67 protein-coding genes, 5 tRNA genes and 1 pseudogene (2 of these 73 only partly in view) are annotated in these 57,141 nt (G+C 33.7%); 57 read left to right on the top strand and 16 right to left on the bottom strand.

Annotation, left to right across the window (positions count from 1 at the left end):
* Positions 1-225, top strand: partial view of a VapE domain-containing protein gene (locus C6368_RS03900; protein ID WP_107037869.1) — the 3' end only. Its footprint begins 963 nt before the window's first position; 225 of the gene's 1,188 nt are visible here — the last part of the coding sequence; the start codon falls outside the window, past its left edge; it ends in the stop codon at positions 223-225.
* A gap of 97 nt (positions 226-322) precedes the next feature.
* Here C6368_RS03900 and C6368_RS03895 read toward each other — a convergent pair whose 3' ends face one another.
* The 4 genes from C6368_RS03895 to C6368_RS03880 all read right to left on the bottom strand — a co-directional run bounded on the left by C6368_RS03895 (position 323) and on the right by C6368_RS03880 (position 4,294).
* Complete coding sequence (locus tag C6368_RS03895; protein ID WP_107037868.1) at positions 323-2,023, bottom strand: ATP-dependent nuclease; 1,701 nt, start codon at positions 2,021-2,023, stop codon at positions 323-325.
* A 17-nt stretch (positions 2,024-2,040) separates the two neighbouring features.
* Entirely contained in the window at positions 2,041-2,700 is a 660-nt protein-coding gene (locus tag C6368_RS03890; RefSeq protein WP_159038424.1) for a hypothetical protein, read from the bottom strand.
* 367 nt (positions 2,701-3,067) lie between these two features.
* The gene (locus tag C6368_RS03885; RefSeq protein WP_107037866.1) at positions 3,068-3,973 is read right to left on the bottom strand and encodes a hypothetical protein; all 906 of its coding nucleotides are present in this window, start codon (positions 3,971-3,973) and stop codon (positions 3,068-3,070) included.
* A gap of 81 nt (positions 3,974-4,054) precedes the next feature.
* A complete protein-coding gene (locus C6368_RS03880; protein WP_159038423.1) occupies positions 4,055-4,294 on the bottom strand; it encodes a hypothetical protein in 240 nt (79 codons plus the stop codon).
* 636 nt (positions 4,295-4,930) lie between these two features.
* Here C6368_RS03880 and C6368_RS03875 point away from each other — a divergent pair.
* The 27 genes from C6368_RS03875 to C6368_RS17525 all read left to right on the top strand — a co-directional run bounded on the left by C6368_RS03875 (position 4,931) and on the right by C6368_RS17525 (position 16,879).
* Positions 4,931-5,578, top strand: a complete 648-nt coding sequence (locus tag C6368_RS03875) for a hypothetical protein (RefSeq protein WP_107037864.1) — start codon at positions 4,931-4,933, stop codon at positions 5,576-5,578.
* Positions 5,578-5,895, top strand: coding sequence for a hypothetical protein (locus tag C6368_RS03870; RefSeq protein WP_107037863.1), 318 nt, complete (start codon positions 5,578-5,580; stop codon positions 5,893-5,895). Before C6368_RS03875 ends, C6368_RS03870 begins: the two co-directional genes overlap by 1 nt.
* A 1-nt stretch (position 5,896) precedes the next feature.
* Complete coding sequence (locus C6368_RS03865; protein WP_107037862.1) at positions 5,897-6,490, top strand: hypothetical protein; 594 nt, start codon at positions 5,897-5,899, stop codon at positions 6,488-6,490.
* A gap of 2 nt (positions 6,491-6,492) precedes the next feature.
* Entirely contained in the window at positions 6,493-6,690 is a 198-nt protein-coding gene (locus C6368_RS03860) for a hypothetical protein (protein WP_107037861.1), read from the top strand.
* 2 nt (positions 6,691-6,692) lie between these two features.
* Entirely contained in the window at positions 6,693-7,319 is a 627-nt protein-coding gene (locus tag C6368_RS03855; protein ID WP_107037860.1) for a hypothetical protein, read from the top strand.
* Positions 7,320-7,324: 5 nt separating this feature from the next.
* Entirely contained in the window at positions 7,325-7,543 is a 219-nt protein-coding gene (locus C6368_RS03850) for a hypothetical protein (protein WP_107037859.1), read from the top strand.
* Positions 7,530-8,006, top strand: a complete 477-nt coding sequence (locus C6368_RS03845; protein ID WP_107037858.1) for a hypothetical protein — start codon at positions 7,530-7,532, stop codon at positions 8,004-8,006. Before C6368_RS03850 ends, C6368_RS03845 begins: the two co-directional genes overlap by 14 nt.
* Before the next feature lie 196 nt (positions 8,007-8,202).
* Positions 8,203-8,343: a hypothetical protein gene (locus C6368_RS17235; RefSeq protein ID WP_159038422.1), complete on the top strand. Its 141-nt coding sequence runs from the start codon at positions 8,203-8,205 to the stop codon at positions 8,341-8,343.
* 49 nt (positions 8,344-8,392) lie between these two features.
* The gene (locus C6368_RS03840) at positions 8,393-9,136 is read left to right on the top strand and encodes a hypothetical protein (RefSeq protein ID WP_107037857.1); all 744 of its coding nucleotides are present in this window, start codon (positions 8,393-8,395) and stop codon (positions 9,134-9,136) included.
* Positions 9,137-9,211: 75 nt separating this feature from the next.
* Complete coding sequence (locus C6368_RS03835) at positions 9,212-9,559, top strand: hypothetical protein (RefSeq protein WP_107037856.1); 348 nt, start codon at positions 9,212-9,214, stop codon at positions 9,557-9,559.
* A 1-nt stretch (position 9,560) separates the two neighbouring features.
* Positions 9,561-10,109: a hypothetical protein gene (locus C6368_RS03830; RefSeq protein WP_107037855.1), complete on the top strand. Its 549-nt coding sequence runs from the start codon at positions 9,561-9,563 to the stop codon at positions 10,107-10,109.
* A complete protein-coding gene (locus C6368_RS03825) occupies positions 10,109-10,453 on the top strand; it encodes a hypothetical protein (RefSeq protein ID WP_107037854.1) in 345 nt (114 codons plus the stop codon). The genes C6368_RS03830 and C6368_RS03825 overlap by 1 nt, the downstream gene beginning before the upstream one ends.
* The gene (locus C6368_RS03820) at positions 10,453-10,659 is read left to right on the top strand and encodes a hypothetical protein (RefSeq protein WP_107037853.1); all 207 of its coding nucleotides are present in this window, start codon (positions 10,453-10,455) and stop codon (positions 10,657-10,659) included. The genes C6368_RS03825 and C6368_RS03820 overlap by 1 nt, the downstream gene beginning before the upstream one ends.
* Positions 10,660-10,662: 3 nt before the next feature.
* Entirely contained in the window at positions 10,663-10,980 is a 318-nt protein-coding gene (locus tag C6368_RS03815; protein ID WP_107037852.1) for a hypothetical protein, read from the top strand.
* 114 nt (positions 10,981-11,094) lie between these two features.
* Complete coding sequence (locus C6368_RS03810; RefSeq protein WP_107037851.1) at positions 11,095-11,538, top strand: hypothetical protein; 444 nt, start codon at positions 11,095-11,097, stop codon at positions 11,536-11,538.
* On the top strand, positions 11,538-11,813 hold the full coding sequence (locus tag C6368_RS03805) for a hypothetical protein (protein ID WP_159038421.1): 276 nt from the start codon (positions 11,538-11,540) through the stop codon (positions 11,811-11,813). The genes C6368_RS03810 and C6368_RS03805 overlap by 1 nt, the downstream gene beginning before the upstream one ends.
* Positions 11,783-12,424: a DUF2272 domain-containing protein gene (locus C6368_RS03800; protein WP_107037849.1), complete on the top strand. Its 642-nt coding sequence runs from the start codon at positions 11,783-11,785 to the stop codon at positions 12,422-12,424. The genes C6368_RS03805 and C6368_RS03800 overlap by 31 nt, the downstream gene beginning before the upstream one ends.
* Before the next feature lie 5 nt (positions 12,425-12,429).
* Positions 12,430-12,864: a hypothetical protein gene (locus C6368_RS03795; protein ID WP_107037848.1), complete on the top strand. Its 435-nt coding sequence runs from the start codon at positions 12,430-12,432 to the stop codon at positions 12,862-12,864.
* Positions 12,851-13,081, top strand: coding sequence for a hypothetical protein (locus C6368_RS03790; RefSeq protein ID WP_107037847.1), 231 nt, complete (start codon positions 12,851-12,853; stop codon positions 13,079-13,081). The genes C6368_RS03795 and C6368_RS03790 overlap by 14 nt, the downstream gene beginning before the upstream one ends.
* 3 nt (positions 13,082-13,084) lie before the next feature.
* Positions 13,085-13,210: a hypothetical protein gene (locus C6368_RS17530; protein ID WP_262494846.1), complete on the top strand. Its 126-nt coding sequence runs from the start codon at positions 13,085-13,087 to the stop codon at positions 13,208-13,210.
* A gap of 3 nt (positions 13,211-13,213) precedes the next feature.
* Entirely contained in the window at positions 13,214-13,441 is a 228-nt protein-coding gene (locus C6368_RS03785; protein WP_107037846.1) for a hypothetical protein, read from the top strand.
* A gap of 31 nt (positions 13,442-13,472) precedes the next feature.
* Positions 13,473-15,029, top strand: a complete 1,557-nt coding sequence (locus C6368_RS03780) for a hypothetical protein (protein ID WP_107037845.1) — start codon at positions 13,473-13,475, stop codon at positions 15,027-15,029.
* 10 nt (positions 15,030-15,039) lie between these two features.
* A complete protein-coding gene (locus C6368_RS03775; protein WP_107037844.1) occupies positions 15,040-15,237 on the top strand; it encodes a hypothetical protein in 198 nt (65 codons plus the stop codon).
* Between the two features lie 24 nt (positions 15,238-15,261).
* On the top strand, positions 15,262-15,687 hold the full coding sequence (locus C6368_RS03770; RefSeq protein ID WP_159038420.1) for a hypothetical protein: 426 nt from the start codon (positions 15,262-15,264) through the stop codon (positions 15,685-15,687).
* A 25-nt stretch (positions 15,688-15,712) separates the two neighbouring features.
* Positions 15,713-15,898, top strand: a complete 186-nt coding sequence (locus tag C6368_RS03765; RefSeq protein WP_107037842.1) for a hypothetical protein — start codon at positions 15,713-15,715, stop codon at positions 15,896-15,898.
* A gap of 37 nt (positions 15,899-15,935) precedes the next feature.
* Positions 15,936-16,727, top strand: a complete 792-nt coding sequence (locus C6368_RS03760; RefSeq protein ID WP_107037841.1) for a hypothetical protein — start codon at positions 15,936-15,938, stop codon at positions 16,725-16,727.
* A gap of 20 nt (positions 16,728-16,747) precedes the next feature.
* Positions 16,748-16,879: a hypothetical protein gene (locus C6368_RS17525; protein ID WP_262494845.1), complete on the top strand. Its 132-nt coding sequence runs from the start codon at positions 16,748-16,750 to the stop codon at positions 16,877-16,879.
* Positions 16,880-16,925: 46 nt separating this feature from the next.
* On the opposite strand, the gene C6368_RS03755 is transcribed toward C6368_RS17525, so the two are convergent.
* The 8 genes from C6368_RS03755 to rpmH form a co-directional block, all read right to left on the bottom strand.
* Positions 16,926-18,125 carry a site-specific integrase gene (locus C6368_RS03755; RefSeq protein ID WP_107037840.1) on the bottom strand — a complete coding sequence of 400 codons (1,200 nt, stop codon included), beginning with the start codon at positions 18,123-18,125 and terminating at the stop codon, positions 16,926-16,928.
* 153 nt (positions 18,126-18,278) lie between these two features.
* Positions 18,279-18,352 (bottom strand) — tRNA-Arg (locus C6368_RS03750).
* Positions 18,353-18,426: 74 nt separating this feature from the next.
* Positions 18,427-18,501 (bottom strand) — tRNA-Pro (locus C6368_RS03745).
* 257 nt (positions 18,502-18,758) lie between these two features.
* Positions 18,759-18,845, bottom strand: a tRNA-Ser gene (locus tag C6368_RS03740).
* Positions 18,846-18,981: 136 nt separating this feature from the next.
* Positions 18,982-19,575 carry a hypothetical protein gene (locus C6368_RS03735; protein WP_107037839.1) on the bottom strand — a complete coding sequence of 198 codons (594 nt, stop codon included), beginning with the start codon at positions 19,573-19,575 and terminating at the stop codon, positions 18,982-18,984.
* Between the two features lie 41 nt (positions 19,576-19,616).
* Positions 19,617-20,399 carry a type I methionyl aminopeptidase gene (gene map, locus C6368_RS03730; protein ID WP_107037838.1) on the bottom strand — a complete coding sequence of 261 codons (783 nt, stop codon included), beginning with the start codon at positions 20,397-20,399 and terminating at the stop codon, positions 19,617-19,619.
* 91 nt (positions 20,400-20,490) lie between these two features.
* Positions 20,491-21,702 carry an ADP-forming succinate--CoA ligase subunit beta gene (gene sucC, locus C6368_RS03725; RefSeq protein ID WP_107037837.1) on the bottom strand — a complete coding sequence of 404 codons (1,212 nt, stop codon included), beginning with the start codon at positions 21,700-21,702 and terminating at the stop codon, positions 20,491-20,493.
* 188 nt (positions 21,703-21,890) lie between these two features.
* Entirely contained in the window at positions 21,891-22,049 is a 159-nt protein-coding gene (gene rpmH / locus C6368_RS03720) for a 50S ribosomal protein L34 (protein ID WP_107037836.1), read from the bottom strand.
* Between the two features lie 172 nt (positions 22,050-22,221).
* On the opposite strand from rpmH, the gene C6368_RS03715 reads away from it, so the two are divergent.
* The 10 genes from C6368_RS03715 to C6368_RS03670 all read left to right on the top strand — a co-directional run bounded on the left by C6368_RS03715 (position 22,222) and on the right by C6368_RS03670 (position 31,502).
* The gene (locus C6368_RS03715) at positions 22,222-24,045 is read left to right on the top strand and encodes an ABC transporter ATP-binding protein (protein ID WP_107037835.1); all 1,824 of its coding nucleotides are present in this window, start codon (positions 22,222-22,224) and stop codon (positions 24,043-24,045) included.
* Between the two features lie 150 nt (positions 24,046-24,195).
* Positions 24,196-25,098, top strand: a complete 903-nt coding sequence (locus tag C6368_RS03710) for a DUF6089 family protein (RefSeq protein ID WP_107037834.1) — start codon at positions 24,196-24,198, stop codon at positions 25,096-25,098.
* Between the two features lie 108 nt (positions 25,099-25,206).
* Entirely contained in the window at positions 25,207-26,229 is a 1,023-nt protein-coding gene (locus C6368_RS03705; protein WP_107037833.1) for a quinone-dependent dihydroorotate dehydrogenase, read from the top strand.
* Positions 26,230-26,392: 163 nt separating this feature from the next.
* The gene (locus C6368_RS03700; RefSeq protein ID WP_394336200.1) at positions 26,393-27,265 is read left to right on the top strand and encodes a hydroxymethylglutaryl-CoA lyase; all 873 of its coding nucleotides are present in this window, start codon (positions 26,393-26,395) and stop codon (positions 27,263-27,265) included.
* A 12-nt stretch (positions 27,266-27,277) separates the two neighbouring features.
* A complete protein-coding gene (locus tag C6368_RS03695; protein WP_107037831.1) occupies positions 27,278-27,967 on the top strand; it encodes a GIN domain-containing protein in 690 nt (229 codons plus the stop codon).
* Entirely contained in the window at positions 27,964-28,674 is a 711-nt protein-coding gene (locus tag C6368_RS03690; RefSeq protein WP_107037830.1) for a hypothetical protein, read from the top strand. The genes C6368_RS03695 and C6368_RS03690 overlap by 4 nt, the downstream gene beginning before the upstream one ends.
* Entirely contained in the window at positions 28,671-29,105 is a 435-nt protein-coding gene (locus C6368_RS03685) for a hypothetical protein (RefSeq protein ID WP_159038419.1), read from the top strand. Before C6368_RS03690 ends, C6368_RS03685 begins: the two co-directional genes overlap by 4 nt.
* Positions 29,102-29,674 carry a glutamine amidotransferase-related protein gene (locus C6368_RS03680; protein ID WP_107037828.1) on the top strand — a complete coding sequence of 191 codons (573 nt, stop codon included), beginning with the start codon at positions 29,102-29,104 and terminating at the stop codon, positions 29,672-29,674. Before C6368_RS03685 ends, C6368_RS03680 begins: the two co-directional genes overlap by 4 nt.
* Positions 29,675-29,703: 29 nt before the next feature.
* The gene (locus C6368_RS03675; protein ID WP_107037827.1) at positions 29,704-30,936 is read left to right on the top strand and encodes a nucleoside recognition domain-containing protein; all 1,233 of its coding nucleotides are present in this window, start codon (positions 29,704-29,706) and stop codon (positions 30,934-30,936) included.
* Positions 30,936-31,502, top strand: a complete 567-nt coding sequence (locus tag C6368_RS03670; RefSeq protein WP_107037826.1) for a hypothetical protein — start codon at positions 30,936-30,938, stop codon at positions 31,500-31,502. The genes C6368_RS03675 and C6368_RS03670 overlap by 1 nt, the downstream gene beginning before the upstream one ends.
* A 161-nt stretch (positions 31,503-31,663) precedes the next feature.
* Here C6368_RS03670 and C6368_RS03665 read toward each other — a convergent pair whose 3' ends face one another.
* A complete protein-coding gene (locus C6368_RS03665) occupies positions 31,664-32,674 on the bottom strand; it encodes a hypothetical protein (RefSeq protein WP_159038418.1) in 1,011 nt (336 codons plus the stop codon).
* A 234-nt stretch (positions 32,675-32,908) separates the two neighbouring features.
* Between C6368_RS03665 and C6368_RS03660 the strand changes: the two genes are divergently transcribed.
* The 7 genes from C6368_RS03660 to C6368_RS03630 all read left to right on the top strand — a co-directional run bounded on the left by C6368_RS03660 (position 32,909) and on the right by C6368_RS03630 (position 41,666).
* Positions 32,909-34,387, top strand: a complete 1,479-nt coding sequence (locus C6368_RS03660; protein WP_107037824.1) for a potassium/proton antiporter — start codon at positions 32,909-32,911, stop codon at positions 34,385-34,387.
* A 232-nt stretch (positions 34,388-34,619) separates the two neighbouring features.
* Positions 34,620-36,308: an energy-dependent translational throttle protein EttA gene (gene ettA, locus C6368_RS03655; protein ID WP_107037823.1), complete on the top strand. Its 1,689-nt coding sequence runs from the start codon at positions 34,620-34,622 to the stop codon at positions 36,306-36,308.
* A 267-nt stretch (positions 36,309-36,575) separates the two neighbouring features.
* Entirely contained in the window at positions 36,576-36,926 is a 351-nt protein-coding gene (locus tag C6368_RS03650) for a four helix bundle protein (RefSeq protein ID WP_107037822.1), read from the top strand.
* A 233-nt stretch (positions 36,927-37,159) separates the two neighbouring features.
* Positions 37,160-38,623 carry an aminoacyl-histidine dipeptidase gene (locus C6368_RS03645; RefSeq protein WP_107037821.1) on the top strand — a complete coding sequence of 488 codons (1,464 nt, stop codon included), beginning with the start codon at positions 37,160-37,162 and terminating at the stop codon, positions 38,621-38,623.
* On the top strand, positions 38,624-38,839 hold the full coding sequence (locus C6368_RS03640) for a DUF3820 family protein (protein ID WP_107037820.1): 216 nt from the start codon (positions 38,624-38,626) through the stop codon (positions 38,837-38,839).
* Between the two features lie 329 nt (positions 38,840-39,168).
* A complete protein-coding gene (locus tag C6368_RS03635; protein WP_107037819.1) occupies positions 39,169-39,585 on the top strand; it encodes a hypothetical protein in 417 nt (138 codons plus the stop codon).
* 23 nt (positions 39,586-39,608) lie between these two features.
* Positions 39,609-41,666 (top strand): PKD domain-containing protein, encoded by a 2,058-nt coding sequence (locus C6368_RS03630; RefSeq protein WP_107037818.1) that lies wholly within the window; start codon positions 39,609-39,611, stop codon positions 41,664-41,666.
* A gap of 401 nt (positions 41,667-42,067) precedes the next feature.
* On the opposite strand, the gene C6368_RS03625 is transcribed toward C6368_RS03630, so the two are convergent.
* Entirely contained in the window at positions 42,068-43,045 is a 978-nt protein-coding gene (locus C6368_RS03625; RefSeq protein WP_107037817.1) for a glycosyltransferase family 9 protein, read from the bottom strand.
* A gap of 377 nt (positions 43,046-43,422) precedes the next feature.
* Between C6368_RS03625 and proC the strand changes: the two genes are divergently transcribed.
* From proC to C6368_RS03610, 3 genes and pseudogenes are all read left to right on the top strand, one after another.
* Entirely contained in the window at positions 43,423-44,232 is an 810-nt protein-coding gene (proC, locus tag C6368_RS03620; RefSeq protein ID WP_107037816.1) for a pyrroline-5-carboxylate reductase, read from the top strand.
* Positions 44,233-44,290: 58 nt separating this feature from the next.
* A complete protein-coding gene (proB, locus tag C6368_RS03615) occupies positions 44,291-45,064 on the top strand; it encodes a glutamate 5-kinase (RefSeq protein WP_107037815.1) in 774 nt (257 codons plus the stop codon).
* A gap of 222 nt (positions 45,065-45,286) precedes the next feature.
* A pseudogene (locus C6368_RS03610) lies at positions 45,287-46,495 on the top strand (glutamate-5-semialdehyde dehydrogenase); the annotation flags it as partial.
* 67 nt (positions 46,496-46,562) lie between these two features.
* On the opposite strand, the gene C6368_RS03605 reads toward C6368_RS03610, so the two are convergent.
* A complete protein-coding gene (locus C6368_RS03605; RefSeq protein ID WP_107037813.1) occupies positions 46,563-47,153 on the bottom strand; it encodes a shikimate kinase in 591 nt (196 codons plus the stop codon).
* A gap of 319 nt (positions 47,154-47,472) precedes the next feature.
* Here C6368_RS03605 and C6368_RS03600 point away from each other — a divergent pair.
* From C6368_RS03600 to C6368_RS03580, 5 genes are all read left to right on the top strand, one after another.
* Positions 47,473-47,548: transfer RNA gene (locus C6368_RS03600), tRNA-Lys, on the top strand.
* Positions 47,549-47,728: 180 nt separating this feature from the next.
* Positions 47,729-47,801, top strand: a tRNA-Lys gene (locus C6368_RS03595).
* Positions 47,802-48,153: 352 nt separating this feature from the next.
* The gene (locus C6368_RS03590; RefSeq protein ID WP_107037812.1) at positions 48,154-49,413 is read left to right on the top strand and encodes a site-specific integrase; all 1,260 of its coding nucleotides are present in this window, start codon (positions 48,154-48,156) and stop codon (positions 49,411-49,413) included.
* Positions 49,414-49,533: 120 nt separating this feature from the next.
* Positions 49,534-49,722, top strand: coding sequence for a hypothetical protein (locus C6368_RS03585; RefSeq protein ID WP_107037811.1), 189 nt, complete (start codon positions 49,534-49,536; stop codon positions 49,720-49,722).
* A 92-nt stretch (positions 49,723-49,814) separates the two neighbouring features.
* Positions 49,815-50,273: a DUF305 domain-containing protein gene (locus C6368_RS03580; protein WP_199851586.1), complete on the top strand. Its 459-nt coding sequence runs from the start codon at positions 49,815-49,817 to the stop codon at positions 50,271-50,273.
* On the opposite strand, the gene C6368_RS17520 is transcribed toward C6368_RS03580, so the two are convergent.
* Positions 50,270-50,401 carry a hypothetical protein gene (locus C6368_RS17520; protein WP_262494844.1) on the bottom strand — a complete coding sequence of 44 codons (132 nt, stop codon included), beginning with the start codon at positions 50,399-50,401 and terminating at the stop codon, positions 50,270-50,272. The genes C6368_RS03580 and C6368_RS17520 overlap by 4 nt on opposite strands.
* A gap of 217 nt (positions 50,402-50,618) precedes the next feature.
* On the opposite strand from C6368_RS17520, the gene C6368_RS03575 reads away from it, so the two are divergent.
* The 4 genes from C6368_RS03575 to C6368_RS03560 form a co-directional block, all read left to right on the top strand.
* Complete coding sequence (locus tag C6368_RS03575) at positions 50,619-51,047, top strand: HYC_CC_PP family protein (protein ID WP_107037810.1); 429 nt, start codon at positions 50,619-50,621, stop codon at positions 51,045-51,047.
* 99 nt (positions 51,048-51,146) lie between these two features.
* Positions 51,147-54,947 (top strand): efflux RND transporter permease subunit, encoded by a 3,801-nt coding sequence (locus tag C6368_RS03570; protein WP_107037809.1) that lies wholly within the window; start codon positions 51,147-51,149, stop codon positions 54,945-54,947.
* Positions 54,944-56,164, top strand: a complete 1,221-nt coding sequence (locus C6368_RS03565; RefSeq protein ID WP_107037808.1) for a TolC family protein — start codon at positions 54,944-54,946, stop codon at positions 56,162-56,164. Before C6368_RS03570 ends, C6368_RS03565 begins: the two co-directional genes overlap by 4 nt.
* Positions 56,154-57,141: the 5' portion of an efflux RND transporter periplasmic adaptor subunit gene (locus tag C6368_RS03560; protein ID WP_199851585.1), read on the top strand. Its footprint extends 770 nt past the window's final position; 988 of the gene's 1,758 nt are visible here — the first part of the coding sequence; it begins with the start codon at positions 56,154-56,156; the stop codon falls past the right edge of the window. The genes C6368_RS03565 and C6368_RS03560 overlap by 11 nt, the downstream gene beginning before the upstream one ends.

Here is a 57,141-nt window from a genome sequence, read left to right as displayed (position 1 = left end):
CTTATTCAACAGTACTTCCACCCTGCTAATTTTCCAATCGACAAACAATACTGCTTTAAAACCACTACAGAGATCAAACATATCCTAGACCAGAAAACAATTTCTAACAGGATCACCATAAGAAAAGTTGGTGTTGCCTTGAAGGTTTTAGGTTATGTACAGACTGGTAATAGACTTGAAGGATCGGATTATCCGGTTAAAGGGTATTATATAAAAGAGAAGTGATTTAACAATTGGATGTCGAACAGATTTTAACTTTCGTGAAATGGTGCTTTCTACTGAATGTGAAAGCCTACCATTTTACTTATCGGGAATTAACTACTTATTTATTGTTCCAATTTTCAATTTTACTAACTAATAATTTCACCTTATCTTCTAAGTCAAGAATTTTGAGTGATTCCTCTTCCATATATTTTATTATCTCTGCTGAGTAATTTGTCTTGCTAAGATTGTATTTTAATTTTACATCTTTTCTAATATTTTGTATATTAACTTCAAGCTTTGTATTTACATCATTATCAAATTTTTTATTTCTCATAGCAATTCTATGATCATCATTTAGCCATTTTGTAATTACATCATTAGTTATATAATTTTCTATTTCTCGTCCTTTAGTAATCCAAAAGTTTTCAGTTCCTATTTCATCAGAAATTCGATCTTTAGTTGAATTCAATTTAGAATTTAAAGATTTGCCATCCCTATCCATTATGACAAAGGCATTACCATTTATTTTCAAAAGAGGAATCACATCACGATTAAACCACTCGTAATCAAATGTTAAATTTGAAAGTAGCTTACCTCCATAAAACATTATAGAGTAATGAATTCCCTCCTTTAGTTCAGGGTTTATTAAATGAATCCATTTATTAATGTAATTTCTATCGCTTGGACCCTCAACCCAAACAACACCATTACTTTGTAAAAGATCACTCGCTTTAATTCCAAGGTCGTTCAACAAATCCTTAGTTTCTGAAATTGAGACGATTGAAGTGGTTTTAGCCTCATTTCCATCATGGGAAACATGAATTATCTGTGCGTCATCGCTAGTGCTAAATGAGTCAATTACAACATTTGAATGAGTTGTCAGAAAGAAATAAGCGGAATTCTTAGTTGAATATGCACTAATATAGGAGAATAATCTTCTTTGGAGAGAGGGGTGAAGATTGTTTTCAAGTTCCTCAAATGCAAAAATATACGCGTTAGGTCTTGTTCTTTCAACTTTTGGACGAGTTATTAGGTTCAATAAAACAAGTAAAATAGTTTTAACTCCACTGCCCATCTTCGAAAGTGCTACTCTATTCTTTTTTGCATCCTCAAAAAATATTTCCCAATAATTATTTGAATTTTCTAACTGAATTAGGATACGAGAAAAATCAATATCAGGTTTAACAATATTATTAAGTTCTTCAAGTAATTCATTTTCTATCAATCTACTGTCTTGATCGGTACGATTAATAATTTGCTGTATATAATTTGTAGCTCCTGTTCCATTTGCGTTCAAACTCAGATCTCCTTTATTAGATTCAGGAATAATGTCTCTTTCAGCTGTTATTTTACATATTTTATAATCAGTTAAGGGTGTTTTAATCACATCTGCAAAAGCTCTTATATCATTTAAAGCAACATCATCATAAGTTCCTTTAATTTCAACATATTTCTTCTTTCCATTACTTTCAATTTGGTAAGTATATTCCCTCCCAATAAATTGTTTACCATACTCGTAGTTTGATGGAAAACCATAGTAAGAAGAGCTATTCTCTCCTTTTCTAAAAATTATCGAGACAACCTCCTTCTTTAAGGTTGTTGATACTAGAACCTCTGTTCCTATACCATTCCGTCCACCATTCAGGAAATCATGATTATTATCTGTAAGAAAGCCAACCAGATCGATTAATGTACTTTTGCCTGAGTTATTTTTACCGATAATTACGTTTATAGGTAAAATTTGTTCAAAGCCTCCACCTATCTCATCGAAGCTCTTATAGTTTTTGACAGTTATTTTATCAAATAGTTTCAAATTCACTTAAATTAAATATTTCCTTATTTTTTACTTTTTTTCTCCAAAATAGACTTCATACTAGAACTAAAATTTTTAGCAGCTTCTTTGCTTTGAATAATCTGATTTATTAAAAAAGTTAAAATAGTTCTTACATGAGTTGCATTTTCTAAACAATCTTGGTCAGATTCAGCGTGAAGTCCTTCACTTAACTCACTATGCAGAACTCCAAAAGGATTCAATCCATCAGGTTTTAAAATTGTTGGTAGTAAATCTTTAACTAAATTAATTTTATCCTGGGTTACTCTAGTATTTTTAGTTTTTTCAAGTGCTTCTTTATATTCTGCTCGATGTCCTTCTTCAATCAACTCTTCAATTGAGTCAAGCAATTCGTCAATTATTTCTTCTGTTATTCTTCTATAATAAGCAAATGCTCCAATTCCATAACCTTGAGATTCACAGACTAAACCTTTTCTAAAAGTCTTAGAGTGCTTTCCCAATGTTTTTTCAAGGTTTTTGTCCATTTTTATTTCCCATTCAGGATATTGTCCGTACTTGTATACATAATCTAGTTCAGGGCTTATATAAATACTAAATTCTCGAGTGAAATCTTTACAAGATTGGCATTTGTATTTTAACCTAAGTCTGGCGTTTCCACAAGGTGCATTCCAGGGTCCTAATTCATCTACATACTTATTAAACATATTAAAAGTTTGTGTTGATTTACAATTGCTACAATTCATATTTATAGCAGGCCTAGGCAATTGGTCGATAGTCGCGGGAATTCCACCTTTCAACTTTCTGAATAATGAATATTCTTCTAAAAATTCTTTATGCGGCATAATTTTGTGTTAAGTTCAGGTAAAACTAAGCTAAAAACTGTTCTTAGCGACAGCTAGCATTAGGTGTCTTGGTTCTATTTATTATCATTTTTTATTTTATCGACTAGTTCAATAGATTTTTCAAGAATTTTAGAATCATAATCATCTGTGTTTTAATTTGAAAAAATACCTTCTTAATTATTGATATTCCAGTCTCTAAAAATTTGCTTTACTTCGATAGGATTAATAGTTATTTATCTTCTTGAATTTTCTGGTTTTGGGATAATAATTTGATCATTTCCTTTTCTATCAAATTAGGACTATCTTCATCAGGAAAATTTTCCATTACATTAATTCCCATTTTGGGTGAAGGCAGAAATTTTATCTCCCTTCTTAATAATTCAGAAATTGTCTTTACTGCCAACTTTAGCCTACTGACCTTTGTAATATCGTCTGTATCATCTAGGTCTTTCTTTGCCTCATCAATTTCCTTATTAATTATTTCATCTACTAATTTTTTCTGTGCTTCTAAAATTGTTTGAGTCAATTCATTCTCTAATTTTAAGCTCTGTGCATAATTGGCAAAAATCTTTCCTTTTTGAATTTCAATATTTGCTTTAGTAGCTATTTTTATAATCTTTCCTACAATCGCTATTGCGGCACTAGTGGTAAATGCGACAACAAGCCAAATAGAACCAGGTTCAGCAGATACAATTTTAGATGAACCTCCGACATCCAAGGACGGAAGTTCAATGCCTTTCTTCAATTCATTTGCTAAAGACGCAAAATCTGAGAATGTATATTGATTAGGTAAGTAAATATTTAAAATATATTCCTCATCAATATTACTTTTCAAATTTACATATTCCTCTATACCCTCGCTTGCCAGATTAATGAAAGAAATAAAAGATTTTATATCTCTGTCTTCTGTATTTGGAATATCAGTTTGGTCTTCATACCCAGAATACCAACTCGAACTTTTTAGATTTTGAATTCTAGTTTCAAATAGATTTGTTTTTTCTATTTCATTTATTGCTTTTCTCAATTTGGTTAACCCGCTTACAGAGTAGTTCATATAACCACCGTGTACTTTAGAAGCATATGTAAATAGATTATTAGCAGTTTTTAGATATTTGATTATTTCTAATGAGTTCATTTTTTTATTTAATATTAAGCAATAAACTGTTTAAATAGTTTTTAGCAACTATAATTAAGTTATTTTGTTTCTATAATTTTATTAATTCTTACACTTACAAACCCTCTTCCCTAACTCTTCAGCTTTAGCTTCAGTCATTTTAGTTATACCAGATTTACATCTTCCTAATGCGGCATGTGATTTTATTTTATGGTAAATCTTACTTTCTCCACATACATAAACTGTTGTTGCTGAATCTGGTTTGCTGGATATTGGGTTTTCTGTCATTCCCAAACTAAAAAAGGAGATGAATAATAATGAAATGGTGGTTTTCCTGATCATGTAGTAAGATATATGTGTTATTTAGAGTAAATGTAACAATTAAATTGACTTTTTAAACTCCAATCTAAAAAAAACAACATTCTATCCTACTACTTACTACAAAGTTCTATAGGTATTATATTTATTAGGGTTTTGTTGTAGTAGGATATAATTTTCAATCTTACTACATCTTACTACAAAAAAAAAAGAAAGCTCTTGAAACTATTGAAAAAACTGGTGTAGTAGGATTATATCAGGACTAAACCGAAGTTACTACACAGTGTTTATGGTACTTACAGGCGTTTTTGTAGTAGGTAGTAGCTGTAGTAGGACGTTTTTCGAGTTTTTAAGCAACAACTTTTTAAACTTCTCTCCTACTTCATTTTTACACTTCAAGGATCAAATTATAATACTAATCGTATTAGAATCTGATACTGATAGTATTAAGTTTTAATCCATAATTCAAAAACCCTTGGTTTGAAATCAAAGTGTAATCACATTTGTATCAGAATGAAAGCAAAGTGATAACAATTGAAAAATAAAGGATTTCGATAAATGTCGAGAGGACAATTATAACAGAGAACCACGCTTAATAGGCAAAGTGGTATTTGACAGCTCGGAAAGACGGCATTTTTTTTCTAACACAAAAAGCATAAAATGTATCAAATACCAAGTAAACAATTAGCAGTTAAACTTTCAGATTTTGAAAGGAACCAACTTCAAGAAGTTTCTGATGAGCTTCAGGAGAAGTTAGAAACAACGTTTTCAAATGGAAACCATGTTGTTTTCGGCATTTTACAAGAATTGAAAACACTTGAAACCAATTTGATTACAGCCGAAAACAAAGTGAAATCACTTGAAATCGAGTTGGAAACACTCCGTAACCAAAGTGAAAACAAAGTGGAATCAAATCAAAACCAAGATGAATACGACTTGCAACCACTCTTTGAATTGATCAGAGAAAGTTTGTACGGCGCTGAAGAGGAAGATTCTTCAACAAACGAAGAGTTATTAAATGATGTGCTTGGTGTTTTGAGTGAAGAACCGCCAAAACCGCAAACCATTGAAAAAGTTGTAGAAAAAGAAATTGAACGATCGCTTTCGGCTGATGAAATTCTTTTGAAGCTGACAGAAAAGCAAATTGAATTACTCAATCTTATTGCTCGCTGGAGGCATTCCAAAAAAATAGATCCTGAATTGAAAAAACCAGGGCAAATTATTGAAGCAATGGTTTTCAATAAAGGTGCACTGCTCAATTGGGGAGAGGGTTTTAGAACAGGTATCAAACGTAAAAATTTAGGATAATGTCAGTAATTCAAAGATTAAGAGACGAAAACGAGCAATTGAAGCTTGAAAAATCGGAAATGGAAAAAGACATGGGTTTTATTGCCAATACAGTAAAAAACCAATGGAATGAGCTGGGTTTTGATTTTTCGGATATGTCTAAAAAAGAAGGTGAAAAACTTTCCTTTGCTGAAATTGGTAAGATTTCCCTAACAGTTGGTAAAAAACTACTTTCTGGAAAAGTTAAAATTCAGGATATCGTCGATAAATGGGAAATGCTTACTCCAATAATGAACAAGTATGATCATTTAATGGACCAACCAAAAAAACTAGATTAATATGTTTGATTTCAATTTAGACGATGTTCTAACTACACCAACACAACACAGATCAGAAGTTGATGAAGAGAATGAAAAAGAGTTTGATCTGTCAGGTTTAGAATTCGAAGATCATGTGGAGGAAGAAATTCAAGACGAAATTGATTCTGCTTTAAATTCAAAAGTTCCTCCAGTAGAAAAAATAAAGCTGATTACCGAGAAAGAAGCCTATGACGGTGCTAAGTCGTGTGTAGATTTATATAGTATGCTTCGTGAAGGTGGATTAACACGTTTGGCCAAGTGGAAAATGAAAAAAAAACTTGGAAGTGATAAAGTTTTAAAAAAAATGAAACTTTTGGAGCAAAAAGAACTTTTGGGAGATGATGAGTTAACAGAAAAGGAGAAAGTTTTATTAAAGAGGTTAAAGGCATACGAAAAGAAAACTCAAGGAATTAAAGATATTGTTACTTATGATCAAGAGGTGAAGGAAAATCTTACAAAATCACTAGCGAAATATTTCTATGAGAATCAAATTAAATTCAAAGGTCAGGATTCATTCTGGGTTCAATTTATACTTATCGAATCCTTTACAATTGGTCAAGTTTTAATGATGTAATTATGGCTAAAAAGAAAAATTTAATACCTAAAAGGTTGGCGAATGGATGTCCTAAGACTTGTCCGAAATGTAAAAACCTGCAAAAGAAAAAAGGTAGGGTAATAGCTGTTTTCAGAACTTGGAAGCCTACAAATAGAGTTTCTTGTGAAATAGTTCATGAAGATGAGTCCATTTGCCGAATAACTTATGATTACGAATAATAATGTCAAGACAAAATTTCATATACATTATAGTTGGCGGTATTGGTTCAGGTAAAACGACCAATACAAAAAGGTTGGTCAATAAAATACTAGATAATAACGAGTCAATAAATAAGCTTGTCGTTTTTGATGATGGAGATTATGACAATTGGGAATCTTTGAAAAGTCATCACAATCCCGAACGTGGCAATCAAAAGCTTCCGATCATAAAAGAAGAAGATCTTCTTAGGTTAAAGTCGGGCCATGTTCGAATAATTCAAAAAAGAGATGATTATACTACGTATGTTGAAAAATTCTCGAAACTTAGAAATTCCGTTCTTGTAATTGAAGACGCCAGTAGATGGATTGAAGCAGAATCCAAAGTACCTGGAGTAATAAAAAAGCTTTTTTTAAATGTAAAACAAAGAAATGTCGAGCTCTTCTTTACTTTTCATGATCTCCAAGATGTTCCTAGTTGGTTTGCAAGAAAAGCAAGGGTGATAATTCTTCATCATACTGGTGATACTGTTGTTCCAAAAAAATTAGATAAACCTGCTATTAGAAAAGCATTTGAAGCCTTACAAACGACCAAGAAAACAAATCAATATGATTTTAAAGTAATCCCTGTAAATGTGGATGTAAAAAGTTAAACAAAATGGCCACAGAAAACACAACTACAAAAATTGTAAGTAAATCTGATTTGAGGGAATATTTAGGCATAAAACATACTAAGCTTAAGTATTTGCTTAATGTAAAATATTACGATGAATTAGTTGAACTGGGCTACGAAAAAAAACGTTCAATACTTCCTCCAGTTGTTACCAGAAGATTTTTAGAAATATGGGGAACAAAAATAAAAGATGATGAAATTTAAAGTTTTTATAGGTTTAAATAGAATTTGGATTGTTATAATTCTATTCCTGTTCCTCTTTTCTTCCTGCGCACCACAAAAGCGGATCAATAGAATTTTAAAAAACAATCCTCACCTACTCCACCGAGATACTGTAAAAGTTACGGACACTTTAACAGTAATTACTCCAGCAGTTGAAAAGGATTCATTAATTTCAGTTGAAAACCTCAAAAAAGATACTGTTTATATAACCGAAGATAATTTAATCATTAAAACGTATGTTCGAAATGACACGCTATATGTACACGGCAAATGTGATACAACAATAAATGAAATAGTGCGTGAAGTTCTAGTTCCTTGTGAAACTCCTATATTTCACAAGCCTAGAGAAAAATTAAGTTGGTTTGACTATATCGATTACGTAACATCCACCCTTTTAGTAGTGATAATATTAATACTGGGGTTGATGTATATTTTCAAAAAATAAACACAGCATAAGTAAAAAAAGCCTTGGAAACTCTCCAGGGCTTTTTTTATGCCAAATTTTAATAATCAATACCGTCTTTATAGGTTCTTTTTAGTTTTTATCAGTGTTTATCAGTCGCTTACCGTCGTTATCCGTCAACCTACCAAAACTGTTACTTCATATTTGCATTCAACGAAATTCATTTATAAAAAGCAATATGAAAACAAGTACAGTATTAACAGTTGTCAGTGTGGTTATTTCAGCAGGAATCCTAGGTCTTATGATTTATCAAGAGACCAAAAAAAGAAAAACTGAAAGAGAAATTCAAGACGCAATTGACGAGGCAGAAAAAGACTAATCAGTCTAAAGCCTGAAAAAAAAGTAGAAAAATATTCAAAAAAATAATCATGAATAAGGAAACAAGAGTAAAACAAACATTAATGAAAAAAACTTCTAATCAAGGTTTACTTTCATTTGCTGGTGGAGTGAAAAACGTTATTGGTGCTAGAAAGACAGGAAGCACTATTCGTTTTGAAGTTGCCAATGGAACAGAGACAGACGAAGTAATTTATTTTGCTCCAAGTGTATTATTAGGAGGTAATCCAACAGCTGGATTTATCGATGGAAGTCAAGAATTTCAAAGAATGCCACAAGGAAGTCTTTTCAGCACAGCTGCTAAAGGTGAGGCGCCGAATGCTTTAACGGTTAAATCCTTAAATCATGCCCAGGAAAAAACTTTCCTAGCATCACACTTCTCAATTGAACCAACGCAAATAACAAAAATTGCAATGAGATCATTTGCTATTGATGGTGTTCCTGAAAACACAAACTACGGAAACGATATCACAGGATATTTCTTGTCTCCGTTTAAAGAACCATTGAGAAAAGGTTCATTGAACTTCTCACAATTCCAAGGACCAAAAGACACTTCTACGGAAATGTTGACGGTTGACCTAGTAGATCAAAACTTTGATGCTTTGATTTCACAACAGGATGTTTTTGCAATGACGATCAATGCAAAAACAAAAATGACAATCACAATGAGCGTTGGTGCGAGACTTTCTCAGCCTGAATTATTTCACAGAATGGTGAAAGCAGGATCGGAAACTATCCGCGAGCACTTTGCACCTGGGGAGGATTGCCATTGCTAAGAATTAGTCGAATTTAATAATCGAAAAATAGCCCGCCCAGAAAGGGATGGGCTATTTTTTTAACATTCTCGAAAGATGTCTTATACATTAGAACAAAAATCATACACGCCAACCCCTACTCCAACTGAGTTGGTGCAAACTTCACATTCTGCTTCAGAAACTGGAGTAGGAAAATCAGAAGGTTCAGGATTTAATTTTGGGTGGGTTTCGAACCTTATAGGATCAGCTCCTGAAATAATCAATCAATTTAATTACAAGGGTAAAGATCAGGAAATTGAATTAGCAAGACTTCAAGCAGAAAAAGCCAATTCAGAAAACAATTACAATGTACCTGGAGTGGGTGGAATAAATAAAACTGTCGTTTATGCAGGCGTTGCAGTTGTCGTTGTTGTCGCCTTAGTACTCATCTTTAAAAACAAATAGTATGGCAACATTATCACAATTACAAACAGCTGCTGATAATACGCAGGATGATATCGATAGATTTTTAAAATTAGCTAATGATAGAACTTACGTTGCAAATCAAAACTTTGCTCTTGCACAAACTCAAGCAGCTTGGTTGGCTTCGAAAAGTAACAGCTGGAAACGAAAGAACGGAAGCGAAATTGCGAGGGTAAATGCTGATAACGTTCGTCTTATCAATCAATCAAAAGCATATAAAGCTGAAGCAGAAAAAATAAGAACTGTTACTATTCCTGATTTGGAAGCCACTTTGGCAGACCAAAATCAAGCAATCAAAGATTTTAACCAGTCCGAGATTGATATCTCTAATGAACTTTCAAAGCAAGGGGAAACAAGAGATTCTGTTTTAACCAGGGCAAATTACGAAGGTCAATCGAGCTACAATGCATCAATGATAAAAGCTCAATCTGAAGCTTCAGAAAAAAAGAATATTAACTACTTATATATAGCCGCTGGAGTTGTAGTAATCGCAATTGTAGCTTATGTGGCCTATAAGAAAATAGGGAAGTAATGGATATCAATACATCAGCATTAATAATGAATCCGGGCTTTATTAAAATGCCCGAAAGGCCTTCTAAAGTGCTTAAAAAGCCTACTGAATCTGAGGCAAGAGAATTAAGGCCTGAACATGTTGCCCAAAAAGAAACGGAATTAAGCATTTCTGAAACAAACGAACTCCTTCAGGCTACAAATACAGGAGTTACTGGAGGAATTGGATTACCGAGACCCACAATTCAAGAACAGATCAAAACAGAATCGAAATTCCCTAAAAAGGAAGCAATGATTTTAGGTGGTGTTTTACTTGTGGTCATTGTTGGTCTTTTTATTTATTCACACTCAAAATCTAAGAAATAATGAATGAAAGAGAAATTTCAGACTCTATTTCAACAGGGGGTTATGTATTCAACATTAACCTTCCAGATTGGAAGAGTCAAAAAAAAGATCCTGCACAAGAAGCAGCTGAAATAAATGCTAAAAAGAAGCGAATTCAAAATATTGTTGCATTTGTAATATTAGGTGTTTTGGTTTTTGGAATTATTTACTCACGTAAAAATAAATAAGCAATGGTCCCATCAATTAATCTAGGCACTGACTCCTTAGGCTTTGGTCAAATAGTTCAAGGATTAGGAAATGCAACTGGCACGGCTGAATGTGGTTCGAAACCTACTTGCCTTTCTTTTACAAAAACATGTAAAGAGAAAAATAGCGTTTACAACGACTGTAGGATGAAGGCTTTAGAAGTAAAACAAACCATGGCCAACAATATAGGAAGGAGCGTTTCAGATTCTGCTGCTGAAGAAAAAGTACTTCCTGAAAGAGTAATATATGCAGTAGTTGGCATTGTCATTTTAATTGTTTTAGTAAAAATTTTTAAAAAGTAGATCAATGGAATTTAAAACAGAAGTAGAAATCAGTCAGCAAAATATTTTCTTGGTTGCTCAGGTCGTTTTGATCGTAGCAGCTACAATTATTTTGCTCGTAAAATATTCAAAGTCATGAAAGAATGGTTTGACAGTCTAGACGCAAAAACGAAGGGTATTGTTGTAATCATAGCAATTATACTTACAATTTATATTTTATCCACGGCGAAATCTTACGCAAAACATTTCCTCAACACGGCAGATGACACTGGAGAGATTGCAGCACTTAAATCTAAAGGAATGAGTCCTTCTTTTTCAAAATCAGAGTACAACACTTTTGCGAATCAATTGGAAAGAGCAATGGCTGGTCCTAACTTATCTCATGATACTGAATTGTCGATTCTTAAAAAGTTAGAAAACGATATTGACTTTATCAGTTTAGAAAAGGCTTTTGGAATTCGTTCCTTTTGGGGATCAGGTGGTGATTTGACTGCTTGGGTAACAGGCGATTTTGATCGTTTAGAATTACTGGAGATTAATGAGCACATGGCTAAAAAAGGAATCACAAAACAATTCTAATGATGACAAATGACTTCTTTACAACCTTTGTTTATCCTACGTTGGTGCTTTTTGCATCATCTGGAATCACATGGGTTTTTGCCAGGAGAAAAAATAATTCAGAGATCACAGGAATTGACATTGATAATGCAAAAGAGGTGATAAAGATGTACAAGGATTTTTCTAGTGAAATGAAGCTTGACGCTGAAAAAACGAGGATAATTCTTAAGGAATCACAGGAATTAATAGAAAAATTCAATCAAAGATGTATTCAGCCAAACAAATGCAAGGAATAGCAATAACATTGGCTGCAGCGATTATAGCAATCCTTACAGCTCAATATTTACTTAAAAGATTTTTTAGTATGGACAAAAAATTAGTGGTCGCAAAGGCAGAAAAAGAGTTACTTACTTGGCGTGATAAAAAGGAAACCGACCCATCCGTTCAAGATATTCTCGTTCAATATTGGAATGAGGGCGCAGGATGGCACTGGGTTAATAAATCCAATATCAAGCAGTTCGACAATGAACAACCATGGAGTGCGGCCTTTGTTTCTTTCGTAGTTAGGCAGGAGTTTTGGGACTTTCCTAAATCAGCAAGTCATTCAAAGTATGTGGTTTGGGCAAGGGAGAGACGCAAAAACGGAGATACTGAAAGAATCGCTTACGAAATTTCAGAATACAAGCCCGAGCCTGGAGACATTGTCATTAAAAGACGAGGTTACACAGGAAACCTTACTAATCTCTATATAGGTGCAACCACTCACGGCGACATTGTGACGAAAAACACAGGAGATTACATTGAGGTAATTGGGGGTAATGTTTCCGACACTGTTAAAAAAACAATTGTTCCTGCCAAGAACGGATATATCAATCACAATGACTGGTTTGCAGTCATTAAAATGTAACGAAAATGAAAACACCTAGTAAAAAAACAGCAATTATTATAGTGGTTGCGATCATTTTGATTTTTGTACTTAGAGCAGCAAAGTCTAAACATGACAATAGTACTCGAGATGTAAATAAAACTCCTGAAATTCCCAATTCTAATTCGAGCACTCCAACTTCATCAGGAGAAGTAAAAAATATCCCTACTAATTTAAGTAAAAACTGCGCTAAAGAAGACATCTTAAAAATGGGTAGTAAAAATTTCTGTGTTAAATCAGCTCAAGAATTGATAAACAGAAATGCTGATTTGTTTTCACTCTCGAAAATTGGAGTTGATGGTGTTTTTGGAGGTGAGACAGAAACCGCAATGATTGCTGTTTTGGGCAAGAAAACAGGTACTTATGTCGAGCTGACAACCGCTATTAATAATAAAAAATCATTCTGGGGTGGATGGTGGTAATATCAATAATTTAAAAAAAATAAACAAAATGGCGACTTCAAATAGTTTACGTAGATCAAGAAGAAAAAGACCTTCAGAAATTAATAATTCAGTCCAGAAGGAAATCCAAGTTTCAGAAATGAACATAGGACAAAAAAGCAAACTTGCTCATGAGTTGGTTAAAAATGGCGAAGCTTCAAATTTGAAAGAAGCCTGGGCAATCATCAAAAATAGCTAGATCATGGAGGTCTACACTAAATATCAGAAGGAAATCGTAACTGGATTAATTGTCGGTGCGATTATCCTTATTTATCTCAATAGAAATTATATCCAGTCTAAAATTTCAGGACTAGGATCAAAAGAATAATAAATGTCAGAAATTAGAAAATTATCCCAAGGAGAAAGTTCTGAACCAGGAAAGGTTTATGGAAAAATTCAGGCAATCCCTCAATCAATGTTTCGAGCGACACCAGTTCACGATGATGACGGAATAGAAAATGAACCTATTGAAATGACATTACAGCCCAATAGAGAATCAGTGGGTGAATGGAAGGACATAGTAGTGTTAAAAGGGGTCTTTTTAATATATCCAATTTAAAATTTCAGGACCAAGATCAAAGGATTAAGAAATGTCAGAAATTAGAAAATTAGTACAAGGTGAAAGTTCTGTCCCCGAAAAGGTGTACGGTAAAATTCAAGCAATCCCTCAGTCAATGATTCGTGCCACTCCAGTTTATGACGATGATGGAGTTGAAAACGAACCTATTGAAATGACAATTAGAATAAATGAGAATTCAATAGGTTGTTGGAAGGACATCACAGTTATTAAAGGTATGGTTGTTTTATATCCTGGGACATGTCCCAAACCCAATCCATTTCCTGAAGATTTAAGTAACGCATTTATTTTTGAAATAGATACCAGAAGAACCTCTTCTGGGTCAAGTGAAGACAATCAGTTCCGATTACCATTGGTTCCTGGCGCCACGGATATTCATGTTTTTTGGGGAGATGGTACCAGCGATGAAATCGCCTCTTACAATCAGGTGGAAACAATACACACATATACAACAGCTGGAGAATATGAAGTGATAATTTTTGGAGCGATTCAGAATTGGCAATATGCTGCAGCAAAAGATTTATTAAAACAAGGCAATATATTGAATTGGGGTGGCTTCAATTCATTATTAACGGATGTGTTTTACGGATGTGCTAATATTAGTGTTATTGCCGAAGATATTCAATGGTTAAATTTTATAACGGATGCTTCTAGTTATTTCAGAGATGCAAATATAAATACCCTTCCCTCATCATTGAAGTTAGATTCGTTAATAGATGGATTTGCAATGTTTGCAAATAACAATTTGACAGTACTTCCTGAATTAATGAAACTTTCTGCGCTTGAATCAGGAAATTCGATGTTCACTAATAACAGTTTAACAGTCCTTCCTGAACTAATGACTCTTTCCACGCTTGAATCGGGAAATTCGATGTTTAAAAACAACAATTTAGAATCACTTCCAGAAAACATGGCTTTAGATTTAGTTACAGAATCTAACAATATGTTTGAATTGAATCAAATCGATTTCCTCCCAGAGGTGATGGCTCTTCCTGTTTTAATTGATGGAAAATATATGTTTAGCGAAAACAATTTAACAGTTCTTCCTGAATTAATGACACTGCCGTCGTTAGTTAGGTCTGAAAGAATGTTTAGCGGAAATAGTTTAACCATACTCCCAGCAAACATGGGTTTAGACTCCTTATTGAATGGTTCTAATATGTTTTACACAAATAGTTTAACTATGCTGCCAGCTGTGATGCATTTAAACGGTTTATTGAATGGTAATGGGATGTTTTTCGGCAACAATTTGACAGTTCTACCATCAGTTATGGCATTAACTAATTTGGTAACAGGAACAAATATGTTTTACACAAACAACTTAACCACACTTCCCTCTGGAGTTATTCTTCAGAACTTGACATATGCTAGCAACATGTTTTTAGGAAACACTATTGAATCTGCTAGATACACCCAATTAATACAAGATTTAAACAATTTAAATCCAAATATAAACGTGCCTTTCCACGGTGGAAACTCTAAATATAACGCTTCAGCGGTACCAGCTAGAAATGAATTAACAGCAGCACCTAAAGGCTGGACAATAACGGACGGCGGTCTAGAACCTTGAATTTTACATTATGCAAGAAATAAATAAACCAACAATTGAGACTTTCTACATCGTGAAGAACGAAAATGGAAAAGTTAAAGCATACGGAAGCGTTACACCTGATCTAGTTATGACAACTGGACACCCTACAATTTTGAGTTTCATAGATCGCCAATTGTGGTTGAATCAATTAGAAATTGAAGGAATCGAAATAGTCAAAGCAATTTAATACAAACCAATAATAAAAAACAAAATGAAATCAATTATCACAATCTTATTATTTGCGCTAACAATGAGTTTAAGCGCTCAAGAAATCAAATTTAGTAACGCCTATTTATTAGAACATACGGATGAAAAGAAAGTGGTTCATCAAGGTTATGTAGGTGCAAACGTGGTGTTTAACAGGCAACCACCAAACTCCAGCACTTTTGGAAACCCTTTTTTTGATTATTACGAGATCACCAATTCAGGCGATACAATAACAAAAATTCGTTACACCATCACAAAACGAGATAAAGAGGTCGGAATTAATCTTTTTCATACAATAGGGCCCGATGGAAAATATTTAATTATGTACGAACACGCCAAAATCGGAAAGAAGATAAAACGTGTTTTACTTATTAAACCTAATGGAAATACTATTGTATTCGAGAAAGGCGAACGATATAGAATGAAGTAAAGTTCACTTTAAAACAAAATTTAAAATGTTAGAAAATCGACTTATCACAAACAAAACAATCCCAACGTTTATAGCAGCTTATCCTCAACCTAAGCCACAAACAAAGGTCGTTGCAATTATCGTAGGAATTGCAATTGTAGCTGTAGTATCAACCTTAATTTATCGTAATTATGCCAAAAACAGAAGTACACAGGATAACAGACACAGTTAAGACCAACGGACGCCAGGAACAATTTATAAAATTCTCAATGAATTTTTTAAAGTTCTTTAAACGTAATTTTAAGGATATTCCAAAAACAATTGATGCAGAAAAATTGGCAAAAAAGTACAATCTAAAAGGTTTTGCGTTTGGAAATTACGTGAACCAGGAAGAGCGTTTTTTCTTCTTGTATAAAATTAAGAAGCAGTTAGAAATTTTGGCCAAAATCAAAAAGAACAATGATCTTGGATTTGGTGAATTAATTATTGCAGTTGGTTCAGAAGGAAAAGGCGGATCACTTGCGCACTTTAACCCTTCAAAATTGTTGATCAACTTGAATCGAGGACGCAAATCAAAATACAAAAACAAATACCAAGGTGAAAGTTCATTGATCCATGAGTATGCACATTATATTGATTGGATTGCTGGACGCTCAAAAAACAAAGAACTAGGAATAAGCTTTGCTAGTCAACAACCTGAACCCACTCAATACAAGCAAATTGAAACGATTCGCAAACCAACAAAGGAGCTATTATTTAATAAAGATTATGTAGCGCCATTAATTAAACACCCGCAATCTAAGTATTTACTTGCGCCTTGGGAAGTTTGGGCACGATTGTTTGAAAAAACAGTGTATGAATTGACAAAGAATGATGAACGCTTTTATCATTATTATCAATACGTTGAAAAAGCTAATGGAAATTATTCAAGCTTCATTTATCCAACAACAGAATTTGTAGAAAAAGAATCGACAATAATAGATGTTGGACTATCAATGCGAACGATCAAACCAACATTGCTAAAGCATTTGGATTATGATTGGAACGCAAACAATAAGTAATAACTAAAATCAAAATAGAAATGGCAAAGAAAAAAGCAACAGCAAAACAATTAGCGGCCAGAAAGAAGTTTGCGGCAAAAGCAAAAAAAGCAGCTAAATTGGTAAAAAGCGGAAAAGCAAAAAACATGAAATCCGCATGGAAGAAAATTTAACTTGTATTTTGGAAGTTGGAAGGCCTGGTCATTGACCAGGCTTTTTTTATTTGTTCCAATTAATGTTTTGAGCAGCGTTTTGCAAATCTAACTCTGTCACCCTTAAATATTTCCTCGTCATTTCCATTTTTGAATGGCCTGCTATCATTTGAGCCTTTGTAATGTCTAAACCAAAATCATTCACAAGTAATGTTATGCAAGTATGTCTTGCGAGATGTGAATGCAATTCCTGTTTAATTCCAGCAAAATACTGAAGTTCCTTTAGTTGTCTATTATAATGTTGATTAGTATATCTAAAGAAAAAACGAATGTCTTTTTGAACATCTTTCACTGTTTCAAATTTCTTGAAGTATTTCAAAATAATCTTATCAATTTTACCTCCCCAAAAGTCGGAAACAATCCATTGTATTTTCTTGGCACTTCTATGTTTTAATTTTTCCTGTATATAAGTTAATCTAATTCTCTTCTGGTCCAACACTTCAAAATTTTCAAAACTTAAATTAATTAGATCACCAAATCTTATAGAAGTGTAACAAGAAAACAAAAACATATCTCTAGTTTTCTCAAGTTCTGGGCGTAAGGACATATCCAAATTTTCAATTCGATATAATTCTTCCAGTGTTAAGGAATGTGTTTCAGGATCAACCTGGTTTATTTTAAATGTTCTAAAGGGATTTTTTGCATAGTCTACTACTCCATCATTTACCGCCACATTCATAACGGTCTTTAACCGGAGCATCAAAGATGCACGACCATTTAATTTTAACTTTTTAGTTTCCTTTAAGAAAATATTAAATGATTCTAAAAAGAAAACATCAACTTTTGTAATTGAAAAATCTTCTTTTCTAAACTCCTTCAGATAACGTAGTGTTCGACGATAGATCATTTGTGTTCCCTCAGTAAGTTCTGAATTGGTCACTTTTATCACACGATGTTCAAAGAATTCAAACAATTTAACTTTTTGGGTGCCCAAAGTTACACTCGAGAAGTCTCCGCTCATTGCTTCCTTAATAACTTGATCTTCTAACGAATGTCTTTTAAGAATTAATTTATGATTTAATTCTTGATAGTTTGGAATTGTTTTTTTGAGTTCATTCTTATTTTCATCCCAAAATTCTGGGGCAACAAAAACCCCCGTTGAACGGAAAATTCTTTTTTTTCTGTTCAAGTAAATCATAACCTCTACAGGTGCCTGTCCTTGCAGGTTCAATCGATTTTTTCGATTGAAAATATATTTTGTTTTCATGGTATCACGTATTTTGAAATTGGTATCACGGATCAGTATCACAATCCTTTGCGTTGTTCAAGCGCTGCCAAAAACAAAATCGTCTAAAACCTAATAAACTTAGACCTTTGTCTAAAATAAAAAAGCGTTGATGAAAATCATCAACGCTTAAAGTGAGCCCGAAAGGATTCGAACCTTTGACCGCCTCCTTAGAAGGGAGGTGCTCTATCCAGCTGAGCTACGAGCCCTAGTGTTAAAACAACTAGTGCGAAAATACACTTTTAATTAAAAATGGGGATGAAATGAATCATCCCCATTTCTGTCGGGGTGGCAGGATTCGAACCTGCGACCTCCTCGTCCCAAACGAGGCGCGATGACCGGGCTACGCTACACCCCGAGCTGGTGTATTTAATTAAATTTTATTATTCAATAACGTTTTATTGAACTCATCTAATTCTTTGGGAGAATCGGATTTTAATGTTTTATTTCAAAGTGTCTCTTGTTATCGTTTCACTTGCGGAGTGCAAAGATACTAAGAGATTTCATGTTTGCAAGCTTTTATTTTATTTTTTTTTCAAAAATAAATCAAGTCTTTCAAAATCAATAGTTTTAGAAAAAAAACTGATAATTTGTAACTTCACTTTAAAAAAAATGCGGAGAGACAGGGATTCGAACCCTGGATACAGTTGCCCGTATAACACCTTAGCAGGGTGCCGCTTTCAGCCACTCAGCCATCTCTCCGTTTATTTCAAACTTAAATGTTCCGCTTGAACATTTACCCATACCTATTCGGTTGCGGACTGCAAAAATACTAATAACTTGGACTATTCAAATCATTTTTAATGAAAAATTTAATGTTTTTTTAAAAAAAACATTCTTATAAAATATAAGTCATTCTTTCAATGATAGTTACTACTGATACTCCGTACAAAACATAAAATATTTTTTCATACTTCTCCTCAATTTCAGTGGTTGTTTTCATTCTTTCGAATGTAAATAACAACAATGCAACAATCACCATACCCCAATCAAACACAATTTGGTTTTTAAAAATGACAGTCAAAGGTATTATCGCTGTAGAAACACCAATTGGCAAATAGTATTTTATTGAACGATACGCTAACTCTCCTACCAGTTTATAAACCATTGCAACAAAACCAGCGATAGAACCCATCAATACGAATGGTTCTACATTGTTCAGATAAAAATCTACTGTTTCATAATCAAAGAAGGTTTCTACAAAATATTGGCCTACAAAAATTAATGCCATCATCCATACTAATAAAGATATTCTCAGTAAGGGAGAAAAATCTTGTCGTGAAACCGTAACATATCCGATTAAAAATGCCATGAAAATATATGGTTTCAACGGTATCGGGGGAACGAAAGTTCCTAAATCTAAAAAACTAACCAGTCCATATAATCCATAAACCAAACAACCTATAATAGTAATTTTTCTTAAGACTTCCATTTTAAATTAGGTTTTAAAAATCAATCATAAAAAACTAAAAGTTATTTCTTTTTATTTGCAAGTGCTTCTTCAATATATTTAAATGTGGATAGTACATCTGGTTCTCCATTGACAACTGCAACATCATGCTCGAAGTGTGCACTAGCCATTCCGTCTAAGGTCGCAATTGTCCAATTATCCTCAAGATATTTGATTTGTTCAGTCCCCATATTTACCATAGGTTCTATTGCAATTGTCAAACCTTCCTTAATTTTTTTTCCACGTCCGCGTCTTCCGTAATTTGGTATTTGTGGTTCTTCGTGCATAGTTTGACCAATTCCATGACCAACAAGCTCCCTAACCACACCATATCCATTATCTTCAGCGTGTTTTTGAATATGATATCCAATATCCCCTAACCTATTCCCTACTCTTGTTTGAGCAATACCAATATCCAAACATTCTTTAGTCACTTTCAAAAGCTTAAGCTTATCTTCGGAAACATTTCCGACAGCGAAAGTATAGGCATGATCGCCATAATAACCGTCCAAGATTGCTCCACAATCTACAGAAACAATATCACCATCTTTCAAGGGTTCATTAGATGGATATCCATGAACCACATGATCATTTACTGAAATACATAATGTATTTGGAAAATCATATAAACCTAAAAACCCAGGTTCAGCACCTTGAGAACGAATATAACTTTCAGCAATTGCGTCTAACTCTAAAGTAGTAACACCAACATCAATTGCTTCTGCAACTTTTCCTAATGCTCTACTCACAACTTGAGCCGCAGCTCTCATCAATTCAATTTGTTCTTTTGATTTATAAATTATCATCTTATAAATAATTAATTTCTAAAAAAGTGTTTTAAACATAAAAAGGGAACAAATCAATGCTCCCTTATTACCATATGTTATATTAATGGAATTAAGCAAGAACCTTCTCCACTAAATCAGCAGCTTCTTGTAAAAGAACTGCAGAGTGAACGTCCAAACCAGATTCATCAATTAATTTTTTTGCTTCAACAGCATTTGTCCCTTGTAAACGAACGATAAGAGGAACTGGAATTCCACCCATATTTTTGTATGCATCAACAATACCTTGTGCAACACGATCACATCGAACAATACCACCGAAGATATTGATCAAGATTGCTTTCACGTTGTCATCTTTCAAAATAATTTCAAAAGCTTTCTCAACACGAGCAGCATCAGCAGTACCACCTACGTCAAGGAAGTTTGCAGGGTTACCACCTGATTGCTTGATAATGTCCATAGTTGCCATTGCTAAACCAGCACCATTTACCATACAACCAACGTTTCCATCCAATTTCACGAAGTTCAAACCAGCCTCATCAGCTTCTACCTCTGCAGGATCCTCTTCTGATTTATCACGCATTTCAGCATAATCTTTATGACGGAATAAAGCAGAACCATCTAAAGTAACCTTAGCATCAACAGCAATAATTTTATCATCAGATGTTTTTAGCACTGGGTTAATTTCGAACATTGCTGCATCACATCCAATGTATGCGTTATATAAAGAACCAACAAATTTTGTCATTTCTTTAAATGCTTTTCCGCTTAATCCTAAGTTGAAGGCTATTTTTCTAGCTTGAAAACCTTGTAATCCTGTACGAGGATCAACTTCTTCCTTGAATATTAAGTGTGGAGTTTCCTCAGCAACTGTTTCAATATCCATCCCACCTTCAGTAGAATAAATAATAACATTTCTTCCTTTTTCACGATCCATCAATACAGACATGTAAATTTCAGAAGTTTCACTTTCACCAGGATAATAAACATCCTCAGCAATCATTACTTTATTTACTTTTTTAGCTACACCGTTAGTTTGTGCCGTTTCTAAATGTCCTCCTAAGATTCCCTTTACAACCTCTTCAACTTTATCGATTCCTTTAGCTAAAACTACTCCGTGAGAGCCAGTTTCTTCAATTGTACCTTTCCCACGACCTCCAGCGTGAATTTGAGCTTTAACAACATACCATTCAGTACCTGTCTTCTCTGTTAATTCTTTTGCTTTGCTTACTGCATCCTTTACGTCGTCAATAACAACACTTTCTTGAATTGCAACTCCAAAACTCTTTAAAATCGATTTTCCTTGATATTCGTGTAAATTCATTATTTTACATTATTAAATTCGGCACTAAATTAATCTTATTTCACGCATTTTTCAAGATTCAAGACTTAAAAATTAACAAAAGTGTAATAAATAAAGTCATACTTGAGCAACATTGCCTAAAAAGCACCATTAAACAAAAAAAGCCCACCTGAAATTGATGGACTATTAACAAAATTATCTATAAGTGACTAGCGTTTTGCTAACTTATTGCTAGAAACTGTTAAACTTTTTCTTCCTTTCTTACGACGAGCAGCTAATACTCTACGTCCGTTTTTTGTAGCCATACGACTACGGAATCCATGCTTATTTCTTCTTTTACGCTGTGATGGTTGAAATGTTCTTTTCATGACCTATTTTATTATAAATTAAAATTCTCTTTCTATTTAAGGTTGGCAAAGATAGTGCTTTTTTGTTTTAAACAAAACGCAAATGCAAAAATATTCTTTTTTAATCAAAAAACACACTTCTTACATTAACTTTGCATTCTAATTTTATGTACTATTTTATTTCCAATTAAGCATGCTTAGACCAAAAGGTAAAAAACAAGAACGCGTTAAATTAAGTAAAGAATCTGTTCAAAAGGCAAAAAAGATATTTAGTTATCTGAAACCTTATAAAGCGTATTTCTTATTAGGATGGTTGTTTTTGGTTATATCCTCTTCCGCTGGATTATTATTTCCTTATCTATTAGGTCAGCTTTTAGGAGGTGAACTACCCGCAGGGACAACTAATCCAAGCAACCAAGAATTAATGGAAGGTATTAACCTCGACAACATTAACAGCGTCGCTCTTTTGCTTTTAGTGCTATTAATTATCCAAAGTGTTTCTTCATTTTTCAGGGTAATTATATTTACACAGGTAACAGAAAAAACAATGCGTGACATCAGAAAGGATGCCTTTGACAAATTGATATACATGCCAATGGATTTCTTTAACAAAAACAAAGTTGGTGAGTTAACCAGTAGAATTGCTGCAGACATTACCTTAATACAAGATACTTTAAGAACCACAGTTGCTGAATTATTCCGACAGATAATCATTATAGTAGGTTCAATTGTCTTCATTACTATCGTTTCATGGAGATTGGCTTTAATTATGCTGGCAACTGTACCTGTTATGGCATTAATTGCTGTTGTTTTCGGAAGGTTCATCAGAAAGTTAAGTAAAAAAGCGCAAGATCATTCCGCAACTTCAAATTCGATAATAGAAGAAAGTTTAATGGGAATAACAAATGTTAAGACCTTTACAAATGAATTGTTTATGATTGCCAAATACAGGAAGTCTATTGAAACAATTAAATCTTTAAATATAAAAAGTGGTAACTGGAGAGGTGTATTTATTTCCTTTATTATTATGTGTTTATTTGGGGCTATTATTTTCATAATTTGGCAAGGACTTCATATGACGGTTGGACCTGACGCTACCTTAGATAGAGGAGACTTCTTTGCGTTTGTAATGTTTACTGTTTTCATGGGTGCAAGCATTGGCTCAATCCCAGACCTGTATGCTTCAATGCAAAAAGCCATTGGATCAACAGAGCATTTAATGAATATCATCGCCGAAGAAACAGAAGAACAAATTCACAAAGGAAAATCTAAAGACCCTATCCATGGGGACGTTGCTTTCGAGAAAGTTTCATTTTACTACCCACAAAGAAAAGACATAATGGTTTTGGATGAATTATCATTTTCAGCTAAACGTGGAGAAAAAATTGCACTTGTCGGAGCCTCAGGAGCTGGTAAATCAACAATTGCTTCATTACTACAAAGGTTCTACTCTCCTACCTTAGGATCTTACACAATCGATGGAAAAAGTGTTCAGGACTTCGATTTAAGTTATTTACGTGAAAACATGGCTTTAGTTCCTCAAGAAGTTATTCTTTTCAGTGGAACAATAAAAGAAAATATTTTATTTGGAAAGCAAGGTGCCACTGATGAAGAAGTGGAAACCGCAGCCAAAAAAGCCAATGCCTTTGATTTTATAAAATCTTTTCCTGAAGGTTTCGACACTCAAGTTGGAGATCGAGGTATTCAACTTTCAGGCGGTCAAAAACAAAGAATTGCAATTGCAAGAGCCATTTTGAAAGACCCAACTATTTTGATTTTAGATGAAGCTACATCTGCTTTGGATGCAGAATCTGAAAGTTTAGTTCAAGAAGCTTTAGATAGATTAATGGAAAACAGAACATCTTTCATTATTGCACACAGACTTTCAACAATTCGTAAAGCAAATACAATTCTTGTAATGGAACATGGAAAAGTCGTTGAACAAGGAACTCATGAAGAATTAATTTCAAAGGAAAATGGAGTTTATGCAAATTTAAATAAACTACAAATAAACTAAATTTCAGCTTCCTTTATAAGAGTACTTAACACTCTGATTGTGTTATATGTTATTAACTTAATGGTTTTAATATTTTAATTTGATAAATAACAACTAACTTTATATATTTGTAATTATTTAAAGCACATAATCACATGCTAAGTCTGTAATATGAAAAACATTATAATTGCCATTTTAATAGTATTCTCGCCATTGGTATATGCACAAAAGTATGGTGGATTCGGGAAATCCCGTAACTGGTTCATGAATAAATACGAAGCATATTTTAGCATCGGAGCTACTTCTTTCTTAGGAGATCTAGGTGGTCTAAACAGGGAAGGTACTCAAAAATCTATTGTAGATATTGATTTTCAGAGCACACGTATTGGTGGAAGTGCAGGATATCGTTACAGAATATCTCCTCGTTGGGCAACTTCCTCTCAAATTTATTTTGGAATGTTATCTGGAGATGATGCCAATACAGATGAAATTGTGAGAAGAAGTAGAAACTTATCTTTTCGATCGCCAATTTTAGAACTTAGCCAACGAATTGAATTCATTGTTTATGCAAATGAAAAAATGGGTAGTCAACGTTCAAGAGGCCTTAGTTCAAATAGAAAGAATGTAAATGATATATTTTATTTATTTACAGGTATTTCAGGATTTTACTTTAATCCACAAACAAAAATTGATGGCAAATGGACAAATCTACATAATCTAAGAACAGAGGGGCAAGGTTTACCAGGTGGAGCTGAAGAATACAGTAGGTTTAGTGCTGCTATTCCATTAGGGATTGGATTTAAATTTGCGATCACTGAATACTGGAAGTTAGGTCTTGAAGTATCTTACAATAAAACATTCACAGACTACATTGATGATGTAAGTACAAACTATTATGACCCTACAGTCTTAAACAAGCAAGGAGGTTCTGATGCTGTGTATGCAGGAAATCCATCAATTGAAAATCACAATTGGTTTGTTGCAGGACAACAAAGAGGAAATTCGGATGACAATGATGCTTATCTTTTTACAAGTATCACTTTTACGAGAAAACTTAATCTTGGAGGAAGATAATTGAATCTGAAAGTATTAAGACATATATTTTAATAATATTAGGTGAGGCGGACCCTCACCTTTTTTTTATTCCTATTTTTGCAGTATTAAAAACTAATTTGGTGTAAAATGTACCCTATAATTAAGCGCATATTTTTCTTGTTTGATCCAGAAAAAATTCATCACTTCACATTTAAATTAATCAAACTTTCGTTATCTATACCTGGTATGAAATCTATTTGGAAAAATAGATATGTGGTAGAAGATGAAAAATTAGAAAGAGAACTGTTTGGACTGAAATTCAAAAACCCAGTTGGATTGGCTGCTGGATTTGACAAAAATGGTGTTTTATTCAATGATTTGGAATATACAGGTTTTGGCTTTATAGAAGTAGGAACTGTTACTCCCGTTGCGCAAGATGGAAATCCGAAAAAACGATTATTCCGTTTGATTGAAGATGAAGCAATTATCAATAGAATGGGTTTCAATAACGAAGGGTTAGATCAATTGGTTAAGCAACTTAAGAACAGAAAAACAAAACTTATTATTGGTGGAAACATTGGAAAAAATAAAGTTACCCCTAATGAACAAGCAGTCGATGATTATGTAAAGTGTTTTAACGCACTTTATAATTATGTAGACTATTTTGTTGTCAATGTAAGTTCTCCAAACACACCTAATTTAAGAGCCCTTCAGGACAAAGAGCCGCTTACCGCATTATTAAAAACGCTTAAAGATTTAAACGCTTCGAAGAATATTCAAAGACCAATTTTATTAAAAATCGCTCCTGACTTAACTAATGAACAATTAGATGACATAATTGAAATTGTTGAGACCACTAAAATTGATGGCGTTATAGCAACAAACACTACAATTGACAGATCAAAATTAAAAACAAAAGATGTTGAGTCAATTGGCGCTGGTGGAGTTTCGGGTAAACCACTTGCAAAAAGATCCACAGAAGTAGTAAGGTATTTACATACAAATTCAAAAGGGGCTTTTCCTATAATTGGAGTAGGTGGAATTCATTCGGCTGAAGATGCTTTAGAGAAATTTGAAGCTGGGGCGTCTCTTGTTCAAGTTTATACAGGATTTATTTACGAAGGACCAAAATTGGTGCGTAAAATAAATGAAGCATTGCTGCGAAAATAAGGATTTTGTAAATTAAACATTTTTTTACATTCATAGCTTTTAACATTTTAATCTTGTGCTAACTGTTTTAAACCTTTCCTTTGCATTCATGCAAATTTAAGTTAAATAGGTCTTGTTAAAAGAATAAAATAAACTCCTTATATTATTTTAAAACCTAAATGCAATGAGTATATTCGTAACTATGGAAAATTTGAAAATAATTGAGTGCCCAAGGGATGCAATGCAAGGAATGCATGAATTCATTCCTACAACTACCAAAGTAAATTACATAAATGAACTTTTAAAGGTTGGGTTTGACACTATAGATTTTGGTAGTTTTGTTTCTCCAAAAGCAATTCCTCAAATGAAAGACACAGCACAGGTATTGGACCAATTGGATCTTTCATTAACCAGATCAAAATTATTGGCAATAGTTGCCAATGAACGTGGTGCTCAAGACGCTTCCCAATTTGAAGAAATCAACTATTTAGGATATCCATTTTCAATTTCAGAGACCTTCCAACAACGTAACACCAATACTTCGATAGAAGGAAGTTTAAGTCGTTTAGAAAGTATTCAAAACATCGCCATAAATTCCAATAAGAAATTAGTGGTTTACCTTTCAATGGGATTCGGAAATCCTTATGGTGACGCATGGGATACAGAAACAGTTTTAAAATGGGCTTCTCGATTAAACAAGGATATGGGAATTGATATTTTAGCTCTTTCAGACACAATTGGAGTTTCGGAACCTGGCACAATTACAAGTATTTTAAATGGAATTTTACCAGAACTTCCAAATGCAGAAATTGGAGTTCATTTACATACTACCCCGGATACTTATCAAGAGAAAATCAAAGCTGCTTATGATGCTGGTTGCAGAAGATTTGACGGAGCAATTAGAGGTTTTGGAGGTTGTCCAATGGCTAAAGATGATTTAGTAGGAAATATGCCTACAGAAAAAATGGTGGAATGGTTTGGAAACTCCAATGTAAGAACAAACCTAAACCTTCAAGCTTTAGAAAAAGCTGTACAACAAAGTAATTACATATTTTAAATTTATAAAAGAATGAAAAATTTATTTGCAGCCATTGCAATTTGCGCGATTATCCCTTCCTTTTTTGGTCAAGATGCTACAGCATATGACTTAGCAAATTTTGATCAGCTAATTGTGATAGGAAACTTTCCCGTTGAAATAATTAATTCTGATAGAAAGGAAGCCATTGTAGATAAAAAAGACAGTAAAGCAAACTTAGATAACTTATCTTTTTCATACTCCCAAAAAGTGTTGACAATAAAATATAGCGGTAGTTTTGTTGAAGATGTTGGCGTTTCCTTGAAGTTATACCATACTGGATTAATTTCTACGGTTGAAGCAAGAAGAGGAGCTCAAATTAAAATTAATGATGCAGGTACTTTTTATTCTACCGTTAGCTACAAAGCAGATTCAGGAGGGAAACTAACGATTGATGATGTAATATCTCCTTTGGTTAAGGCTCAAGTTACAAAAGGTGGTTCAATTAGTATAACAGGTGAAACACCTATATTTGAACCAAACATTAAAACTGGAGGTACAATAGCAGCAGTACGCTTGAAATCTAAAGAAGTAAATGCTTACATAACGTTTGGAGGCGAAATAATTTGTGCTCCTATTGAGATTTTAAATGCCAATGTCACTAGCGGAGGTACAATTAATTACACAGGAAATCCAAAACTCACTGAAAAAATCACTTTAGGTGGAACGATTGAAAAAATATGATAATCCGACTTTTAACCATATCATTAATTTTTCTACTTTTCTCATGTACCGATGGTCCTGAGAAAAATGAATCCACTGTTCCTACTTTAGAAAACAACCTGGATCAACCAGAGAATAATGAAGAAAACGATAATTCCTATTCGGATGATGATTTGCCATTAGACTATAAACAAGACACAATCAAATCAGATGGTTTGTTTACTAGAGGCGGATTTGATGATAAAATATACTATGATTTATTGATCGAAACTCATTTATGTAATCCAAACTATACCGATACGACTAGTGATGGCTCTACACCATGTAGTTCTCGTTTTTTTAATTTCCACCCTTACAATCACAAAAGAAAGATAGATGATGCTTTTCTTCTTCAGATCAAAGCTGGAGTTAACAAATATCCTTACCGCAGGTTATTGATTTTCGTGAGGGAAAAAGGGAAATTAGTGCTGATGAATGGAATTGTGGGATATTTAGTAGAACGAATTTCTCGACCAAATGATATTGATGATTTAATTGTTGCCGTTTTTGATGATCTTGGTAACAATAAATTTGATAGGTATGATGTATTAATGAGATACAATGATGGAAAATACCATTTTGTTGAAGCCATTGGTGATTTGGAAGGAGAGTTTAATACACCTGATTTAAAAAAGAGAGCTTCAAAGGCAATTCTCGAACGTATTAATGAAAAAGAACTGATTTTTTGAAAATTCTAGTTTTTATCATATCAACAATTATTCTTACTTCATGTATCAATGACAACATTATGCATGACTCGTTTCCGTCACAAATTTTGCATGCTAACAGTGCAAAGGTTTGGATAATTTCGGAATCAAGTATGCATCACGACAAAGAAGGTTCTTCACTTGAAGATTATCGGAAAACCTTCATTTTTTATGCAAACAATAAATTTAGAGAACAGGAATTAATTCATTTAGGAAGTAAAGAAGGGTTTATAGGAAGATATGAAATCAGAGAAGATTCCTTCGGAAATAAGGTTCTAGTATTATATTATCAAGGTGAGCGAACAGCATATTATGTGATTCAAAAAATTGAAAATTACCAATTGACTTTAACAGAATTTGAAAATAAGGATGTAGTTTTAGAATTTCACAGTTTAAAATCGCCAAAATTATGATTCTCATCGTCGATTGTGGATATTCATCAATATACAAATTAGAAGATTTAGTAGATCAATACAGTGACTTTAAAACAATTTCAATTTACGACATTACCCTTAAAGAAATACAAAAATTAGACCTTAAAGGTGCAATTATTTCTCACGCTCACCTCTCCATAAATGAAACCAATGTTGAAAAGTACATTGAAAAAATTGAAGAAGTTTTTAAGTTAGAAATCCCTGTTCTTGGAATTGGCGTTGGACATCATCTTTTAGGCGTCTGTTTTAATGCTCGCCCAGCTTACGAACCTTACCGCAATGAATTAGTTGATATTGGAATACTTCAAACAGAAGGCATCTTCGACAAATTACCGAACGAAGTTCAACTTATTAAAGACAACGCTGGAACAATTTCTATCCCACCAGGCTTTCAACTCTTAGCTAGTTCAGACTACAGCATTAATGAGGCCATGAAAAAACACGACAAACCAATTTATGGAGTTCAATTCCTTCTAGAAGTATCAGGAAACTTTGGAGCTGTGATTATGGATAACTTTGTTAATATTTGTATGCCCAAAGAATTTTGAATCCCACATAATTTAAGAACTTAGCACTTATGTTATTAAATCGTTTGTGGATAGGATTGTTTTTCTCAGCACTAGCTGTGGGTTTAGGAAAGTTACTCTTTCTTGGAGATTTGATGATTTTCAAAGAAATGGTAGATGCATTATTTGAAAGTGCAGAACTCTCATTTAAAATTGCACTTTTCTTAACAGGAGCCCTATGTCTTTGGATGGGAATCATGGAGATTGGTGAAAAAGGTGGAGCAATCAACATTTTAACACGATTTGTTTCTCCTTTATTTGGCAAACTATTTCCTGATGTGCCAAAAGATCACCCAGCAGTGGGCTCTATGATGATGAATTTTAGCGCAAACATGTTGGGATTAGACAACGCCGCTACTCCACTTGGATTAAAGGCAATGGGACAGTTACAAGAATTGAATCCTAAAAAAGATACTGCCTCAAATGCCCAAATCATGTTCTTGGTAATGAATACTTCAGGATTAACAATAATTCCAGTGAGTATTTTGGCTTACCGCAGTGGAGCTGGCTCTGCTTCTCCCTCTGAAGTATTTCTTCCTATTTTGATTTCTACATTTTTTGCTTCTTTAATTGGCTTAATGGTAGTCGCCTACAAGCAAAAAATCAATCTACTCAACAAAACAATACTTGCATACTTAGGAACATTAACTGTTTTAATAGTGAGTTTGTTGATTTGGCTTTACAAGAATCCAGACTTAGTCGAACCCGTTTCTAATGTTGGTGGAAATTTACTCCTTTTTTCGGTTATTATCATCTTTTTAATTTTAGGAATTCGACGAAAAATCAATGTTTATGAAGTTTTTATTGATGGTGCAAAAGGCGGTTTTGATGTGGCTATAAAAATAGTTCCCTATTTGGTTGCAATTTTAGTTGCAATTGGTGTTTTTAAAGCATCCGGAGCCATGGATATGTTGTTTGAAGGAATACGTTTTCTTTTAAACCTGGCCGCAATAACAAATACTGAATTTATTGAAGCCTTACCAACTGCATTTATGAAACCTTTTAGCGGTGGAGCCGCGCGCGGAATGATGTTAGAAACTTTTTCAACTCACGGAGTAGATTCCTTTGTGGGTAAAATGGCTGCTACTTTCCAAGGTTCCACTGAAACTACCTTTTATGTTCTAGCCGTTTATTTTGGTTCAGTTGGAATCAATAAAACGCGTTACGCAGCCGGAGCAGGATTAATTGCTGATGCTGCAGGAATAATTGCCGCAATTTTCATATCCTTCCTCTTCTACAATTAATGAACAAGCCTTTAGCTGAAATAAAACCTGAGGATGCCATTCCATTGTTGGTACGCATAAGGTTATTCATTCTCGGAAAACGTAAACCAGATGGTTTTACACGATTAGTATTCACCATATCCCTTTTTTCATGGCTAATACTTTCAATTTGGAATGCAGTAAGTTACTTTGTTCTATTGACCTCTGACGTTATAAAACAAAACAAGGGATTTTCTGTGGAGGATGTAATCATCAAGAATGGTCAAAATCTAGGTTTTAATGGAGAAGAATTCCTGGAATCAATTAGCGCTTTTTACTTTAATAGTTTTTTTGTTTGGTTGATTATCTTGTTTGGATTAGTTTTAATGTACCGCAAGAAAACAATTTACACTTTCATCGTTTTAGGCGGACTGGCATTTCACTTTATCTATATGTTCATTGTACTTGGTTTCCAATATTTCATAGAAGATGTATCCTTGTTCGACAAAATTCTTTATGCTATTTTAGTTGTTATTACCTTGATTCATTCATTATTAATGAAAAATGAAGAATTAATTACGGAAAAGGAATTACGAATGAAGAATTAACAATTCCGAATCGAAAACAAAGGCTATCCTAATTAACAACGAGAATTCATCCTATTAAATTTTAAAACTTAAGGTTCAAACGCTTCATGAACATCTATTTCCCCTGCTCCTAATTAAATGAGCTGAAATTCAAAATCAATTCGTAATTAATAGATTCTTAACTAATCTAATAAGCTCCATTCAATAAAAGCATTCATCACATTCTTCCATTCACCATTTTTATGATCAGGTTTTCCTTCAATAATTGGGAAAAAATTATGTTCTAAACCTGGATACCGTTTTACGACATAATTCGTTTTACCTTGTTCAATAAAATACAGAGGAATTAAATCTGTATTCGCACAACCTACATCTTCTGAACCATTAGCAATATAAACTGGAATTTTCAAACTCGCCAATTCCTCAACCGATGGCTTTGAAAATGACCTCCATGAAGTTAGATGTGGTCTTATTTTCAAGGAATCGTCATTGTGAACTCTCTTGTAAAATGCATATTGAGAGGCTTGCATTTTATCCGCTTCCTCCCAACTTATTTCTCCGCCTTCTGCTTTTCCCCTTATTTTCCTGAGAATTCCAGCCATTCTATTTTCATAATTGTATCCAAACAACCCAAGATGCGTAACATGTTTGTTTTCATCGGCAATTCCAACCGCTACTCTAGCTCCTTGTGAATGTCCGGCCACTACCAGTTTAGAATCATCAATAAAATCTTTATTACTCAAATATTCAATCACTTCATTTGCGCGGTAAATATAATTTTCTCGATAATCAGCCAAATGAAACTCAGTAGTTGGATTTTTACTTCCAGAATCACCAACATAGAAAAATTGATCCGAAAGTTCTTCGTATTTCACAATCATTGGAGTTTTTGGCATTGAAATAACCGCTACATGATAGTGTTTTTTCATACGATCTAAATCAAAATTACTTAGTTGCATGGGTACAATTCTATTATTTCCAACATCCATAAATAATGGTACGGGCAACGAACCTTGACAAAATAACAAGAGCGGTTTTTTAATGTTCAAAACAGTATCTGCAATTGCAAAATGGATTGTTTCACTTTCTGATTCTATGGAAAAAGAAATGTAATCTGTATGTCCAACCCGATCTTGAGAAAACGTATTCAAAAAAAATAATTGCATAGAAAGCAATAGAAAGACTTTATTCATAAAAAAGTAATTTGCAGGCAAGTTAAACATTATTAATTGACAATTCATAATCCTTAATTGTTTAAACATTTCTTATTTTTGTAATATAACTGTCATTTTTAATCAATTTGACTTTAAGGCGGGAAGTCCATAGAGCAAACTCTTGTAAGTATCACCGAAAATATTGGAACTTAGAAGATTACAAATTTTATCGGAATCGATTGATTTAGGGTTGAATACAAGCTTAGTTTAGGTATGATTTTAACAATTGAAAATATTTTACTCATAGGCTCCCTATTACTATTAATTAGTATAATTCTAGGTAAAACATCTTCCCGGTTTGGAGTTCCAACCTTACTCCTCTTCTTAACAATAGGAATGGTGGCAGGCTCTGACGGTTTAGCTGGAATAAAATTTGACAATCCTGAAATAGCTCAATTTATTGGTATTGTTTCTTTAAATTTCATTCTTTTTTCTGGAGGTTTAGACACCCATTGGAAAACCGTTAAACCTATACTCCGAGAAGGTGTAATGCTTTCCACCTTGGGAGTACTGCTAACTGCTGTTTCATTAGGATTATTTGTTTATTGGTTAACTGATTTCACAATCTACGAAAGTTTACTCTTGGGATCAATTGTTTCCTCCACAGATGCCGCAGCGGTTTTTTCCATATTAAGATCAAAAAGTATTGCACTTAAAGCAAATTTACGTCCAACCCTTGAATTAGAAAGTGGAAGTAATGACCCAATGGCTTACGTGTTAACGATTTCATTTCTAACGCTAGTCATTAATCAAGACCAAGGTTTAATTTCCATTTTACCCATGTTCTTTTTACAAATGACCTTAGGCGCTGCAGCAGGTTTTGGTTTTGGAGTTGTTAGTAAACACATTATAAATAAAATTAAGCTTGGATTCGAAGGACTCTATCCCGTCTTGGTAATTGCATTAATGTTTATCACGTTTTCTGCAACAGATTCTTTTGGTGGCAATGGTTTCTTAGCGATTTATATATGTGCAGTCTATCTTGGAAACCAAGATTTGATTAATAAAAAAACCATCCTTAAAATGTATGATGGACTTGCCTGGTTGATGCAAATCATTCTATTCTTAACCTTAGGTTTATTGGTATTCCCTTCTCAAGTTTTTCCTTTTATGGGCGTTGGATTATTGATTTCTTTATTCTTGATTTTCATTGCCCGCCCACTCGCAGTTTTTGTAAGTCTTATTCCTTTCAAAATGAACCTGAAACGAAAATTTTTCATTTCGTGGGTTGGACTAAGGGGAGCTGTTCCAATTGTGTTTGCTACATATCCTTTAATTGCAGGAATTGACAAAGCAGATATGATGTTTAATATTGTATTTTTCATCTCCGTAACTTCTGTACTATTGCAAGGTACAAGTCTAAGTATAATTGCCAAGTGGCTCAAAGTAGATCTTCCAGAAGAAGATAAAATTGTTACTGAACATGATCTTTTTATAACAAATTCACCAAAAAGGGTGATGCAGGAAGTTCAAATTTCAGAACACTGTGCAGCATCCGGGAATAAAATAGTTAATCTAGGACTCCCAAAATCAGCAGTCATATCTTTAATTAAAAGAAATAATCAATTCATAACCCCTGATGGATCAACAGAAATCCAACCAAATGACACCCTAGTTGTTCTGACAGATACTGAAGGAGATTTTAACAAAGTCAGTAAATGTATAAAGCAAGGTATAATTGAAACTAATTAAGATTTTTTAGCTTCGTACATTAAGAATATCTCATGTATTTAAGAATTGTTTTGCGCTTACTCAAGTAGATGATTCTAGATTAACGTCTGCTTAGAACTATTTGGATTTTTATGGTTATAGATAATTAAAAGCGAATGCAAATCCATGTATGGTTATGAGGGTTTATAATATCAGAAATCCCATGTCTAATGTCAATTGAAATCATTACATTTGAATCTCAAAATTTTTCAATATGTCAGACGATAAAAAAATCATTTTTTCAATGATGGGTGTGAGTAAATCCACTCCTGCTGGAAAGCAAATTATAAAAGATATTTCGCTACAATTTTATTACGGTGCGAAAATCGGAATCATCGGTTTAAATGGTTCAGGAAAATCTACAGTGATGAAAATCATTGCAGGAATAGACAAGTCATTTATTGGTGATTTAACGATACTCGACGGTTATTCGGTTGGTTATTTACCGCAAGAACCAGAATTGGACCCTACAAAAACGGTAAAAGAAATCGTGATGGAAGGTGTTCAAGAAACTGTTGATATTCTGAAAGAATACGAAGAAATCAATAATTCTTTCATGGATGAAGCGGTTTTAAATGACCCTGAAAAAATGGACAAGCTAATTGCCCGACAAGGAAAAGTTCAAGATCAAATAGATGCTGTAGACGCTTGGGAATTAGATACTCAACTAGACAGAGCGATGGATGCCTTAAGATGTCCTCCAAATGATCAGTCAGTTGAGCATTTATCCGGTGGTGAGCGCCGTCGTGTTGCTTTAACAAGATTATTGCTTCAAAAACCAGATGTTTTATTGTTAGATGAGCCTACTAATCACTTGGATGCTGAATCTATTCACTGGTTGGAGCAGCACCTACAACAATACAAAGGAACTGTAATTGCTGTAACACACGACCGTTACTTCTTAGATAACGTAGCAGGTTGGATACTTGAATTGGATCGTGGAGAAGGAATTCCCTGGAAAGGAAACTACTCTTTATGGCTAGAACAAAAATCTAAACGTTTAGCCCAAGAAGATAAACAAGCTTCTAAACGTAAAAAAATGTTAGACAGCGAATTGGAATGGGTACGTATGAATCCAAAAGGCCGACATGCGAAAAATAAAGCCCGTTTGAGTAACTACGACAAATTAATGTCGGAAGATTCAAAAGCTAAAGAAGTTAACTTAGAAATTCCAATTCCAAACGGACCTCGTTTAGGAAGTAATGTAATTGATGCAGTAGGTGTCGCAAAGTCATTCGGAGACAAATTATTATATGATGATTTAAATTTCAGTCTTCCTCCAAATGGAATCGTTGGAATTGTTGGACCTAATGGAGCTGGTAAGACTACCATTTTCAAAATGATCATGGATGAATTACAACCAGACAAAGGAGAATTTAAAGTTGGTGAAACAGTTAAACTAGGTTATGTAGATCAAGCTCATGATGATTTAGATCCAGAAAAAACAATCTATGATGTAGTTTCTGGAGGAACAGACTTAATGGAAATTGGAGATCAAAAAATCAATTCAAGAGCATACATTTCCAAGTTCGCATTTTCAGGTTCAGACCAAAACAAGAAAGTAGGTGTATTATCAGGGGGTGAACGAAATCGTTTACACTTGGCATTGACATTGAAAACAGAAGCTAACGTTTTATTATTGGATGAGCCAACAAATGATATTGATATCAATACATTACGCGCATTAGAAGAAGGAATCATGAACTTTGCAGGATGTGTTGTTGTAATTTCTCACGACAGATGGTTCTTGGATAGAATTTGTACCCACATCTTAGCATTCGAAGGAGATTCTACAATCTATTCATTTGAAGGAAGTTTCTCTGAATATGAAGAAAACAAGAAAAAACGATTAGGTGACCACACACCGAAAAGATTGAAGTACAGAAAATTAACAGTGGATTAGTTCAAGGTAGTTATCAAGTGGTAAGGTATTAAGGTAGTTTTCAAGTTTAGAAAGTTCAAAAGTTATCAAGTGGTAAAGTTTAAAGTAGTTTTCAAGTTCAGGCAATAATTTATTTTGTTACTATTGTCCAACTTTAAAACTTCATAACTTGAAAACTTTAAAAATCAAGAACTTGATAACTTTGAACTTTAAAACTCGAGAACTTGAAAACTTGATAACTTGATAACTTGATAACTTGAACACTAAATAACTTGAAAATTAATAAAAATGAGAATTTACAAATTTGAAGAAATCCAAAGTTGGCAAAAAGCCAAAGAACTAACAGTTGGAGTCTACAAGAATTTCTCAGATAATAAAGATTACGGTTTTAAAGATCAAATCCAACGTGCATCAGTTTCAGTAATGAATAATATTGCGGAAGGATTCGAAAGTCAGACAAATAAGATGTTTATACGTTACTTGTACATTGCGAAAGGTTCTTGTGGCGAAGTAAGGTCAATGCTCTACTTAGCAAAAGAGTTCAATTACATCACGGTAGAACAATTTGAAAAACTTTCTAATTTAAGCTTAGATGCAACAAGACTTATTTCAGGTTTCATCAAAAAGTTAAACGAATAGTAATTCTTAATTTCAAACATAAAAACTAACAAACTCGAAAACACGAGAACTTGATAACTTGGTAACTTGGTAACTTGGTAACTAACAAACTTGAAAACTTTATCACTTGATAACTATCTAAAGCGAAAACTAACAAACTCGAGAACTTGATAACTTGATAACTTGATAACTTGATAACTTAAAAACTAACAAACTTAAAAACTAACAAACTTGATAACTAATAAAAAAAATATATGTCAAAAGAAGTAAGAGCATTAGAGCCAAAAGAAATTTGGGAAAACTTTGCAGATTTAAATGAAGTTCCACGTCCAAGTAAAAAGGAAGAACGTGTAATTCAATTTATGGTTGATTTTGGAAAAAAATTAGGTTTAAAAACTGAAACTGACAAAATCGGAAACATCATCATCAAAAAAGATGCTACAGAAGGAATGGAAGACCGTCAAACGGTAATTCTTCAATCGCATGTAGATATGGTTCATCAAAAAAACAACGCAACAGATTTTGATTTCGACAAAGAAGGAATCAAAATGTATGTTGATGGTGACTGGGTAAAAGCTGAAGGAACAACTTTAGGAGCAGATAATGGTATTGGAGTTGCATCAATAATGGGACTTTTAGTAAGTTCTGACATTCCTCATCCAGCATTAGAAGCAATGTTCACGGTTGATGAAGAAACAGGAATGACCGGTGCCAAACAATTAGACCCTTCTTTTTATGAAGGAACAATCTTATTGAATTTAGATACTGAGGACGACGATGAAATCAGTATTGGATGTGCTGGTGGAATTGACACCAATACAACTTATGAATACGACCAAGTTGATACGAAATCAGATGTTACATCTTACGTCATAGACTTGAAAGGATTAATGGGTGGTCATTCAGGAATGGATATCGATGCAGGAAGAGGAAATGCCAACAAAATGATGGCGAGACTTCTAATAGAATCACCAGTTGAAATCTCATTACATACAATGAATGGTGGTGGTTTACGTAATGCAATTCCACGTGAAGCGGTAGCAACCGTTTCTGTAGGAAATAACGAAACATCAAAATTTGAAGACTATGTTTCTTCAATGGCTGCAACATTCAAAACTGAATATTCTCCTGTAGAAAACAATATTGATTTGAGCGTTTCCAAAACGGAGACACCAGAAAAAATGGTAGCCAATCATGATAAAAATGCGATGTTAGCTGCTTTAAATGCTGTTTTTAATGGTGTGTTTAAAATGAGTTTAAATTTTGAAAACTTGGTTGAGACATCAAGTTCTTTGGCGCAAGTAGTTATTAAGGACGGGAAATTCGAGACAAAATCATTGCAAAGAAGTAGTGTTGAGACCACTAAAGTTGATGTTGCAAGAACTATTCGAAGTGTATTTGATTTATTAGGAGCCGATGTTGAACAATCGGGTGACTATCCAGGATGGGAACCAAATCCAGATTCTTCGATTTTAAAAACAATGCGTGAAATGTATGAAAAACGTTTCAATGAAAAACCAAAAGTTATGGCTTGTCACGCAGGATTAGAATGCGGAATTTTAGGAACCCACCTTCCAAATGTAGACATGATTTCATTTGGTCCAAACATTCGTCAGCCCCACTCACCAGATGAGCGCTGTCAAATAAGTTCAGTTCAAAAATTTTGGGGATTCTTATTGGAAATTCTAAAAGAAACACCGAAAAAGGTTGAACAATAAATGAACAACCAACAAGAGTTAATAGAATTAGCAAATATGAGAATGCCCTTTGGAAAATTCAAAGGGCTTCTCCTTGTTGAAGTGCCAGAGCCTTATTACGTTTGGTATAGATCCAAAGGATTTCCAAAGGGAAAACTAGGGAATCAAATGCAGTTGATGTATGAAATTAAGGTCAATGGTTTAGAAGATTTAATTCGTCCATTGGTGAAAAAGTAAATACAAATTAACCTTGAAACATTCCCATAAGAATGCCTCAAATAATTTTATTGGGGCATTCTTTAATTTAACAAATAGCTCATGAAAATTTTGAATCTTCTTATGTAGCTTTCAAATAATACTTTTAATAAAAATTAGAGAGAGTTTTTGTGATAGTTCACCGCACAATTTAGAGCAAACTAAAAAAAACACCTTCAATGCAACCTTTTAGAATGAATAGAAGTCTTTAAAATAGAGGATTTATGTGTTAAAAAGAACTTGATATTTAATTCTTCTTAAATTTTTTTTAATTATTTTTACTTTAAATTATTCATTCAAAAAAAAATCTCATGCAAAAACTTCTAACTATTTCAATATCAATCCTTTTCTCAATCGGATTGTATGCACAACAAAATGTTTATTCAGGTTCGGACGCCAATCTTGAATATAACGTAACTGTTGAAAAAATAACAGACGAAGTAAACGATCAATTTTACGATTATTATTCAATAGAAATTAAGAACACTTCTAATACAAGTGTTACGTTTACTCCTTCATTTCTTTATACAACTGCAAATGGTGAAGAAAAAAAATCTTCAATTGACAATGATGCATCTTCGGTAACATTAGCACCTGGTGAAACTGTTAAAGGAGATATTTCCGATCACTATCATTTAACACTTTTCAAAGAGTTCCAAGTTGGAAATAGTGGAAAGAAATCTGGAAATGAAGTATATACTCTAAAATCAGTATCTATTAATTATTAATACTTACTAAAAAACCAAAAATTATGAAATTATTATTTACAATTGTACTTGTGTCTTTTTCCTTTTGGACTTATTCGCAGTGTTCAGTATCAATAACAACCCAGTCTGATACAGTAGATTGTGGAGGTTGTTTTGACTTAACCGCTGTTGGAATAGCACAAGATACTTTATTATTTGAAGATTTTAACAATAGTGCATTAGGACCTGGATGGACATCATCTCAAACAATGATGTATACTAATCCCTGTGGTGCTCCACCAGATGGTTCTCCTTCTGCTTGGTTTGGAAATCAACAGCCTCACCCTAGAGATCTTACCACGGTTGATTATGATATGACTTGTGGAGGAGATATCTGTTTTATGATGAAATATGCTACTCAAGGTGGTAGTGGTAGTTGTGAAGGACCAGATTTAGTAGGTGAAGGTGTTTCTTTGCAATACTCTATCAATGCTGGTGTAACTTGGGTTACAATTTTCGAACATACTGTTCAGAATAATGGAACAGATCCATATCAAACTTCTTGGAATGAGTACTGCCATACTATTCCAGTTGCCGCACAAACTACTTCTACAAGATTTAGATGGATTCAACTTGCGACAAGTGGAGCAGGAAACGACCACTGGGGAATTGATGATGTTGCAGTAAAAGGTAATTTATGTAATACGTATTACTATGACTGGTTTGCTGATGGAACTACAGATTTAGCAGATACAAATTTATGTATCGAAAGCAATATGGAAACTTATAATGTAATATTTACTGATGGATTGACAGATACCTGTACTGCATCAATAGACATGTATGGTGTTATTCTTTCCAACATTCCTCAAGATACTTCTATCTGTGGATTTGTTAATATTGATTTAGTATCAACTCCAACGGGGGGATCTGGTAACTATTCTTACTTATGGAATACAGGGGAAACAAGTAATACAATAACTAATGCAACAACGAATCTGTATACAGTATTCATACAAGATCAAACATATCCAAGTTGTACAGTTACAGATACTATTAATTTCGAAATGTATCCTAATCCTGAAGTTGACTTCTCTGCATCTCCTCTCTGTCAAGGATCTTTAACCAACTTTACAGATTTAACTAATCTACCAGCGGGTTATAATGTTAATCAATGGCAATGGAACTTTGATAACAACGGAGCGACTTCAACTGATGAAAATCCAAGTCACCAATTCTCTGGAGTTGGAACATACGATGTTAAATTAAATGTTGTTTCTGATGGAGGATGTGTTGGTGATACAACCATTACAATTTATATCGAACCAGCACCATACGCAGACTTTACTTTTACTGATGGATGTGCAGGTGAAGAAGTCGTATTTACAAATACTTCTTTAGGTAACTTCTCTAATTCAACTTGGTACTTCACGAACGGAACAATTGGTTCAGATACAATTTTCTCAACTGATGCCACTTTTATATTCCCTGAAGGAGGTTCATTTGATGTAACTTTAATTATTGAAGATGCGAGTGGAGAATGTACAAACTCTATTACTCAAACCATCAATATTAACCCGGCACCGGATGTTTCTTTTACAGCTAACCCTCCTGCAGGAGTTCCTGTACTTAATGTAAACTTCTTAAATGACCCTTCAAACTTAACGAGTAACTATTGGGATTTTGGAGATGGTAACAACACTAGTGCAATGAATGATACAATTTTCAACGCATTCACTGAGCCTGGAGTTTATACTGTAACACATACTGGAACAGACGCAGTTGGTTGTACAAATACATTCAGTGTAACTGTTACCGTGACTTATCCAGATATAGAAGTTACTATTCCTAATATCGTAACACCAAATGGAGATGGAATGAATGATGGATTCTTTATCAAGTATTCACAAGACATTTCTTCAGTTGTTGATTTCGAAATCGTGTTCTTAAATAGATGGGGTACTGTTATTCAAACTTTCAACGAACCAAATTTTGTTTGGAACGGTAAAAAAGAGTCTGGAGAACCATTATCAGATGGAACTTACTTCTACAAAGTTCAATTTAAAGATAAAAAAGACACAGAATATGTTGAACATGGATTTGTTCAAGTGGTAAATAATTAAGAGCCACCAAAAATAAAGCAAAGGGATATCTGTAATGGATGTCCCTTTTTTGTTTTAGAATTGTTTAGTAAAACAGTGAAATTTAATAAGAACGGACCAAAGCTATTCAAAACTATTAAAGTTGACTTCTACAAAGCTTCATTAATTGGAAAACAATTCAATCACATAGCTAAGTGCTTAGCAAATTCCGCTAATAATTCAACAAGGAAAAGAAAGGTCTCGAGAATTTTGTGTCCAGTGATTTAAGTTTTACCATCAGATTGAACAAAGAAACTTAAAAAAATATTCAATGTGTATTCTTCCCTCTATTCCGAGAAAGTAAAAACAATAAACAACTGAATTAGAAAAGAAGCTAGAGTCAAAAAAATCAGAAAAATTGTTTTAAAACCTTTTACCCTATTTTAAATGATGCTTTTATTTGTTATTTCAATAGAGTGACCACAATCAAAATGACCTAAGGGACAAGATTTATGACCATGAAAACCACAAGGACGACAATCCAAATCTATTTTGGTTTCAATGATTTTGCTATCTTCTGATAATGGACCAAACCCAAATTTTGGAATAGTTGAACAGAAAAAAGCACGCGTGGGTGCGTTCATAGCCGATGCTATGTGTAAAGGCCCTGAATCATTAACATAATTCATTTCTGCGCCTTCCATTAATGCAGCACTTTGTAAAAGCGTCAATTTTCCAGCTAAATTATGTACGTGATGAGGAAATTCTTTTTGAAGGTTGGCGCATAAATCAACATCCGTAGGACCTCCAATTAATTTCACCTCTCCATCTTCAATCAATAATTCTATTAATTCCGACCATTTTGAAGTAGGCAACTTTTTGGTTTCCCAAACAGAGGCTGGTGCTAAACAATAATATTTCTTTTTAATGAACTCCCCTGCTACTTCTCTATCCATATTTGAAGGATATAATTCTGGTCTCACTAAAGATTTTGCTCCGTGGTGAGCTATAGTTCTTAAATTTCTTTCAACTTCATGAGTTCCTTCTTCCAAGGAATGAGGTACAGTTTTATCATACATCTTAGCAAATGAATTTTTATCAAATCCAATTCTAGCTTTTGTTTTGGCCATTTTGGTCATTAAACCAGCATTAGCATATCGCTGTAAAGTAATAACTTCATCGTATTTTCGAGTTCGAATCGATTTAATTACTTTTAAAAGACTTTTATATTTCCCGTCCTTCTTATTCCATACATAAACATGGTTTATTTTAGGATTATTAGCCAATAAAGATTCATTTCCCTTTCGGACAACAACATCAATTTTAGCTTCAGGATATATTCTATTTAACTCAGATATAATTGGAGTAGCCAATATCACATCGCCTAGAAAAGCCGTTTGTATTATTAAAAAATTTTGCACGTTTCAAATATAAGGAATTATCGATGTTCAATTACGAATTAAGAATGAAAAACTCTGTTTAGAATTATTGTGCACATTGATTCCTTAAGAAGGATTAAAGTTATTTTAAAGTTTAAGTTTTCTTGTGATAATAGTAGTCATAACACTATGATGAACTCGAAAATAATTCTATCTTAAGGGAATATATGCTAATAACTATATCATGACAGATTATCATGATACATTGACAGATTAAGGCAAACCCTTAACTACCAAAAGGATAAAGAATTTAAAAAATGAACTATTACATGTATTATTTGCATTTTGCTTTTAATTCAGAGATTAGAACAATTGTTGCACACAAAAGATAGAAATATAAATAAATAATAAAAGAATACATGAAATTATTAGTAATCGGAGGTGGAAATATGGGCTTAACCTATTCTGAAGGAATGTCTACTTCACCATTATTAAACAAGAGAAAGTTAATGATTCAGGATTTAAGCGAGGATACTCTTTCTCGTTTAAGAGAAAACCCTGACTTTGAAGTTTATAACAATTTAGACGATTGCTTGCCACAAGCGGATATCGTATTTATTGCAGTAAAGCCATACCATTGTGTTGATTTATTTGACAAAATGAAAGACATGGTGAATGATCAACAAGTTTTTGTATCATTAATGGCGGGAGTTACTATAGATTTCATAAAAGAACATTTGGGTGTTTCGAAAGTAGTAAGAACCATGCCCAATTTACCAGCAAAAGTTGGAAAAGGAGTGACATCATTCACAGAATCACATGACGTTTCGAGAGTAGAACTACTTATGGTGCGTAATTTATTAGACACTACAGGAGCATCAATACATGTAGAAACGGAAAAATTCATTGATAAATCAACAGGAATTTCTGGAAGTGGTCCAGCCTATGTATTTTACTTTATGAATTCTATGTTGGAAGCTGCTAGAAAAATGGGGTTCTCAGAAAATGATTCTCGTGTTTTGGTTAGTTCAACTTTTGAAGGTGCAGTAACCTTATTCAACGAAGGTGATATTTCTCCACAAAAATGGATGGATAGAGTGGCTTCGAAAGGAGGTACAACTCAAGCAGCATTAGACTCTATGGAAGACAACAACGTAAAAGAACTTATTAAAGAAGCAGCCTACGCAGCTTTTGATCGTGCTGTGGAATTAGGTAAAGATCCGGAGTAATTCCCCCACTAAAACACATAACTAATTACAAATCAATTATAAACAAACAAATTAAGTTTTGAACAATTTCAAGAAAAGAGTAGTAATAAAAGTAGGAACAAACGTAATGACCAATAAAAACAATAGAATTGTTGGTCCAATTTTAAAGAATTTAGTTCGTCAGATAGCGTATCTATACGAGCGAGATATAATCACAATTTTGGTTTCTTCTGGTTCTGCAATTGCAGGAAAAGAAGTGTTGGGAGATTGCTCTGCAGTAGATCCAACAACAAGAAGACAGGTTTTTTCTTCTGTAGGTCAACCTCGGTTAATGAGGCACTATTACTCAATGTTCCATGATTTCGGAATGAGTTGTGCTCAAGTTTTAGCCACTAAAAGAGATTTTGCTCCTGGAGAATATCGAGACAACATGATTAATTGCTATGAAGCCTTATTACATGAAGGAATAGTACCAATTGCAAATGAAGACGATGCCGTTTCTTTAACAATGTCAATGTTTACAGATAATGATGAACTAGCAAGTCTAGTTGCAGAGCTTGTTGATGCAGACATGATGATTATGTTAACCGATACTGATGGATTATATACAGGCCATCCAGATGATGACGATTCTGAACTTCTTCATCATGTAGAAGGAGATCAAAATGTTGAAAAATACGTTCAAACTTCAGAGAAAGGTGAAGGAGAAGGACGTGGTGGTATGGGTTCAAAATTAAAAATTGCGAAATCTACCGCAAACAAAAATATCCCAACCTACATAGCGAATGGTAAGGAAGACAATATTATCATTGATATCCTAGAAGGTAAAGAGGTAGGAACAAAGTTCGTTTAAAACGCGATTACGTTCCGATAGCTATCGAAATACGAATAATCAATTACAGATTACGAGTTGTTAGAACCAAATTTCGCTTTTAAGTGTTGCCTTTGACAGGTGCAAACCATGTTGCCTTCTACAGATGCAAACTATGTTGCCTTCGACAGGCTCAGTCAACAGACAAAAGTTACAACAACTAATTGATAAACAACAGTATACGACTCAAATAATTATAAAAAAACAACAACAGAAATGAAATTTTTAGACACAGACAAAAAGAATAATGTATTACAATCGATGATTGATATTATCGATTCCAAAAGAGAAGAGATACTTGCAGAGAATAAGAAAGACCTAGACGCTTTTGAAAGAGATGACCAGGCTTTATATGACAGATTAGTTGTCAATGAAGATAAAATTGACGGAATGATTACAGCAATTCGTCAGGTAAAAGGACAAGAAGATCCAGTTGGTAAGAAAATATCTGAACTAAAACTCGATAATGGTTTAGAGATTATCAATAAAACAGATCCATTTGGAACAATAATGATAATTTACGAATCTCGTCCAGATGTCACCATTGAAGCAGCTGTTTTAGCTTTCAAAGCAAATAATAAAATTTTACTTAAAGGTGGTCGTGAAGCCTACCACAGTAATAAAGTACTGGTAAAATGTTGGCACGAGGCGCTAGCAAAGAATGGTTTAGAGAATGACTGGATCAAAATGTTGGAGATGAATAGAGAAGAAACACAAGAATTCTTAAGGAATCCGACTGAAAAACTAGATTTAATTGTTCCAAGAGGTGGAGAAAGGTTAATCGATTTTGTTAAACAACATGCAAAATGTGCGGTTTTAATTTCTGGTAGAGGAAACAACTTTATGTATATCTCACCAACAGCAGATTGGGCCAAAACAATTAAAGTTATGTTAAATGCGAAAACAGATAAAACTTCTGCTTGCAACGCATTAGACAACATTCTTATCGACAGTTCAATTGAAGGTTATGATGATAAATTGAAGGATTTAGAATCAATTTTATCCAATGCCGGAGTTGAGATTATTGTAGATGAAAAAACGAATAAAGTTCTTTCTAGTCGAGAGAAAATGGCCGACAAATCGGTATGGAAGGAAGAATTTTTAGCAATGAAAATTTTATTAGGAACTGTAGATTCCAAAGATGAGGCTATTGAAATTATCAATGAAAACTCTGGAAAACACTCCTCTATTATAATGACAGAGGACAAAGATGATGCATTGACATTCATGGAACAAATTGACAGCGCAGCAGTTTACCAAAACGCTTCTTCAAGGTTTACAGACGGAGGAGCAATGGGTGTTGGAGCCGAATTAGCAATTAGTACAGACAAATTACATCACAGAGGTCCATTAGGATTAAAGCAACTGACAACAAATAAATATTATGTTTTCGGTGATGGCCAAGTGAGGTAGATTTTATATAAATATGTAATAACTCCAAAACAGAGATTCCCCTTTGTTTTGGAGTTTTTTCTTTTAATCATATATGGCCAAAGCCCAAGCATTTTATAATTTCATTCACTTCTTGCTGGTTCCTATTGAATTTGAAGCTAGCTTTATTATAGAAAACTTCTCTTTCTTCTAATTTATGCTCAATAAATAGAAGAAGTTCTTCATCATTCAAGTCTTTTAAAAGAGGACGCTCAGTTTTGCTATTGACTAAGCGTTGGAAGAGCTCCTTGGCTGGTCTATGCAAATAGCAAGTAATTCCATTTTGATTCATTCTCGACATATTATCATTAAAACAAGGCAGCCCACCCCCTACTGAAATAATTGCATTCTCAAATTCAGAAATAACATCATTAAGGACATTTGTTTCCTCTCTTCTAAAGGTCGATTCACCGTATTTAGCAAAAAATTCATTAATCGTGATTTTGAACTTCTCTTCAATCTTTTGATCTACATCGATAAAAGGAAGAGAAAGTTTGTTGGCCATTTTTTTTCCAATTGTAGTTTTCCCGACTCCCATAAAACCAATTAAAAATATCCGGTTGTTTTGCATAGCACCAAAAGTAATTAAACCCAATAGAATATTTTGGTTTAGACCTGTTTTAGATTTGGGAAGAATCATTTACTGGGAATAATGTATTTAATTGTTCTTGAAAATTCCAGGTTAATAAAACCAAGCAGTATTCTGAAAGAAATATTATGAGAAATAAAAAGCAGAGTTTTGGCCTGCACTAATACTTCTAAAGAAAAAAACAAAAAAAAATTTTATTATCACTTAAAAATCAGCAAGTTCAAAAAAACAACTGTAATTTATTCAAAAAAAATGCTGATTCTCCTTGTCAGTCTAAATTAACCCACTATATTTGCACCCGCAATCACAATATAAAAAACGTAAAAACAACGGTTTTTACTAATTAAATAAAAGATTGAATTGATTTAATGATTCCGTAGCTCAGCTGGTAGAGCATTACACTTTTAATGTAAGGGTCCTGGGTTCGAACCCCAGCGGGATCACCAATTGGAGAGCCAATTTGTAATTACAAATTGGCTTTTTCATTTAACTCATTGAATTATTGCTTGACATATTAAGAGGAAATTAAATTTAAATGAATTTTCTTCAGAATAAATAGTGTTGTTTTAAACAATAATAGTAATTTTGTCACCTCTTAAGAAATTAAGATATTATTTGAAATATTAGATTCCGTAGCTCAGCTGGTAGAGCATTACACTTTTAATGTAAGGGTCCTGGGTTCGAACCCCAGCGGGATCACTAAAAGCCTCTCATTCGAGAGGCTTTTTTTGTTAATAGACATCAAATATTATCAAAACTCTAAAAAAACAGAGTTCCTCAAACCACCACAAACACAATCAATATCAATTGATTACATAAATCTCGTGACCTATGTGGTGACCTAAATTAATCTTAATTTTAGGTCACCAGAATTTAAGCATCTAACACCTAAAGAGTGTTGTTTGGTTACCAAATGGTGACCTATGTGGTGACCTGAAAAATCAATGAAATAAGGTCACCAAAAACAAGCAAACCATTGATCACCAATGTATGCAGCTTATATTTTACTTATTAATGAACCATTATTTGGTAACATTTTAAATACGTAGATATGAAAAGAAATCAAAAATTTAGTGTCCAGTTTTATCCAAACAAGCAAAAGACCAAAAATGGAGAAGTACAACTCTACATTAGAGTGGTTGTAGATTTAAAACGAACAGAGATAGCAACAACACACTATATACCAATCAAAGTTTGGAATCAGAAATTGAGAAAAATTAGACCTTCATTTACTAAAGCTAATTTTCTAAATGGTTTTATTGATAATGCTATTAGTGAGATTAATCAGATATTCTTAAAGGAGGTCTCCCAAAACAAAACCATCACTAGTCAAGACATTAAAAATATATACCTGGGCATTGACGACAACAAAACTACCCACAAAACCATCCTCGAAGCCTTCAACTACCACAAAATAAAAATGGAAGAACAAGTCAAAATTGGTCAAGTAGTGAAAAAGACACTAGAGCGATACAACATCACAAAAAACAAAGTGCGTGCCTTCATGAAACATCAATACAAAGCTAAAGACATGCCGTTGCCAGAACTACGTCTTCGCTTCGTCACAGAGTTTGAACATTACCTTTTAACCAAAGGAAAATTACAAACCAACACAGCACACAAATACATTAAGAACCTAAAGAAAATCATGAACATGGCTGTTGGTTTAGACTGGATTCCTTCAAATCCATTTAATAATTTCCGCTGCAGTTATACTGCACCTAAAAGAGAAGTTCTTACTCAAGAAGAATTAGAAATTATTAAAACGAAGGATATCAGTATTGCTCGACTTGCTGAAGTTCGCGATGTATTTTTATTCTGTTGTTATACCGGCTTCGCCTACTCGGATATCTACAAATTTGATTATAAAGCAGTAACAAAAGGGATTGATGGTGAATATTGGCTATCCACACATCGTCAGAAAACGGGAGTAAAAGAAAGCGTTCCCCTCCTACCCATTGCTCTAGAAATTATAAAGAAGTACAGAAAAAACCAATATTGCATTGACTCAAATAGATTACTCCCTGTAAACAGTAACCAATGTTATAACGCATATTTGAAAGAACTCGCTGATATTTGTGGAATCAAGAAGCGAATTACCTCGCATATTGCTCGACACACATTCGCCACTACTGTTACTCTTGCCAATACTGAGACTTTCTCAGTATTCCTCAAATTTCGTCGCGACTTGAAATCGATACATCAAAACTACTTTATAGCTGAGCTTCATAAAAGCAATCGCTTCCGTTCCATAATCTTTATGCTGATTTGCTGTGTTTTTGCCTTTTCTATATCCCCTATTTTGCTATAATTTTGTAAAACAGACTAAATAGTCATCCCGCTCAGCTATATACAAGGTATAGAAGATGTATACATGGTGTATAGATAAAGTATGAGATGAGTCAAAAAGAATTAAATAACAACAAGAATAATGAAGCGTATCGTTCTCCATACAAAAGACGTCATGATCATCACTGGAAAGTCTGAACGGTATTCTCGAGAACTCATTAAAAAGATGAAAGAACATTATCTCAAAAAATCACATCAGTATGTTACGATTAAAGAGTGTTCTGAATATTTAGGTTTGGATGTGGATGAGGTTGAAGAGGTGTTGTTTTAGAACTTTTAACTAAATACTTTCTTTAGTAAGTTTGTAAAAACGAGTTAAATCAATTATTTTTTGGATAAAAATTATATCTTAAAAACTAACATATGAAAAAGTCAAATTACACCAAGTTTATCCTCATGTTGATTTGCTCTGCAATTTCAATGTACATCACAATGTATTTTAATACTTATGAATTCAGTCACGTTTATTTTAGTTGGACAAGAATGTATATGACACTGATTGGAATTGGAGGAATGGCAATTATTATGTTCTTGTTTATGCGAAAAATGTACACCAATAAAGTTAAGAATACCGTAATTATAGTTGGGAGCTTAATCTTAATGTCTGTTTCTACATTTTTAGTGCGACAACAAATACCTGTAGAAGATGTCCGTTGGATGCGCGCAATGATACCTCACCACTCTATTGCTATTTTGACAAGTACAAATGCAGAAATTAGTGATCCAGAAGTTAAAGAATTAGCTAATGATATTATCAAAGCTCAGGAAAAAGAAATTAAGGAAATGAAGAAGATGATTGAAAGGTTGGAGAAACAGAATTAATCCCCTTTCTTATGTTTATGTGGCTTTAATGACGGAGTATTCCCTTGAGTATCCTTATTGTCTCTTTGTCTCCTGTCTGGTTTCCCAGTCGTTTTAGCGATTCTTTTTGGTCCTGGTTTAATTCCCATAGTATTTTTATTTTATTATGACAGCTCCTTGATTTTCGCAGCTAAACAACTCTTTTTCAAGTATCATACCTCACCAAATGTAATACATTTCATCAGTTTTTACAAAGCTCAATAAATAAAATATTTAAAAATGAGTTTTAACCGTAATTAAAGTTAAATAACAATTTAATGACTCCACATTAGTAATTTTTGTATAAGTTTGCCTCAATTCACAGTTATGTTAAAAAGAATTTCATCCATATTCATTATGCTAGTTATCCTCGTTTTAAATTCGGGACTAACTTACATTACGCATTATTGTAGTGGTGAAGCAGTGCAATCAACAATCAGTCTATCACATTCAGATTTGAGTTGTGGAATGACTTCAATGGAAATGGATTCATGCGAAAATGATGAACACAAAGAAGTTATCGGAAAGAAAGGTTGTTGTGAAAATGAATATCATTCTATTTCTGCTGAAATTGATTACAACAAAGCTCAAGTTTCTGCAAATACGCACTTAGAATTTAAGTTTGCTGTAGCTTTTGCTTATTCTTTTGTTAGTAATTACCTTTTCTTACTAGAAGAGAAACCTACTTTCGAAACCTATCGGCCTCCCTTTATTGATCAGGATATTTCTGTCTTGCATCAAGTATTTATAATCTAGAAAAACATACAATTTTTATTTCATTCATTCATTAAGAATGAAGTCCGAGGATACATTAGTATTCCTCAATGAATTTATTATTCATTTTAATTGTATGTTATGTTGAATAGAATTATTAGATATTTTCTTGAAAACAAGCTAGTTACTATTTTAATACTGGCTTTATTTATAGGATGGGGATTGGTTACTTCTCCGTTCAATTGGGAAACAGGTTTTTTACCTTCAGACCCAGTAGCAGTTGATGCTATTCCTGATATTGGAGAAAATCAACAAATTGTTTTTACCGAATGGATGGGAAGATCACCTCAAGATATCGAGGATCAAATCACTTATCCATTAACGACTTCACTTCTTGGAATTCCTGGAGTAAAGTCAATTCGTAGTTCTTCCATTTTTGGATTCAGTAGTATCTACATCATTTTTGAAGAAGATATTGAATTCTATTGGTCAAGATCGAGGATTATTGAGAAGTTAAATTCTCTTCCTGCCAATTTACTTCCAGACGATGTTCAACCTGCATTGGGTCCAGATGCTACAGCTTTGGGTCAAGTATATTGGTACACGTTGGAAGGTCGTGACAAAGACGGGAATCCAACTGGTGGCTGGGATTTACACGAAGTCAGAACAGTTCAAGATTTCTTTGTGAAATACAATTTGAATGCTGTTGAAGGAGTTTCAGAAGTCGCTTCAATTGGCGGATATGTTCAGGAATATCAAATCGATGTGAATCCTGATGCACTAAAGAATTACAACATTCCACTAATTGATGTAATGACTGCAGTAAAGAAATCGAACCGTGATATTGGAGCAAAAACCATAGAAATCAACAAAGCTGAATATTTAGTGAGGGGCTTAGGCTATATCAAATCGATTGAAGACATCGAAAAAGCAGTAGTTGCTGTAAATGAAAATGTACCAATCAGGGTTAAAGATATCGCTGTTGTTACTTTAGGACCATCTTCGAGAAGAGGTTTACTAGATAAAGACGGTGCTGAAGTTGTTGGTGGTGTTGCCGTTGCTCGTTATGGTTCAAATCCGCTGCATGTCATCAACAACATCAAAGAAAAAGTAGATGAAATTGCAGGCGGTTTACCAAAGAAAACCCTTGCAGATGGAACGGAAAGTCAATTGACAATTGTTCCTTTTTACGATAGAACAGAACTCATCAACGAAACCATCGGAACCTTAGAAGAAGCTTTGTCTCTGGAATTGCTGATTGTGATTCTTGTGGTGGTAGTAATGGTGCTCAATTTACAAGCATCAATTCTTATTTCAAGTCTGCTTCCTGTTGCAATCCTGATGGTCTTTATTGCGATGCGTTATTTTCATATTGACGCCAACATTGTTGCGCTTTCGGGAATTGCAATTGCGATTGGAACCATGGTCGATTTGGGGATTATTCTCTCTGAAAACATCATTAAACATATTAAAGAATCACCCAAAAGTCAAAAGTTGATTGATACGATTTACAATGGGGTTGCTGAGGTAAGTTCTGCAATTCTAACTGCTGTTGCCACAACAATTGTGAGTTTTATTCCAGTATTTACGATGGAAGCTGCAGAAGGGAAACTGTTCCGACCATTAGCATTCACGAAGACTTTTGCATTATTGACTTCCTTAATCGTCGTTTTGATTATTCTCCCAACCTTGGCGCATTTAGTTTTCAAGATTAAAATCAAGAAAAACACGAAAGGGATTGTCGTGAATTTGCTTTTGGTTGTTGGTGGAATAATTGCTGCTATCTGGATTAGTTTATGGGGTGGATTAACTCTGTTGGCCTTCGGAATTGCTTGGTTTATTAAAGAGTACAGTGGAAAACAAAACGTTTTAATCAAAAACCTTCCCATTGCTATTACTGTAATTTCTGTTGTATGGTTATTGGCAAAATACTGGATGCCTTTGGGTGCAAGTAATTCTATTCTATTGAACTTTTTGTTTGTTGGAATTATAGTAAGTCTCATTTTGGGTGGATTCTATTTATTAGAAAAATACTATATCAATTTACTGAATTGGTGTTTAAATAATAAAAAGAAATTCTTACTGATTCCTGCATTTGTGATCTTATTTGGTTCTACAGCATGGCTTGGATTTAATTCCATATTCGGATTTGTAGCCACAGGATTTGATAAGATGGGCGTAAATATCAGAACGACTTCTGTTTGGACTGGACTTTCTCATTCTATGCCTGGTCTTGGAAAAGAATTTATGCCATCGTTGGATGAAGGAAGTTTTTTACTGATGCCGACTTCAATGCCTCATGCTGGAATTGAGCAAAACAAACAAGTAGTTCAACAATTGGATATGCTTTTGGCTAATATTCCAGAAGTTGAATTGTCTGTAGGAAAAATGGGAAGAGTTGAATCTGCCTTAGATCCTGCTCCGATTTCGATGTATGAAAACGTAATCAATTATAAATCTGAATATGTTCTCAACAAGAAAGGTCACCGTGAAAGATTTAAAGTTGATGGTGATAACAATTACATTCTTAAAAATGGTGACACTCTTTCAGGAGAAGATGCTGTAAATAAAAACATAAAGGAAGAGGATTTAATCTTAGATGATTCAGGTCAATATTTCCGTAATTGGAGAAAAAGTATTCGTTCGCCTGATGATATTTGGGACGAAGTTATTAAAGTGACTAATATTCCTGGAGTAACATCTGCTCCTAAACTTCAACCGATTGAAACGCGATTAGTTATGCTTCAAACCGGAATGCGAGCTCCAATGGGAATCAAAGTTTTTGGTCCCGATCTCGAAACAATAGAAGATTTCGGAATGCAACTAGAAGCGATATTAAAGGAAGTTCCTTCTGTAAAGAAAGAGGCTGTTTTTGCTGATAGAATTGTTGGAAAACCTTACATCCATTTCAATATTGACAGGGATGCAATTTCAAGATATGGTTTAAACATTGAAGATGTTCAGCAAACTATTGAAGTTGCTATTGGCGGTATGGAAGTAACTTCAACTGTTGAAGGTAGAAAACGTTTTCCTGTGAGGGTTCGTTATCCGAGAGAGTTGCGCGATGATCCAAGTCAGCTCGAAAAAGTATTTGTGCCAACACCAACTGGTGTTCAGGTTCCATTAATTGAATTGGTGGATATTGAATATGTGAGAGGTCCGCAAATGATAAAAAGTGAAAACACTTTTCTAGTAGGTTTTGTCCTATTTGATAAGAAAGACGGTTCCGCTGAAGTAGATGTTGTGGAAGATGCTCAACGTTTTATTAAAGATAAAATCGATAATGGTGAATTAATCGTTCCAAGTGGAATCAGCTATAAATTCTCTGGCAATTATGAGAATCAAGTTAGAGCTGAGGAAAGGCTAGCCATAATTGTTCCCTTGGTACTCGTGGTGATTTTCTTGATTCTATATTTTCAGTTTAAATCTGTGAGTACTTCCTTAATGATTTTCACAGGAATTGCCATGGCGTTTAGCGGGGGATTTATCATTCTTTGGTTGTACGGTCAGGATTGGTTCTTAGATTTTAATTTCTTTAATATGAGCATGCGGGATCTGTTCCAATTACACACCATTAATATGAGTGTTGCGGTTTGGGTTGGTTTCATCGCCTTGTTTGGTATAGCTACCGATGATGGTGTTTTAATGGGAACTTACCTCGATCAAAGTTTTAAGAAAAACAAGACGAATTCTTTAAAAGAAATCAGAGACGCAGTTGTTATTGCTGGTCAACGAAGAATAAAACCTGCAATTATGACTTCAGCGACAACAATCATAGCCCTACTTCCAATTTTAACATCTACAGGAAGGGGGTCTGATATCATGATACCGATGGCTATTCCAGCTTTTGGAGGGATGTTATTTGCTTCAATCACCTATTTTATAGTTCCTGTTTTATACGCTTGGAAAGAGGAACGTAAATTTAAAAAAGAAACAAAATGAGAAATTATTTAAAAATCCTATTGGCTTTATTTATAGGAATAAGCACAAATGGATCTGCTCAGTCTTTGGATAAACATTTAGAGGAAGCTGCAGAAAACAATCCATTATTAAAAGCCAAGTATTCGGAATTTCAAGCCGCTATTCAAAGGGTTGCTCAAATGAATTCACTTCCGAATCCGAGCATTTCCTTCAGTTATTTACTGAGTCCTGTTACTCCTCACGTAGGAAACGCGAAAGCAAATATTGGTATTCAACAAATGATTCCTTGGTTTGGTACTTTGGAAACGTCGGGTAATGTTTATCAACTTCAGTCGGAAGCTTTGTATCATGAATTTATTGATGCAAAAAATGAGCTGTACATGAATGTGAAATCCGCGTATTATCCTTTGTATGAAGTTAACCGAGAAATCACTTTACTCAAAGAGAATAAAACAGTTTTGGAAAGTTACAAACAGCTTGCTACAACTGGGTTCAAAGTGGGGAGAAATAGTATGACTGATGTTATTCGTGTCGATATTCTAATTGAAAACACAGATACAGAAATCAAATTACTTGAGGAAAAGATAAAACCATTGACCATCATTTTCAATAATTTACTTAATCGAGAAATTGATTCTGACTTAATAATTGAAGAAACGATAAAATTGGTAAAGATTCCTTTAAATTATAAACGAGACAGTTTGTTGTTAGACAATCCGACTTTAAAATCTCTTGATCTGAAGCTTCAGTCTGCTCAAGCTTCTGAAATTTTAGCGAGTAAAGAAGGTTTACCAAGTTTCGGAGTTGGTGTGAATTATGGAATTATGCCTGAAGGTCGAGACATGATTATGCCAATGGTGAGTGTCACTCTTCCGATTTATAGGAAAAAGTACAAAGCCTTTGCGCGAGAAGCACAATTGAATCAAGAAGCCATTGAATTTTACCAAAGTGATTTTAAAAACACTTTGATTTCAAATTATGAAATGACGTGGTATGAATTGGAAAGTGCAAAGGAAAAATGGATGCTTTACCAAAAGCAAATTGAAAAATCGAAAACCGTAATTAAACTTCTAGAAAAAGAATATAGTTCTACAGGAGCAGATTTTGTTGAGGTTTTAAGAATGCAACAAGATTTAATTAATTATCAAATAGCAGAAGCTACTTCAATAAAAAATTTCTATATCGCTTTGGCGAAACTAGATTATTTAACAGCAAAAACAGAATATAATGAAAAATAGAAAAACAATATATATCGCTATTTCCACCCTTGTTTTAGGTCTGCTATTGGGTTGGATGATTTTTGGTTCAGCAGAGGAAAGTTCCAAAACAGAGGAAGTGCATGATCATTCAGAAGAAACCGTTTGGACTTGTTCAATGCATCCCCAAATTCGAGCGAATGAACCAGGAGCTTGTCCTTTATGTGGAATGGATTTAATTCCGTTAAGTAATGAGTCTGATGATGGAAATCCTTTAGAAGTTAGAATGTCTCCTACCGCAATGCAATTGGCCAATGTTCAAACTTCAATTGTTTCAAAACAGAAACCAGTTAAAGATGTACGAATGAACGGAAAAGTGAAAACAGACGAAAGAAATGTTTTTTCACAGTCTTCGCATATTCCGGGTAGAATTGAAAAATTGACCGTAAACTTTACTGGAGAAGCTGTTCAGAAAGGACAAGTTTTGGCCTACATCTATTCTCCAGAATTGGTTGCCGCGCAAGAAGAACTGTTGGAAGCCCAAAAAATGAAGGAAACACAACCTTCTTTGTTTAATGCAGCCAAAGAAAAATTAAAGAACTGGAAGCTCACCGAAAAACACGTGAATCAAATTCTTGCCAATGGAAAAATTCAAGAACAATTTCCAATATTGGCCGATGTTTCAGGAATTGTAACCGACAAGAAAATCAACCTTGGTGATTACATTTTAAAAGGACAATCGTTATATGAAATAGCAGACATCAGCTCTGTTTGGGTACTCTTTGATGTTTACGAAAGCGACATTCCTTGGATCAAACAAGGCGATAAGGTAGAATTCACTGTTCGTGCACTACCAAATGAAAAATTCAAGGGAGAAGTTTCATTTATTGATCCAGTAATAAACTCTGAAACAAGGGTGGCCTCTGCACGTGTGATTCTTAAAAATCCGGGACAAAGATTAAAACCAGATATGTTCGTTCAAGGAACAATTAAAAGTCAACTAGATGTGAATGAAGAAG

This window comes from Brumimicrobium mesophilum, assembly GCF_003025005.1.
Lineage (GTDB): Bacteria > Bacteroidota > Bacteroidia > Flavobacteriales_D > Crocinitomicaceae > Brumimicrobium > Brumimicrobium mesophilum.
The sequence above is the reverse complement of the archived record's forward strand: the minus strand, read 5'-3'. Positions and strand labels throughout refer to the sequence as shown.

Excerpts from the sequence above, each read along its gene's own strand:
- C6368_RS03890 (WP_159038424.1), bottom strand. The coding sequence starts at position 2,700 with ATGTTTAATAAGTATGTAGATGAATTAGGACCCTGGAATGCACCTTGT.
- C6368_RS03885 (WP_107037866.1), bottom strand. The coding sequence starts at position 3,973 with ATGAACTCATTAGAAATAATCAAATATCTAAAAACTGCTAATAATCTA.
- C6368_RS03880 (WP_159038423.1), bottom strand. The coding sequence starts at position 4,294 with ATGATCAGGAAAACCACCATTTCATTATTATTCATCTCCTTTTTTAGT.
- C6368_RS03875 (WP_107037864.1), top strand. The coding sequence starts at position 4,931 with ATGTATCAAATACCAAGTAAACAATTAGCAGTTAAACTTTCAGATTTT.
- C6368_RS03870 (WP_107037863.1), top strand. The coding sequence starts at position 5,578 with ATGTCAGTAATTCAAAGATTAAGAGACGAAAACGAGCAATTGAAGCTT.
- C6368_RS03865 (WP_107037862.1), top strand. The coding sequence starts at position 5,897 with ATGTTTGATTTCAATTTAGACGATGTTCTAACTACACCAACACAACAC.
- C6368_RS03860 (WP_107037861.1), top strand. The coding sequence starts at position 6,493 with ATGGCTAAAAAGAAAAATTTAATACCTAAAAGGTTGGCGAATGGATGT.
- C6368_RS03855 (WP_107037860.1), top strand. The coding sequence starts at position 6,693 with ATGTCAAGACAAAATTTCATATACATTATAGTTGGCGGTATTGGTTCA.
- C6368_RS03850 (WP_107037859.1), top strand. The coding sequence starts at position 7,325 with ATGGCCACAGAAAACACAACTACAAAAATTGTAAGTAAATCTGATTTG.
- C6368_RS03845 (WP_107037858.1), top strand. The coding sequence starts at position 7,530 with ATGATGAAATTTAAAGTTTTTATAGGTTTAAATAGAATTTGGATTGTT.
- C6368_RS17235 (WP_159038422.1), top strand. The coding sequence starts at position 8,203 with ATGAAAACAAGTACAGTATTAACAGTTGTCAGTGTGGTTATTTCAGCA.
- C6368_RS03840 (WP_107037857.1), top strand. The coding sequence starts at position 8,393 with ATGAATAAGGAAACAAGAGTAAAACAAACATTAATGAAAAAAACTTCT.
- C6368_RS03835 (WP_107037856.1), top strand. The coding sequence starts at position 9,212 with ATGTCTTATACATTAGAACAAAAATCATACACGCCAACCCCTACTCCA.
- C6368_RS03830 (WP_107037855.1), top strand. The coding sequence starts at position 9,561 with ATGGCAACATTATCACAATTACAAACAGCTGCTGATAATACGCAGGAT.
- C6368_RS03825 (WP_107037854.1), top strand. The coding sequence starts at position 10,109 with ATGGATATCAATACATCAGCATTAATAATGAATCCGGGCTTTATTAAA.
- C6368_RS03820 (WP_107037853.1), top strand. The coding sequence starts at position 10,453 with ATGAATGAAAGAGAAATTTCAGACTCTATTTCAACAGGGGGTTATGTA.
- C6368_RS03815 (WP_107037852.1), top strand. The coding sequence starts at position 10,663 with ATGGTCCCATCAATTAATCTAGGCACTGACTCCTTAGGCTTTGGTCAA.
- C6368_RS03810 (WP_107037851.1), top strand. The coding sequence starts at position 11,095 with ATGAAAGAATGGTTTGACAGTCTAGACGCAAAAACGAAGGGTATTGTT.
- C6368_RS03805 (WP_159038421.1), top strand. The coding sequence starts at position 11,538 with ATGATGACAAATGACTTCTTTACAACCTTTGTTTATCCTACGTTGGTG.
- C6368_RS03800 (WP_107037849.1), top strand. The coding sequence starts at position 11,783 with ATGTATTCAGCCAAACAAATGCAAGGAATAGCAATAACATTGGCTGCA.
- C6368_RS03795 (WP_107037848.1), top strand. The coding sequence starts at position 12,430 with ATGAAAACACCTAGTAAAAAAACAGCAATTATTATAGTGGTTGCGATC.
- C6368_RS17530 (WP_262494846.1), top strand. The coding sequence starts at position 13,085 with ATGGAGGTCTACACTAAATATCAGAAGGAAATCGTAACTGGATTAATT.
- C6368_RS03785 (WP_107037846.1), top strand. The coding sequence starts at position 13,214 with ATGTCAGAAATTAGAAAATTATCCCAAGGAGAAAGTTCTGAACCAGGA.
- C6368_RS03780 (WP_107037845.1), top strand. The coding sequence starts at position 13,473 with ATGTCAGAAATTAGAAAATTAGTACAAGGTGAAAGTTCTGTCCCCGAA.
- C6368_RS03775 (WP_107037844.1), top strand. The coding sequence starts at position 15,040 with ATGCAAGAAATAAATAAACCAACAATTGAGACTTTCTACATCGTGAAG.
- C6368_RS03770 (WP_159038420.1), top strand. The coding sequence starts at position 15,262 with ATGAAATCAATTATCACAATCTTATTATTTGCGCTAACAATGAGTTTA.
- C6368_RS03765 (WP_107037842.1), top strand. The coding sequence starts at position 15,713 with ATGTTAGAAAATCGACTTATCACAAACAAAACAATCCCAACGTTTATA.
- C6368_RS03760 (WP_107037841.1), top strand. The coding sequence starts at position 15,936 with ATGAATTTTTTAAAGTTCTTTAAACGTAATTTTAAGGATATTCCAAAA.
- C6368_RS17525 (WP_262494845.1), top strand. The coding sequence starts at position 16,748 with ATGGCAAAGAAAAAAGCAACAGCAAAACAATTAGCGGCCAGAAAGAAG.
- C6368_RS03755 (WP_107037840.1), bottom strand. The coding sequence starts at position 18,125 with ATGAAAACAAAATATATTTTCAATCGAAAAAATCGATTGAACCTGCAA.
- C6368_RS03735 (WP_107037839.1), bottom strand. The coding sequence starts at position 19,575 with ATGGAAGTCTTAAGAAAAATTACTATTATAGGTTGTTTGGTTTATGGA.
- map (WP_107037838.1), bottom strand. The coding sequence starts at position 20,399 with ATGATAATTTATAAATCAAAAGAACAAATTGAATTGATGAGAGCTGCG.
- sucC (WP_107037837.1), bottom strand. The coding sequence starts at position 21,702 with ATGAATTTACACGAATATCAAGGAAAATCGATTTTAAAGAGTTTTGGA.
- rpmH (WP_107037836.1), bottom strand. The coding sequence starts at position 22,049 with ATGAAAAGAACATTTCAACCATCACAGCGTAAAAGAAGAAATAAGCAT.
- C6368_RS03715 (WP_107037835.1), top strand. The coding sequence starts at position 22,222 with ATGCTTAGACCAAAAGGTAAAAAACAAGAACGCGTTAAATTAAGTAAA.
- C6368_RS03710 (WP_107037834.1), top strand. The coding sequence starts at position 24,196 with ATGAAAAACATTATAATTGCCATTTTAATAGTATTCTCGCCATTGGTA.
- C6368_RS03705 (WP_107037833.1), top strand. The coding sequence starts at position 25,207 with ATGTACCCTATAATTAAGCGCATATTTTTCTTGTTTGATCCAGAAAAA.
- C6368_RS03700 (WP_394336200.1), top strand. The coding sequence starts at position 26,393 with ATGAGTATATTCGTAACTATGGAAAATTTGAAAATAATTGAGTGCCCA.
- C6368_RS03695 (WP_107037831.1), top strand. The coding sequence starts at position 27,278 with ATGAAAAATTTATTTGCAGCCATTGCAATTTGCGCGATTATCCCTTCC.
- C6368_RS03690 (WP_107037830.1), top strand. The coding sequence starts at position 27,964 with ATGATAATCCGACTTTTAACCATATCATTAATTTTTCTACTTTTCTCA.
- C6368_RS03680 (WP_107037828.1), top strand. The coding sequence starts at position 29,102 with ATGATTCTCATCGTCGATTGTGGATATTCATCAATATACAAATTAGAA.
- C6368_RS03675 (WP_107037827.1), top strand. The coding sequence starts at position 29,704 with ATGTTATTAAATCGTTTGTGGATAGGATTGTTTTTCTCAGCACTAGCT.
- C6368_RS03670 (WP_107037826.1), top strand. The coding sequence starts at position 30,936 with ATGAACAAGCCTTTAGCTGAAATAAAACCTGAGGATGCCATTCCATTG.
- C6368_RS03665 (WP_159038418.1), bottom strand. The coding sequence starts at position 32,674 with ATGAATAAAGTCTTTCTATTGCTTTCTATGCAATTATTTTTTTTGAAT.
- C6368_RS03660 (WP_107037824.1), top strand. The coding sequence starts at position 32,909 with ATGATTTTAACAATTGAAAATATTTTACTCATAGGCTCCCTATTACTA.
- ettA (WP_107037823.1), top strand. The coding sequence starts at position 34,620 with ATGTCAGACGATAAAAAAATCATTTTTTCAATGATGGGTGTGAGTAAA.
- C6368_RS03650 (WP_107037822.1), top strand. The coding sequence starts at position 36,576 with ATGAGAATTTACAAATTTGAAGAAATCCAAAGTTGGCAAAAAGCCAAA.
- C6368_RS03645 (WP_107037821.1), top strand. The coding sequence starts at position 37,160 with ATGTCAAAAGAAGTAAGAGCATTAGAGCCAAAAGAAATTTGGGAAAAC.
- C6368_RS03640 (WP_107037820.1), top strand. The coding sequence starts at position 38,624 with ATGAACAACCAACAAGAGTTAATAGAATTAGCAAATATGAGAATGCCC.
- C6368_RS03635 (WP_107037819.1), top strand. The coding sequence starts at position 39,169 with ATGCAAAAACTTCTAACTATTTCAATATCAATCCTTTTCTCAATCGGA.
- C6368_RS03630 (WP_107037818.1), top strand. The coding sequence starts at position 39,609 with ATGAAATTATTATTTACAATTGTACTTGTGTCTTTTTCCTTTTGGACT.
- proC (WP_107037816.1), top strand. The coding sequence starts at position 43,423 with ATGAAATTATTAGTAATCGGAGGTGGAAATATGGGCTTAACCTATTCT.
- C6368_RS03605 (WP_107037813.1), bottom strand. The coding sequence starts at position 47,153 with ATGATTCTTCCCAAATCTAAAACAGGTCTAAACCAAAATATTCTATTG.
- C6368_RS03590 (WP_107037812.1), top strand. The coding sequence starts at position 48,154 with ATGAAAAGAAATCAAAAATTTAGTGTCCAGTTTTATCCAAACAAGCAA.
- C6368_RS03585 (WP_107037811.1), top strand. The coding sequence starts at position 49,534 with ATGAAGCGTATCGTTCTCCATACAAAAGACGTCATGATCATCACTGGA.
- C6368_RS03580 (WP_199851586.1), top strand. The coding sequence starts at position 49,815 with ATGAAAAAGTCAAATTACACCAAGTTTATCCTCATGTTGATTTGCTCT.
- C6368_RS17520 (WP_262494844.1), bottom strand. The coding sequence starts at position 50,401 with ATGGGAATTAAACCAGGACCAAAAAGAATCGCTAAAACGACTGGGAAA.
- C6368_RS03575 (WP_107037810.1), top strand. The coding sequence starts at position 50,619 with ATGTTAAAAAGAATTTCATCCATATTCATTATGCTAGTTATCCTCGTT.
- C6368_RS03570 (WP_107037809.1), top strand. The coding sequence starts at position 51,147 with ATGTTGAATAGAATTATTAGATATTTTCTTGAAAACAAGCTAGTTACT.
- C6368_RS03565 (WP_107037808.1), top strand. The coding sequence starts at position 54,944 with ATGAGAAATTATTTAAAAATCCTATTGGCTTTATTTATAGGAATAAGC.